Annotated in this window: 54 protein-coding genes, 2 tRNA genes, 3 pseudogenes and 1 other annotated feature (1 of these 60 running past the window's edge); of the genes and pseudogenes, 27 read left to right on the plus strand and 32 right to left on the minus strand. The window is 52.4% G+C overall.

The window, feature by feature from the left end; genetic code table 11:
• From CKK19_RS14170 to CKK19_RS14205, 8 genes and pseudogenes are all read right to left on the minus strand, one after another.
• Positions 1-200 (minus strand): annotated as a pseudogene (locus CKK19_RS14170) (hypothetical protein); the annotation flags it as partial.
• Positions 197-418, minus strand: coding sequence for a hypothetical protein (locus CKK19_RS14175; RefSeq protein ID WP_023304372.1), 222 nt, complete (start codon positions 416-418; stop codon positions 197-199). The pseudogene CKK19_RS14170 and the gene CKK19_RS14175, both read right to left, overlap by 4 nt.
• Positions 419-1,053: 635 nt before the next feature.
• Entirely contained in the window at positions 1,054-1,395 is a 342-nt protein-coding gene (locus CKK19_RS14180; protein ID WP_023306399.1) for a hypothetical protein, read from the minus strand.
• Positions 1,388-1,771, minus strand: a complete 384-nt coding sequence (locus tag CKK19_RS14185) for a hypothetical protein (protein WP_023306400.1) — start codon at positions 1,769-1,771, stop codon at positions 1,388-1,390. The genes CKK19_RS14180 and CKK19_RS14185 overlap by 8 nt, the downstream gene beginning before the upstream one ends.
• A 111-nt stretch (positions 1,772-1,882) precedes the next feature.
• Entirely contained in the window at positions 1,883-2,161 is a 279-nt protein-coding gene (locus CKK19_RS14190) for a hypothetical protein (RefSeq protein WP_063854412.1), read from the minus strand.
• Positions 2,162-2,183: 22 nt separating this feature from the next.
• Positions 2,184-3,017 (minus strand): hypothetical protein, encoded by an 834-nt coding sequence (locus CKK19_RS14195; protein ID WP_063854413.1) that lies wholly within the window; start codon positions 3,015-3,017, stop codon positions 2,184-2,186.
• 57 nt (positions 3,018-3,074) lie between these two features.
• Positions 3,075-3,248 carry a hypothetical protein gene (locus tag CKK19_RS14200; protein ID WP_169810607.1) on the minus strand — a complete coding sequence of 58 codons (174 nt, stop codon included), beginning with the start codon at positions 3,246-3,248 and terminating at the stop codon, positions 3,075-3,077.
• Positions 3,249-3,266: 18 nt separating this feature from the next.
• Positions 3,267-3,422, minus strand: a complete 156-nt coding sequence (locus CKK19_RS14205; RefSeq protein WP_154815138.1) for a hypothetical protein — start codon at positions 3,420-3,422, stop codon at positions 3,267-3,269.
• Positions 3,423-5,565: 2,143 nt separating this feature from the next.
• Here CKK19_RS14205 and CKK19_RS14210 point away from each other — a divergent pair.
• From CKK19_RS14210 to wcaA, 3 genes and pseudogenes are all read left to right on the plus strand, one after another.
• The gene (locus tag CKK19_RS14210) at positions 5,566-6,144 is read left to right on the plus strand and encodes a tyrosine-type recombinase/integrase (RefSeq protein ID WP_063853503.1); all 579 of its coding nucleotides are present in this window, start codon (positions 5,566-5,568) and stop codon (positions 6,142-6,144) included.
• Positions 6,145-6,344: 200 nt separating this feature from the next.
• A pseudogene (locus CKK19_RS14215) lies at positions 6,345-6,647 on the plus strand (pentapeptide repeat-containing protein); the annotation flags it as partial.
• Positions 6,648-6,680: 33 nt separating this feature from the next.
• Positions 6,681-7,550 (plus strand): colanic acid biosynthesis glycosyltransferase WcaA, encoded by an 870-nt coding sequence (gene wcaA / locus CKK19_RS14220; protein WP_072201505.1) that lies wholly within the window; start codon positions 6,681-6,683, stop codon positions 7,548-7,550.
• Between the two features lie 389 nt (positions 7,551-7,939).
• Here the strand turns inward: wcaA and CKK19_RS14225 are convergent, their stop codons facing one another.
• Together CKK19_RS14225 and rnm are read right to left on the minus strand one after the other, a co-directional pair.
• A complete protein-coding gene (locus CKK19_RS14225) occupies positions 7,940-8,560 on the minus strand; it encodes an L-threonylcarbamoyladenylate synthase (RefSeq protein WP_003856793.1) in 621 nt (206 codons plus the stop codon).
• A complete protein-coding gene (gene rnm / locus CKK19_RS14230) occupies positions 8,557-9,438 on the minus strand; it encodes an RNase RNM (RefSeq protein ID WP_032622438.1) in 882 nt (293 codons plus the stop codon). The genes CKK19_RS14225 and rnm overlap by 4 nt, the downstream gene beginning before the upstream one ends.
• 139 nt (positions 9,439-9,577) lie before the next feature.
• Between rnm and trpL the strand changes: the two genes are divergently transcribed.
• From trpL to yedF, 8 genes are all read left to right on the plus strand, one after another.
• The gene (gene trpL, locus CKK19_RS14235; protein ID WP_071524153.1) at positions 9,578-9,622 is read left to right on the plus strand and encodes a trp operon leader peptide; all 45 of its coding nucleotides are present in this window, start codon (positions 9,578-9,580) and stop codon (positions 9,620-9,622) included.
• Positions 9,599-9,693: a sequence feature (Trp leader region), on the plus strand. (Overlaps the previous gene by 24 nt.)
• A gap of 23 nt (positions 9,694-9,716) precedes the next feature.
• Positions 9,717-11,279, plus strand: coding sequence for an anthranilate synthase component 1 (locus CKK19_RS14240; protein ID WP_063853504.1), 1,563 nt, complete (start codon positions 9,717-9,719; stop codon positions 11,277-11,279).
• Positions 11,279-12,874 (plus strand): bifunctional anthranilate synthase glutamate amidotransferase component TrpG/anthranilate phosphoribosyltransferase TrpD, encoded by a 1,596-nt coding sequence (gene trpD / locus CKK19_RS14245; protein WP_022648332.1) that lies wholly within the window; start codon positions 11,279-11,281, stop codon positions 12,872-12,874. Before CKK19_RS14240 ends, trpD begins: the two co-directional genes overlap by 1 nt.
• Before the next feature lie 3 nt (positions 12,875-12,877).
• Entirely contained in the window at positions 12,878-14,236 is a 1,359-nt protein-coding gene (gene trpCF, locus CKK19_RS14250) for a bifunctional indole-3-glycerol-phosphate synthase TrpC/phosphoribosylanthranilate isomerase TrpF (RefSeq protein WP_225455164.1), read from the plus strand.
• A gap of 10 nt (positions 14,237-14,246) precedes the next feature.
• Positions 14,247-15,440 (plus strand): tryptophan synthase subunit beta, encoded by a 1,194-nt coding sequence (gene trpB / locus CKK19_RS14255; RefSeq protein ID WP_022648334.1) that lies wholly within the window; start codon positions 14,247-14,249, stop codon positions 15,438-15,440.
• A complete protein-coding gene (gene trpA / locus CKK19_RS14260) occupies positions 15,440-16,249 on the plus strand; it encodes a tryptophan synthase subunit alpha (protein ID WP_063853506.1) in 810 nt (269 codons plus the stop codon). The genes trpB and trpA overlap by 1 nt, the downstream gene beginning before the upstream one ends.
• Before the next feature lie 174 nt (positions 16,250-16,423).
• Entirely contained in the window at positions 16,424-17,635 is a 1,212-nt protein-coding gene (yedE, locus tag CKK19_RS14265) for a selenium metabolism membrane protein YedE/FdhT (protein ID WP_063853507.1), read from the plus strand.
• Positions 17,632-17,865, plus strand: coding sequence for a sulfurtransferase-like selenium metabolism protein YedF (gene yedF / locus CKK19_RS14270; RefSeq protein WP_003856774.1), 234 nt, complete (start codon positions 17,632-17,634; stop codon positions 17,863-17,865). Before yedE ends, yedF begins: the two co-directional genes overlap by 4 nt.
• Positions 17,866-18,151: 286 nt before the next feature.
• Here the strand turns inward: yedF and ompW are convergent, their stop codons facing one another.
• Complete coding sequence (gene ompW / locus CKK19_RS14275) at positions 18,152-18,784, minus strand: outer membrane protein OmpW (RefSeq protein ID WP_003856769.1); 633 nt, start codon at positions 18,782-18,784, stop codon at positions 18,152-18,154.
• Positions 18,785-19,066: 282 nt separating this feature from the next.
• Here ompW and CKK19_RS14280 point away from each other — a divergent pair, with 282 nt between their 5' ends.
• The 5 genes from CKK19_RS14280 to yciA all read left to right on the plus strand — a co-directional run bounded on the left by CKK19_RS14280 (position 19,067) and on the right by yciA (position 23,654).
• Positions 19,067-19,471: a YkgJ family cysteine cluster protein gene (locus CKK19_RS14280; protein ID WP_017384228.1), complete on the plus strand. Its 405-nt coding sequence runs from the start codon at positions 19,067-19,069 to the stop codon at positions 19,469-19,471.
• Between the two features lie 25 nt (positions 19,472-19,496).
• Positions 19,497-20,240 (plus strand): YciC family protein, encoded by a 744-nt coding sequence (locus CKK19_RS14285; protein WP_023300270.1) that lies wholly within the window; start codon positions 19,497-19,499, stop codon positions 20,238-20,240.
• A gap of 13 nt (positions 20,241-20,253) precedes the next feature.
• The gene (locus CKK19_RS14290) at positions 20,254-20,793 is read left to right on the plus strand and encodes a septation protein A (RefSeq protein ID WP_063853508.1); all 540 of its coding nucleotides are present in this window, start codon (positions 20,254-20,256) and stop codon (positions 20,791-20,793) included.
• A 180-nt stretch (positions 20,794-20,973) separates the two neighbouring features.
• Positions 20,974-23,160, plus strand: a complete 2,187-nt coding sequence (locus CKK19_RS14295; RefSeq protein WP_063853509.1) for a TonB-dependent siderophore receptor — start codon at positions 20,974-20,976, stop codon at positions 23,158-23,160.
• A 98-nt stretch (positions 23,161-23,258) separates the two neighbouring features.
• Positions 23,259-23,654, plus strand: a complete 396-nt coding sequence (yciA, locus tag CKK19_RS14300; RefSeq protein WP_022648341.1) for an acyl-CoA thioester hydrolase YciA — start codon at positions 23,259-23,261, stop codon at positions 23,652-23,654.
• Positions 23,655-23,692: 38 nt separating this feature from the next.
• On the opposite strand, the gene tonB is transcribed toward yciA, so the two are convergent.
• Positions 23,693-24,415, minus strand: a complete 723-nt coding sequence (tonB, locus tag CKK19_RS14305) for a TonB system transport protein TonB (protein ID WP_032622462.1) — start codon at positions 24,413-24,415, stop codon at positions 23,693-23,695.
• Between the two features lie 221 nt (positions 24,416-24,636).
• On the opposite strand from tonB, the gene CKK19_RS14310 reads away from it, so the two are divergent.
• Positions 24,637-24,933 carry a YciI family protein gene (locus tag CKK19_RS14310; protein WP_003856755.1) on the plus strand — a complete coding sequence of 99 codons (297 nt, stop codon included), beginning with the start codon at positions 24,637-24,639 and terminating at the stop codon, positions 24,931-24,933.
• Positions 24,934-24,966: 33 nt separating this feature from the next.
• Here CKK19_RS14310 and leuE read toward each other — a convergent pair whose 3' ends face one another.
• The 4 genes from leuE to CKK19_RS14330 form a co-directional block, all read right to left on the minus strand.
• Complete coding sequence (leuE, locus tag CKK19_RS14315) at positions 24,967-25,602, minus strand: leucine efflux protein LeuE (protein ID WP_063853510.1); 636 nt, start codon at positions 25,600-25,602, stop codon at positions 24,967-24,969.
• A 67-nt stretch (positions 25,603-25,669) separates the two neighbouring features.
• Positions 25,670-26,080 (minus strand): Exc2 family lipoprotein, encoded by a 411-nt coding sequence (locus tag CKK19_RS14320; RefSeq protein WP_022648348.1) that lies wholly within the window; start codon positions 26,078-26,080, stop codon positions 25,670-25,672.
• A gap of 11 nt (positions 26,081-26,091) precedes the next feature.
• Positions 26,092-26,220, minus strand: coding sequence for a KPN_01571 family protein (locus CKK19_RS25425; protein WP_209662595.1), 129 nt, complete (start codon positions 26,218-26,220; stop codon positions 26,092-26,094).
• Positions 26,221-26,338: 118 nt separating this feature from the next.
• The gene (locus tag CKK19_RS14330) at positions 26,339-26,512 is read right to left on the minus strand and encodes a YciY family protein (RefSeq protein ID WP_017384232.1); all 174 of its coding nucleotides are present in this window, start codon (positions 26,510-26,512) and stop codon (positions 26,339-26,341) included.
• A gap of 143 nt (positions 26,513-26,655) precedes the next feature.
• On the opposite strand from CKK19_RS14330, the gene cls reads away from it, so the two are divergent.
• Positions 26,656-28,116, plus strand: a complete 1,461-nt coding sequence (gene cls, locus CKK19_RS14335; RefSeq protein WP_225455165.1) for a cardiolipin synthase — start codon at positions 26,656-26,658, stop codon at positions 28,114-28,116.
• 33 nt (positions 28,117-28,149) lie between these two features.
• Entirely contained in the window at positions 28,150-28,479 is a 330-nt protein-coding gene (locus CKK19_RS14340; protein ID WP_006810881.1) for an HI1450 family dsDNA-mimic protein, read from the plus strand.
• A 31-nt stretch (positions 28,480-28,510) separates the two neighbouring features.
• On the opposite strand, the pseudogene CKK19_RS14345 reads toward CKK19_RS14340, so the two are convergent.
• The 7 genes and pseudogenes from CKK19_RS14345 to CKK19_RS14375 form a co-directional block, all read right to left on the minus strand.
• A pseudogene (locus CKK19_RS14345) lies at positions 28,511-29,379 on the minus strand (ion transporter).
• Between the two features lie 14 nt (positions 29,380-29,393).
• Entirely contained in the window at positions 29,394-30,398 is a 1,005-nt protein-coding gene (gene oppF / locus CKK19_RS14350) for a murein tripeptide/oligopeptide ABC transporter ATP-binding protein OppF (protein WP_022648351.1), read from the minus strand.
• On the minus strand, positions 30,395-31,408 hold the full coding sequence (locus CKK19_RS14355) for an ABC transporter ATP-binding protein (protein WP_063853511.1): 1,014 nt from the start codon (positions 31,406-31,408) through the stop codon (positions 30,395-30,397). Before CKK19_RS14355 ends, oppF begins: the two co-directional genes overlap by 4 nt.
• 11 nt (positions 31,409-31,419) lie before the next feature.
• The gene (oppC, locus tag CKK19_RS14360; protein ID WP_015570372.1) at positions 31,420-32,328 is read right to left on the minus strand and encodes an oligopeptide ABC transporter permease OppC; all 909 of its coding nucleotides are present in this window, start codon (positions 32,326-32,328) and stop codon (positions 31,420-31,422) included.
• 12 nt (positions 32,329-32,340) lie between these two features.
• Entirely contained in the window at positions 32,341-33,261 is a 921-nt protein-coding gene (gene oppB / locus CKK19_RS14365) for an oligopeptide ABC transporter permease OppB (RefSeq protein WP_003856738.1), read from the minus strand.
• An 82-nt stretch (positions 33,262-33,343) separates the two neighbouring features.
• Positions 33,344-34,975 (minus strand): oligopeptide ABC transporter substrate-binding protein OppA, encoded by a 1,632-nt coding sequence (oppA, locus tag CKK19_RS14370; RefSeq protein WP_023300277.1) that lies wholly within the window; start codon positions 34,973-34,975, stop codon positions 33,344-33,346.
• Between the two features lie 769 nt (positions 34,976-35,744).
• The gene (locus tag CKK19_RS14375; RefSeq protein ID WP_017384236.1) at positions 35,745-36,392 is read right to left on the minus strand and encodes a YchE family NAAT transporter; all 648 of its coding nucleotides are present in this window, start codon (positions 36,390-36,392) and stop codon (positions 35,745-35,747) included.
• 480 nt (positions 36,393-36,872) lie between these two features.
• Here CKK19_RS14375 and adhE point away from each other — a divergent pair, with 480 nt between their 5' ends.
• On the plus strand, positions 36,873-39,554 hold the full coding sequence (gene adhE, locus CKK19_RS14380) for a bifunctional acetaldehyde-CoA/alcohol dehydrogenase (protein WP_063853512.1): 2,682 nt from the start codon (positions 36,873-36,875) through the stop codon (positions 39,552-39,554).
• Between the two features lie 68 nt (positions 39,555-39,622).
• Here adhE and tdk read toward each other — a convergent pair whose 3' ends face one another.
• Positions 39,623-40,237 carry a thymidine kinase gene (tdk, locus tag CKK19_RS14385; RefSeq protein ID WP_032622434.1) on the minus strand — a complete coding sequence of 205 codons (615 nt, stop codon included), beginning with the start codon at positions 40,235-40,237 and terminating at the stop codon, positions 39,623-39,625.
• A gap of 550 nt (positions 40,238-40,787) precedes the next feature.
• On the opposite strand from tdk, the gene hns reads away from it, so the two are divergent.
• Positions 40,788-41,201 (plus strand): histone-like nucleoid-structuring protein H-NS, encoded by a 414-nt coding sequence (gene hns / locus CKK19_RS14390; RefSeq protein ID WP_003856724.1) that lies wholly within the window; start codon positions 40,788-40,790, stop codon positions 41,199-41,201.
• 201 nt (positions 41,202-41,402) lie between these two features.
• Here the strand turns inward: hns and galU are convergent, their stop codons facing one another.
• From galU to rssA, 3 genes are all read right to left on the minus strand, one after another.
• Entirely contained in the window at positions 41,403-42,308 is a 906-nt protein-coding gene (galU, locus tag CKK19_RS14395; protein ID WP_022648355.1) for a UTP--glucose-1-phosphate uridylyltransferase GalU, read from the minus strand.
• Between the two features lie 199 nt (positions 42,309-42,507).
• The gene (rssB, locus tag CKK19_RS14400) at positions 42,508-43,521 is read right to left on the minus strand and encodes a two-component system response regulator RssB (protein WP_225455166.1); all 1,014 of its coding nucleotides are present in this window, start codon (positions 43,519-43,521) and stop codon (positions 42,508-42,510) included.
• 89 nt (positions 43,522-43,610) lie between these two features.
• Positions 43,611-44,513, minus strand: a complete 903-nt coding sequence (rssA, locus tag CKK19_RS14405; protein ID WP_022648357.1) for a patatin-like phospholipase RssA — start codon at positions 44,511-44,513, stop codon at positions 43,611-43,613.
• Positions 44,514-44,626: 113 nt separating this feature from the next.
• On the opposite strand from rssA, the gene CKK19_RS14410 reads away from it, so the two are divergent.
• From CKK19_RS14410 to CKK19_RS14425, 4 genes are all read left to right on the plus strand, one after another.
• Entirely contained in the window at positions 44,627-45,091 is a 465-nt protein-coding gene (locus tag CKK19_RS14410; RefSeq protein ID WP_022648358.1) for a YchJ family protein, read from the plus strand.
• A gap of 41 nt (positions 45,092-45,132) precedes the next feature.
• On the plus strand, positions 45,133-45,975 hold the full coding sequence (gene purU, locus CKK19_RS14415) for a formyltetrahydrofolate deformylase (RefSeq protein ID WP_003856715.1): 843 nt from the start codon (positions 45,133-45,135) through the stop codon (positions 45,973-45,975).
• A gap of 157 nt (positions 45,976-46,132) precedes the next feature.
• Positions 46,133-46,217: transfer RNA gene (locus CKK19_RS14420), tRNA-Tyr, on the plus strand.
• 34 nt (positions 46,218-46,251) lie between these two features.
• A tRNA-Tyr gene (locus tag CKK19_RS14425) sits at positions 46,252-46,336 on the plus strand.
• Positions 46,337-46,547: 211 nt separating this feature from the next.
• Here the strand turns inward: CKK19_RS14425 and narI are convergent.
• The 5 genes from narI to CKK19_RS14450 all read right to left on the minus strand — a co-directional run bounded on the left by narI (position 46,548) and on the right by CKK19_RS14450 (position 54,986).
• Positions 46,548-47,225: a respiratory nitrate reductase subunit gamma gene (gene narI / locus CKK19_RS14430; RefSeq protein WP_022648359.1), complete on the minus strand. Its 678-nt coding sequence runs from the start codon at positions 47,223-47,225 to the stop codon at positions 46,548-46,550.
• Positions 47,225-47,935, minus strand: a complete 711-nt coding sequence (gene narJ / locus CKK19_RS14435) for a nitrate reductase molybdenum cofactor assembly chaperone (protein WP_045308273.1) — start codon at positions 47,933-47,935, stop codon at positions 47,225-47,227. The genes narI and narJ overlap by 1 nt, the downstream gene beginning before the upstream one ends.
• Positions 47,932-49,467, minus strand: coding sequence for a nitrate reductase subunit beta (narH, locus tag CKK19_RS14440; RefSeq protein ID WP_063853513.1), 1,536 nt, complete (start codon positions 49,465-49,467; stop codon positions 47,932-47,934). Before narH ends, narJ begins: the two co-directional genes overlap by 4 nt.
• Positions 49,464-53,207, minus strand: coding sequence for a nitrate reductase subunit alpha (locus tag CKK19_RS14445; RefSeq protein WP_023300281.1), 3,744 nt, complete (start codon positions 53,205-53,207; stop codon positions 49,464-49,466). Before CKK19_RS14445 ends, narH begins: the two co-directional genes overlap by 4 nt.
• A 381-nt stretch (positions 53,208-53,588) precedes the next feature.
• The gene (locus tag CKK19_RS14450) at positions 53,589-54,986 is read right to left on the minus strand and encodes a NarK family nitrate/nitrite MFS transporter (protein WP_022648363.1); all 1,398 of its coding nucleotides are present in this window, start codon (positions 54,984-54,986) and stop codon (positions 53,589-53,591) included.
• 309 nt (positions 54,987-55,295) lie between these two features.
• Here CKK19_RS14450 and narX point away from each other — a divergent pair, with 309 nt between their 5' ends.
• Together narX and narL are read left to right on the plus strand one after the other, a co-directional pair.
• Entirely contained in the window at positions 55,296-57,092 is a 1,797-nt protein-coding gene (gene narX / locus CKK19_RS14455; protein WP_063853514.1) for a nitrate/nitrite two-component system sensor histidine kinase NarX, read from the plus strand.
• Positions 57,085-57,671 carry the 5' portion of a two-component system response regulator NarL gene (gene narL / locus CKK19_RS14460; RefSeq protein WP_003856701.1) on the plus strand. The gene runs 64 nt beyond the window's last position, so 587 of the gene's 651 nt are visible here — the first part of the coding sequence; its start codon is at positions 57,085-57,087; the stop codon falls past the right edge of the window. Before narX ends, narL begins: the two co-directional genes overlap by 8 nt.

The following is a 57,671-nucleotide window of genomic DNA, read 5'->3' on the forward strand; positions in this document are numbered from 1 at the left end:
GTTTTTGTTGACCACTTCAAAGCCACATTCCCAGAGGTATAGAGAGCGCCAGTGATATCGAGCACATCGCCGCACTGCACATCAGCAGGAAGAGAAGCAAACACTTTACTGTCTACTGCTGCAAAATTGTCGGTCGCAGCACTCACAATATCTGTGTAGCTTTTACGTACCGGAAAGACTTCTGATAGGTCAATAATCATTGTTTGGTTGATTCCTTATTTACTTTACGTGCAATCAAATCCTGAATAGTTGTTTCTTGTTTTGGTGATTCGTCAGGAAAATACGTATCCATCGCTTTGATCACTTCATCAACCGAACAACCAGCATACTGAGCCACCATCTCAATCATCTGAGGATTGACGGTGAGAACATCATTTTTATATTTGAGTACACGCGATTTGTTATTTAATAGAAACATGTTGTTCCTTCGCGTTTTATTAACTTTTCTGTTACGCATTGAGCGTAAGAAAGGCGACCGAAGTCGCCAGGAGATATGCCCTTGTTAGAAAGCATTCTGTTAAAATCATTTTCGTTTCGGAGGATCATGATGTTAAAGAATGACATCTAAAATAATGAAGGGCGCAACTGTTACGAATAACAGAAGAAGGATCGCCCGTCATTGCTCCCACTTCAAAACAGAAGCCCTTCTGTCATGGCGAGAAGTGGGAATGGAATCTCAATATCACCACTGGAATAGTAATAAGAGATTGCCAGCCTGAACGTAACTACCACTGACGGCATTTATTCAGTCTGACTACATTCACCCTAACGGAATGAATGAGTAAAGAGCGAATGCCCTTTCTGAAAAAGTCGGAGATGCGCGGTGATTGCGATGCAATACCAACACAACGAGACATTACATCCCGCGCATTCCTTCGGAACTAAACAAGACAAAGAAGAAAGAACCAACACTTTCAGAGAGAACATTCGAATGGAAAGAGTGCCGCTATGGGAAACGGCATTCAGGAGGGAGAAGTGATTCGAATTCTTACCCTATAACTCTAATTATGACATAAATAGCACAATAAGTCAAGGCATTTCGTAACTTTTATGTTATGCGCATTCTTCCGCGATCTGGATGGCAAGCTCTCCGAGTTCAACGGTGGTGTGTTCCATAGCGAGGGCAAGCTCCTCCATATCATTGGCAATGCGCCACGCCTGATCCACGGTGACGGTATCCCCGTTCATCTGCACCAGGTGCTCTACAGCAGCATACCAGTGTTCAAGGGCAGTGATTGCCTGTTCAGTGTATTGCACCGCCTCCAGGAGCACGGAGGGCGTTCTCTCACGCCACGCCTTATTAACAAGCTGTAGGGTTGGTAAATGCCAAATATCGTGGAAAGAGTTAATTAGGGTGTTCACGTTGTTCACGATGTCCAAAGTTTTATTATTCATTGTTGTTTTCCTTGTCGTCAAAGAGAATGTCAAAATCTTGTATGTGGTGAGATAAGCCGTTAGTTTGGGAATATCCCACCCAGTCAATATAGTTTTCTGCGTATAGCTGCCACTTCTTAAGATTCGATGAATCAACACGGTATTCACGGCGGCGGCGTGGTTTATAGAAGACGTTATCCGTTGACGATAAAACATCCTGCAATAGTTCAAACTCTGCCCCTACGGGCACCGTTGCAGGGTATTCTATTATTTCGGTGATCCATTCTCCTGGAATAGACTCTCTTGCGAGGTCTTGTAGAGAAGAGGTGTATTTACGTTTGCTGGCGCGAGTGGCTTTTTCGATTCTAACAATGTTACTTCGTTCTTTTCGTCCCATTCATTCCTCGTAGAGGGAAACTTCCGTGTTTTCTCGTTAATGTCCATACTGCGTAAAATGCAAATAACCAATACATAGCGATGATCATAAAAGTTTCCCGATTGTTGTTATTTAGTCGTTCGAATAAATGATCTCATAATCCGAGATCATAGATTTTATTGTTATGTCGAGATGTCCAGCTTCTTTAAAATCGATCACACCGAAAGATTTAAGAGAATGTAGCCAGAACATCACACCACCTTGCGAACATCCAGAACGTTCGATAATGTCACCGTAGCTGATCTTTGTCGGTTTGGATTTATAGAAGTAATGCAGGGTTTCTAACACACGCTTTCCAGCGTCATTAATCTGAATACGGTCAACGCCGTATTTCACTAAGTATTGTATCAATTAGTCCTCCTGGTTAAAATGGCTACAAGCGCCCTGTTATTTCGAAGAGATTCCTCTTCATTTTCAAATGTTCTATTGCGGCTGGGTTGGTTAGTTTCCCCTGACTTTCGAATAACACGAGGTATGGCAGATCGTAATCCTGGAAAACTAAGAAGCGATCAGATGCGTCGTTTAACCTTTCAAAGGCTAACCCATCAAAACGTTCGTCTCGTGGCGTTTTAAACTCGAATGGGGAAATGGCTTGCTGATTGGCTGGTGCTTTCTTTGGCGTTGGTTTCTTCGTGGGCTTTGGCTTCGGTGTTGGCTCCACTTTTTCCGGCGCTGGCGCTTCTTCTTCCGGCATATCGTCAAACTCGCACATCGGATCGGCTTCTGGAACAGGTTGCTTTTCTTCCTGCACCTCTGGCGCTACGTCTTCTTTGGCATTGCCAAAAACTGGATGTTTCAGACAATCCACCCAATCAGGATCGGCTTTATCTTCCAGCGCGTTACGATCACGTTCTAAGAGGAAGTTTTCCGGCGTGAGCGGTGTAACAGTCCATTGATTGGATCGCTTTGGATTATCACTGGAAATAAGACCGATCTTTCTCAGCTTTGCAACAATACGTGTTGCCGTTGCTGGGCTGACACCAATACTTTGACCAAGCTGATCGACGTTATCGTAATAAGTACCGCCCAACTCTTTCACGAAGTAATAGTAGCGATGCCGCATCCTGACGTAAAAATCTTTGTCATTGTTTGTGAGTGACTCTGTAATGCCTGATTTCAGATTGGTGATCCTGGTGCATTCGAGAAATGCTGTTTCAGATGGAACATAATCGAAATCGTTAGTATCGATGTATTTTATTTTGGTCATTGGTTATTATTCCTTGTTTGTCGTCACCGCTTGCGCGGTTAATAGGTGAGTTTGGGATCACTTGCCCTCTGTTAATTTCTCCGCGTGCTGGTCAAGAATAGAAAGAATGTATTCTCTTACGGTAATTCTCTGCGCTCTCGCTGCCTTAAAAAGGGCTTGAAACGTTGAATCATCAATTTTCAGAGTAGTGAATGCCTTCCCCTTTGGGGTTGAGTTTATAATGTCGCTCATATGGTTTCTCCTTCTGGTTTATTCGTTGGCGGTGGTTTCAGCCTGTTCAGCTTTCCATTGATCGTAAAGTTCGATTCCTTTACGCAATCTTTCAGCGTGTTCCAAATATCCTTGACGCTGTGCTGCTGCTCGCTGGCTGTTAAGTGCCTTGCGGGTCTTGTCTCCAGTTTTCAAAGCCTCGAAGACAAGTTCTGGATTAAAATACTTAATGTTGATTCTCCTTGCGTGAGATAAACGAAAACACCGTCCAGGGGAGAACGTTATTAACGTTGCCTGATAGTGCGGTGTGATTTGGATTGTTTGGGTCAGGCTGGATGCCTAATAAGATGACGGGATGAATGCTTTCCTCACCCGACAAAACTTACTATAACATGAAATGATTTCAAAGTCAATAGCTAATTTCAAAATTAAGTGAATTAAAATTTTAACACACTCAGGCTATTTGTTCAACCCCTTCTCACACTAACAAAACCTCCTGTATCGCGTTCTGAGAGCTTTTGTGATATCAGTAGTATCTGCATTCCCTACCATCTCAAAACCGCTTACAGCGCGTCTGAGGCGTTCTATTCGCATCACTTCCGCCCTCTGGCACTTACCGAAACCAATAGCACAACTACTGAGGGATAACGTTAGTTATCAGGATAGTAGGTGATGGTATTGGATTGAGGCTGGATGAACTGGAGCTATCAGCGACCAGTGAAGCCTTAGCCGTGGGCTAACTTTGCATGGATGAAATGCGGAGCATGGAAGACAGGCAGAAGTTATGCCGAAAGACATTGCGCACACGGCGCATAGCTTCTGTGCCTCGTTTCACGAGGGCGAAGCCCTGGCACAATCACAGACAGATGCGCTGATCGCTGCGTCGTGAGCGGCTGACCGAGTAGCCACCCAAAGGCGAATCAGGTCACTTGCCAGGCGACACACGCCAGCAAAGCGAATCTTTCACAAGATCTTCTAAAAGCTCTCTTTTAGAGATCGCTTTTAGATCTCTCTTTGTATAGCACCTCAATTTGAGGGTTATCCTGCCAATCTATCCCTCATTTTGAGGGTTATATCTTGAGTTTATCCCTCAATTTGATGGCTATCCGATTATCACAGGTGCAAATACACCTCAATTTGATGGCTATCCGATTATCACAGGTGCAAATACACCTCAATTTGAGGGTTATCCAAAGTACCGATCAGACCTTCAGCCAACGTAGCCCGAAAGGAAGCGAAGTAAGGCTGCTTGCCAGGAGTGACGGCGATTGACGCCAGGCAAATGATCTTTGCGACCAGCGCAAAAGGTCAAATCCACAAACATAGTCTTATAGATCTTAGTATTATAATTAAGTAGTCTTATAGTGTGACATAACGTCACAGAAGTAGTTTGTAAGTGTGACATAACGTCACAGATAGGACGATTAGTATGTGTGACGCTCCGTCACATAGTCGGGTTTTTCCTGTATGTCATCATGCAGACATACGGGTTTTTCCTGTATATCCAGTTAACCAACATCTGAACATACGGGTTTTTCCCGTATATTACGAGAGTGACAAAACGTCACTTTCAGCCCTTCACCCAACGAATCGCACATGCAACAATCCTAAGAACAGCCAGAGGAAAATATTAGGTTATCCCTATCGAAACCCCACATTAATAACGTCAAAACCTATCTTAAATGACAGGTAAAGATCCTGGGTAAATGTAAGCTAAAGTAGATTGTTCACTTTCATTGTCAGAATGATCAGTTTAGCCAAACCGTTGTGTAGTGCTGAATACAGCGCCATTTGTCATGAAAACTACTTTGCACCCGTGCCAGATTCGTTGAACGAGTTTTCTAAATTGAAACGATGTTTCTTTTTCCATGCCAAAACCCGCCAATTAATTAGCATTCTAATCATTTCTTGATGCAATCAACTCAGGTGAGAATTATTATCATCTATCGTGCAATATCGCCCCGCTTCGATACACATTAGAAAAGTGTATTCTGTAACTTGTTGATTTAACTTATTCAGTACACTTTTCCATCACTTCACCGTGCGAACAGGGGTAACACCCCACCATAGAAAATAAATTTCTTGACATAACCACAGTTTTATGAATCATTGATGAAATTTAATTTATTTTTATTTTTCAATTAGTTACAGATATTCGGTACTGACAGGCGGCAGAATTGGGGCGGCCTCGATCACGCCGTTAAGCAACTCAAGCAACCGCGCACACATTTTGATCATTTTGTGCTCTTCTTAAACATACGTATCGTACAACCTGTTGAAAATGATCAATTTCTGATCAATGATGTTTTCACCGAAACGAACATAAGGAGGGGTAAAGATGAAAGGTATTAGTCAGGCGCTAAAGAGTGCAGACGAAGTTAAGGCAGTAGCAGCAGAGCTACAGCGCAACGCCAGAAGCAACCTGTTTTATTGCTTGTGGGTGTTTATGTATGAAAGCGGTCTACGTATCTCTGATGTGCTCAAACTCCGGTACGAAGATGTAGAAGGGCAATCTCACCTTAAGGTGAAGCAGGAGAAAACCGGAAACGTAGTGAGGCCAAAGGTGACAGCCGCGATGCTGTCAGCCGTAGCGCAACGTAAGGCAGAGCAAGCCGATATGCCAGTGAAGACGGATTTCATCTTTAGCAAGGGCGATCTTCGTAGCAGAGGCAAAGCCGTAACCCGTAACACGGTATTCACTGAATTTGGGAAGATGGGACGTAGAGCCGGATTCTCTAACGTGGGCTGCCATACGCCGCGAAAAAGTCGGGGGCGAATCCTATTCGAAAATGGTGTAGCTATTGAAACTATCGCCCATTTCCTGGGGCAGACAGATCCACGTTCAACCATGTATTACATCGGGTACGGTCAGGACGTGCAGGACGATTTAACAGAGGAGTTTTCTTTAGAATGGTGATCACCATGAAAAGTTTGAATGTGCTGACGTTGGCAGTTTTGCCATCCTTGGCGAACGCCAGACGACTATAAACAAATGTTACATAACGTCAGTTTGTCTTTGGGAATATTTCTGAAAATGAATGGGTACAATTGCAGAATGATATGGGGAGTGATTAACTGCAAGCCTAATTTATTATCGATACTCACAGTAAGCTGAACATGAACAGCAAAAATAGAATTCAAAAAAAACTGCTGAAATATCATCACATTGACCTTAAGAACCCTCGTCACCAGTCGGATCTGGCAGGTTCGGACCTGCGGTTTATGGATCTTAGGAGGTTTAACTTGCGTAATATTAATTTATCGGGTTGCGATCTTTCGTTCAGCGATCTTCGGGGAGCCGATTTCTCATATGCCTCTCTGAAAGGGGCAAATCTCAGCCACTGTAAAACGGAAGGGGCGATTTTCAGTCACGCGAACTGTACCGGAGTGGACTTTTCAGGGAGTGACATACAAAAAGCTACTTTTACTGGGGCACTGACAGAGCGTGTGGATATTAGCAGCGACACGCTTTCATCCCGACCGCTCATCTCCGTCTATATGCCTACCTGGAACCGTGAAACACTGACGATCAGGGCTATACAATCAGTATTGAAACAGGATTATACACACTGGGAACTCATTATTATCGATGATTTCTCATCGTCATTTGATAAACTTCAGACTTATATCGCCGATCTGAATGACCCGCGCATTACCTACATCCGCAATGAATTTAATTCCGGAGCCTGTGCCGTCCGGAATCAGGCGATACGAATGGCCAAGGGATATCTGATAACGGGTCTGGATGATGATGATGAATGGCTGCCGACACGCCTGTCCTCCTTTCTTGCCTGCCAACATAAACTTCAACAGCACAGCTTCTTATACGCTGATGATTACCTTTGCGACAGCACCGGATACAAGCACCTTAATGAATTACAGGTTTACCCTAAACCTCCCTATAAAAAGAACCTGTTTGATAAGCGGAATATTATCGGCAACCAGATGCTTACTTTAACCAGCCGGATGCAGCAGGTTCTGTTTGATGAACACCTGACCGCCGCTCAGGATTATGATGCATTCTACCGGTTGGCTGAAACCTATGGCGATCCTTTCAAACTGGACGTGATAACTCAGGTGCTATATGTCAATCACGGTGAGGTCCGCATCACCTGCTCAGGACGTAAGTTTTCAGGTTATCTGGATTTTTACCGGAAGCACAAAGCAAAATTAGACGTATCGAGTAAAAAATATCAGCTTTTCACCCTGTACTACATTCGCAACAAAAGGATGCGACCACAAACGCTAATGAATCTGATGACATTACGCAATCTGAAACGCTATCTGATGATGTATTCCAGCTTCCGGAACAGGAAGTTCTAACACGTGCATATGATGAGAGGATAATTACAGTTAGGTATTGTTCCAGATGGGATAGTCTTCGCGTTTACTATCAAGCATAATTTCGACAAATGAGCGTTGTCTTTGAGCGAGAGAATCGATGAGGCTTTCCAATTTGTCGTATTAATACCAAGTAAGGAACAGTACCAACGAAGACAGGAATGGTAGGGAAACGTGTACATACATGATGAGAGTCGAGATGTAGCCAATGGCTGTCACACAAGCTGGTAATAACCATTAACCGAGACACATTAACTAATTGATTGCAAAAGATTTAATATTTATCTTGTGCGCCTTCACAGGCGTCGAATCAGGTCAAAAACAGGGCAACGCCCTGCTTTGATGGCCGCGTAGTATATCTTCTTACACCCTTACAAGAAAGGCTTAACATCGCCCACGCCTTCACGAATCACTTCTGGCGCGTCTTCGGTGAGATCCACCACGGTGGTCGGCTGCTGGCCAAGATAGCCGCCATGAATAATCAGCTCCACCACCTTCTCCAGACGATCTTTGATCTCTTCCGGGTCGGACTCGGTAAACTCACTGCCCGGCAGCATCAGCGATGTGGAGAGCATCGGCTCGCCGAGGGTTTCCAGTAGCGCCTGGGCAATCGGGTTCGACGGCACGCGCATGCCGATGGTTTTACGTTTTTCCTGCAACAGACGACGCGGCACCTCTTTTGTCCCCTTCAGAATGAAGGTGTAGTTACCCGGCGTGTTGTTTTTGATCAGGCGAAAGGCCACGTTATCAACATAAGCATAGGTCGACAGCTCAGAGAGATCGCGACACATCAGGGTGAAGTTGTGGCCATCCGGCAGCTGGCGGATGCGACAGATGCGCTCCATCGCCCCTTTATCCTCAATTTTACAGCCCAGCGCGTAGCCAGAATCGGTTGGGTAGACAATAACGCCGCCTTTGCGGACGATCTCCACGGCCTGATTAATCAGACGTGGCTGGGGGTTATCCGGATGGATATAGAAAAACTGACTCATACTTCCCTCTCTTCAATTTGCTGTGGCTGTTCCCAGAGCTGCCAGACAGGCTCAACGCCCGCGGGTAACCAGAGCTTGCGCCCCAGTTCAATCCACGCGCAGGGCTGATGGAAATCTGAACCCTGTGACCCAAGCAGACCAAACTGACGGGCGTAGGTCGCGAGCTGCGAACGCTCATTGGGTGCCTGCTGACACTGGGCAACTTCCATCGCCTCACCGCCGGATTCGGCAAAGTGGGCCAGCAACCTTTTCAGCCATTTAGCAGAAAGATTATACCGCCCCGGATGGGCCAATACGGCCTTACCACCAGAATGATGAATCACATCAATAGCTTGTTTTATTGTACACCACTGGGGAGGAACGTATCCGGTTTTCCCGCGCGCCAGATACTTTTTAAACACATTCGCCATGGTCGTCGCTTTACCGGCGTCAACCAGAAAACGGGCGAAATGGCCGCGCGTGACCGCCCCACCGTTCGCCAGCTTGCGCGCACCTTCCAGCGCACCGGGGATATGCGCCTTCTCAAGACGTTCGCCTATCAACTCCGCGCGTTGATTGCGTCGTGCTTTTTGTTCTTGCAAAAATGCGCACATTGCCGGATGTTCTGTATCAATATTCAGGCCAACGATATGAATTTCGTGGTTTTCCCAGAGCGTGGAGATCTCGACCCCGGGCACCAGATTTAGCGCCAGCCCGCTTCGGGCAATCTCGGCGCGCGCGGCGGGGATGGCGTCTGTTGTGTCGTGATCGGTTATTGCCAGCGTGCCGACACGCATTTCAACGGCGCGATGGACCAGGGCTTCGGGCGTCAGCAGGCCATCTGAAGCCTGCGTATGGCTGTGTAAATCATAAATTACGGCGTAGGTGGTATCGCTCAAAGCACTTCCCATAACAGTCTGGAGACATCCGAAGCACCTATGATACCGACTTACCGCGAAATACTGAAATCAGGGGTTGACAACACGCCATCGAACTAGTTAACTAGTACGCAAGTTCACACGAGAAAGGTATCTGAAAATGACAGCACATTTCGCTCTGCACGGTTGGTGGCGTACTTCCTGATCTTCGGGCAGTGTCACGCGTCTGCGAAAAGCAAACAGATACCCGGCCCGCTCCCAAGCGGGCTTTTTTTTGAACAGAATATGAGAATAACAACATGCAAACAGCCAAACCCCACCTCGAACTGCTGACCTGCGAGGCGGCCTATCGCCATAACCCTACCGCGCTCTTTCATCAGGTGTGCGGTGCACGTCCTGCGACGCTGCTGCTGGAATCTGCTGATATCGACAGCAAGGACGATCTCAAAAGCCTGCTGCTGGTTGACAGCGCGCTGCGCATTACCGCAGCGGGTGACACTGTCACTATTAAGGCGTTATCCGAGAATGGTGCGTCGCTGCTGCCGCTGCTGGATGCGGCTCTGCCTTCAGGCATTGAAAATGAGCGTCATCCGGACCTGCGAATTCTGCATTTCCCGCCGGTAAGCCAGTTGCTGGATGAAGATGCCCGCCTCTGCTCACTCTCCGTTTTCGACGCCTTCCGCCTGCTGCAAAATCTGGTCAAAGTGCCGGAAGATGAGCGCGAAGCAATGTTCTTTGGCGGGCTGTTTGCTTACGACCTGGTTGCTGGCTTTGAAGATTTACCGGAAACCGAGCAGGGTAACCGCTGCCCGGACTACTGTTTCTACCTGGCCGAAACCCTGCTGGTGATCGACCATCAGAAAAAATACACCCGCATTCAGGCCAGCCTGTTCACGCCATCTGTGTCTGAGAAAAATCGCCTCGCGCAGCGCATCGGCCAACTGCAACAGCAGATGTCAGAAGCACCGCCCGCGCTCCCGGTGCAGCGTGTTGAAAAGATGACCTGCGAGGTGAGTCAGACCGACGATCAGTACGGCGCGGTGGTCCGTCAGATGCAAAAAGCGATTCGTGCCGGGGAGATTTTCCAGGTGGTGCCGTCCCGTCGCTTTTCACTGCCCTGCCCGTCGCCGCTGGCGGCTTACGATGTGCTGAAAAAGAGCAACCCAAGCCCGTACATGTTCTTTATGCAGGACAATGATTTCACTCTGTTCGGCGCGTCACCGGAAAGCTCCCTAAAGTACGACGCCACCAGCCGCCAGATTGAGATCTACCCGATAGCGGGAACCCGTCCACGCGGCCGTCGTGCCGATGGCTCCCTGGACCGCGATCTCGACAGCCGCATCGAACTGGAAATGCGTACCGACCACAAAGAGCTCTCCGAACACCTGATGCTGGTTGACCTGGCACGTAACGACCTGGCGCGTATTTGTACGCCGGGCAGCCGCTATGTGGCAGACCTGACCAAAGTCGACCGCTACTCCTTCGTCATGCATCTGGTATCCCGCGTGGTGGGTGAGCTGCGCCACGACCTCGACGTCCTGCACGCCTACCGCGCCTGCATGAACATGGGCACGTTGAGCGGCGCGCCGAAAGTCCGCGCCATGCAGCTGATTGCCGAAGCTGAAGGCCGCCGTCGCGGCAGCTACGGTGGCGCGGTGGGCTATTTCACCGCTCACGGTGACCTCGATACCTGCATCGTGATTCGCTCCGCCTACGTTGAGGACGGCATTGCTACCGTCCAGGCCGGGGCCGGGATTGTGCTGGATTCTGTTCCGCAGTCGGAAGCCGACGAAACCCGCAGTAAAGCGCGCGCGGTACTGCGCGCCATTGCTACCGCACACCATGCACAGGAGATTTTCTGATGGCTGACATTCTGCTGCTCGATAATATCGACTCCTTTACCTACAACCTGGCAGATCAGCTGCGTGCGAATGGGCACAACGTCGTTATCTATCGCAACCACGTTCCGGCCCAGACGCTGATTGACCGTCTGGCGACCATGCAAAACCCGGTGCTGATGCTCTCCCCGGGGCCAGGCGCACCGAGCGAAGCGGGCTGTATGCCTGAGCTGTTGACCCGTATGCGCGGCAAGCTGCCGATTATCGGCATCTGCCTCGGCCACCAGGCGATTGTCGAAGCCTACGGTGGTTACGTGGGTCAGGCGGGGGAGATCCTGCATGGTAAAGCGTCAAGCATTGAACATGACGGTCAGGCGATGTTTGCCGGTCTGCCGAACCCGCTTCCGGTGGCGCGTTACCACTCACTGGTCGGCAGCAATATTCCGGCCGGGCTGACGATTAACGCCTCGTTTGAAGGGATGGTGATGGCGGTACGTCACGATGCGGATCGCGTCTGCGGGATGCAGTTCCACCCGGAATCTATCCTGACGTCTAACGGCGCGCGCCTGCTGGAGCAAACGCTCAACTGGGCGCTGCAAAAGCTGGAGCAGACCAACACCCTGCAACCGATTCTGGAAAAACTGTATCAGGCCCAGACCCTGAGCCAGCAGGAGAGCCACCAGCTTTTCTCCGCCGTCGTGCGCGGCGAGCTGAAGCCTGAGCAGCTGGCCGCTGCGCTGGTGAGCATGAAAGTGCGCGGCGAAAGCCCGCAGGAGATCGCCGGTGCGGCAACCGCGCTGCTGGAAAATGCTGCCCCGTTCCCGCGCCCGGACTATCCGTTTGCCGATATCGTTGGGACCGGTGGCGACGGCAGCAACAGCATCAATATTTCGACCGCCAGCGCCTTTGTGGCGGCGGCATGCGGACTGAAAGTGGCGAAGCACGGCAACCGCAGCGTGTCCAGCCGTTCCGGATCGTCCGACCTGCTGGCGGCTTTCGGTATCAACCTGGACATGAACGCCGAGCGTTCCCGTGAAGCGCTGGATGACCTGGGTGTCTGTTTCCTGTTTGCGCCGAAGTATCACACCGGTTTCCGCCACGCGATGCCCGTTCGCCAGCAGCTTAAAACCCGGACACTGTTTAATGTGCTCGGTCCACTCATTAACCCGGCGCACCCGCCGCTGGCGCTGATTGGCGTTTACAGTCCGGAGCTGGTCCTGCCGATTGCGGAGACGCTGCGCGTCCTCGGTTACCAACGCGCCGCCGTGGTACACAGCGGCGGGATGGATGAAGTTTCCCTGCATGCGCCCACGCTGGTGGCCGAACTGAATAACGGCGAAGTGCTGAACTATCAGCTTGAGGCCGCTGATTTCGGGTTGACCCCGTACCATCAGGACGCCCTGGCGGGCGGCACGCCGGAAGAAAACCGTGACATTCTCACGCGCTTATTACAAGGTAAAGGTGAGGCCGCCCATGAGGCCGCCGTGGCGGCCAACGTAGCCATGCTGATGCGTTTACATGGCGAGGAAGATCTGAAAGCCAACGCCCAAAAAGTTCTGGACGTACTGCGCTCCGGTGCAGCTTACGATCGCGTTACCGCACTTGCGGCAAGAGGGTAAATAATGCAGACCGTTTTAGCGAAAATCGTCGCCGATAAGGCCATCTGGGTGGAAGCCCGTAAGCAACAGCAGCCGCTCGCCAGTTTTCAGAATGACGTCGTTCCGAGCAGCCGTCGTTTCTATGATGCCCTCCAGGGCGCGCGTACCGCGTTTATTCTGGAGTGTAAAAAAGCGTCTCCGTCCAAAGGCGTGATCCGTGACGATTTCGACCCGGCGCGTATTGCCGGTATCTACAAGCATCATGCGTCTGCCATTTCTGTGCTGACGGATGAGAAATATTTCCAGGGCAGCTTCGATTTTCTGCCCGTAGTCAGCGGCATCGCGCCGCAGCCTATTCTGTGCAAAGACTTTATTATCGACCCGTATCAGATCTGGCTGGCGCGCTTTTACCAGGCCGATGCCTGCCTGCTGATGCTCTCCGTGCTGGATGACGAACAGTATCGCCAGCTCTCCGCCGTCGCGCACAGCCTGAATATGGGCGTGCTTACCGAAGTGAGCAACGAAGAGGAGCTGGAGCGCGCCATCGCGCTGGAAGCCAAAGTGGTCGGCATTAACAACCGCGACCTGCGCGACCTGTCGATTGACCTCAACCGTACGCGCCAGCTTGCGCCGCGTCTGGGTGCGGGCGTCACGGTGATCAGCGAATCCGGAATCAACAGCTACGCTCAGGTGCGCGAACTCAGCCACTTTGCCAACGGTTTCCTGATCGGTTCCGCGATGATGGAACACGACGATCTTAATGCGGCCGTGCGCCGCGTGCTGCTGGGTGAGAACAAAGTTTGCGGCCTGACCCGTGAGCAGGATGCGCAGGCCGCGTATGAGGCGGGCGCGATCTATGGTGGTCTGATCTTTGTTGAGTCCTCTCCTCGCGCCGTTAATGAAGAACAGGCGCGCAAGGTGATTGCGGCTGCGCCACTGAGCTACGTGGGCGTGTTCCGCAATGCGGATATTAACGACGTTGCGGCGAAAGCGGACGCGTTATCCCTGAGCGCGGTTCAGCTACATGGCGATGAAGATCAGACATACATCGATGCTCTGCGACATGTTCTGGCACCTCAGGTTCAGATCTGGAAAGCGCAAAGCGTTGGCGCCATCCTGCCCGCGCGTAACCTTAGGCATGTTGATAAATACGTGCTCGACAACGGCCAGGGCGGCACGGGGCAGCGTTTCGACTGGTCACTGCTGCGTGGCGAAGTGCTGGACAATGTCCTGCTGGCGGGGGGATTAAGCCCCGATAACTGTGTGAAAGCAGCCAAAACCGGCTGCGCCGGCCTCGATTTCAATTCAGGCGTAGAGTCCCAACCGGGCATTAAAGACGCCAGCAAGCTGGCATCGGTATTTAAAACTCTGCGTGCATATTAAGGAAGAGAAGATGACGACATTACTTAACCCGTATTTTGGTGAGTTTGGTGGGATGTACGTCCCACAAATCCTGATGCCCGCTCTGCGCCAGCTGGAAGAAGCGTTCGTGAGCGCGCAGAAAGATCCGGCGTTTCAGGCGGAGTTTACTGACCTGCTGAAAAACTACGCCGGTCGTCCGACGGCACTGACCAAATGCCGCAACCTGACCGAAGGCACCAGAACCACGCTCTACCTTAAACGTGAAGATCTGCTGCACGGCGGCGCGCATAAAACTAATCAGGTGCTTGGCCAGGCTCTGCTCGCCAAACGTATGGGTAAAACCGAAATTATCGCCGAAACCGGCGCAGGCCAGCACGGCGTGGCCTCTGCCCTCGCCAGCGCCCTGCTCGGCCTGAAGTGCCGCATCTATATGGGGGCGAAAGACGTGGAACGCCAGTCGCCGAACGTGTTCCGTATGCGTCTGATGGGGGCGGAAGTGATCCCTGTGCACAGCGGTTCTGCCACGCTGAAAGATGCCTGTAATGAAGCGCTGCGCGACTGGTCTGGCAGCTACGAAACCGCCCACTACATGCTCGGTACCGCGGCAGGCCCGCACCCGTTCCCGACCATCGTGCGTGAATTCCAGCGCATGATCGGTGAAGAGACTAAAGCGCAGATCCTCGAAAAAGAGGGTCGCCTGCCGGATGCGGTGATCGCCTGCGTTGGCGGCGGATCTAACGCCATCGGCATGTTTGCCGATTTTATCGACGAAACCAGCGTTGGGCTGATTGGCGTTGAGCCTGCCGGCCACGGCATTGAAACGGGCGAGCACGGTGCGCCGCTGAAGCATGGTCGCGTGGGGATCTATTTCGGCATGAAGGCCCCGATGATGCAGACCGATGAAGGGCAGATTGAGGAGTCTTACTCAATTTCAGCCGGGCTGGATTTCCCGTCCGTAGGGCCGCAGCACGCGTTCCTCAACAGCACCGGCCGCGCGGATTATGTCTCCATCACTGATGACGAAGCGCTGGAGGCCTTCAAAACGCTGTGCCGCAATGAAGGGATCATCCCGGCGCTGGAGTCTTCCCACGCGCTGGCACACGCGCTGAAAATGATGAAGGAAAACCCGGAAAAAGAGCAGCTGCTGGTGGTAAACCTTTCCGGTCGCGGTGACAAAGATATTTTCACCGTTCACGATATTCTGAAAGCACGAGGGGAAATCTGATGGAACGCTACGACAACGCATTTTCACAACTGAAAGTCCGCCAGGAAGGCGCTTTCGTTCCCTTCGTGACGCTGGGCGACCCCGGTCCGGAGCTGTCGCTGAAAATTATCGATACCCTGATTGACGCTGGTGCCGACGCGCTGGAGTTGGGGATTCCGTTCTCCGATCCGCTGGCGGATGGCCCGACCATCCAGAACGCGACGCTTCGCGCGTTTGCTGCGGGCGTGACGCCGGGCCAGTGCTTCGAAATGCTGGCGGCGATTCGCCAGAAGCACCCGACCATTCCGATCGGCCTGCTGATGTACGCCAACCTGGTGTTCAGCCGCGGTATTGATGCGTTTTACGCAGAGTGCGCCCGCGTGGGCGTTGACTCCGTGCTGGTGGCTGACGTGCCCGTTGAAGAGTCTGCGCCGTTCCGTCAGGCGGCGATGCGCCACAACGTCGCGCCGATTTTCATCTGTCCACCGAATGCCGATGACGATCTGTTGCGCCAGATTGCCTCTTACGGACGGGGTTACACCTACCTGCTCTCCCGTGCGGGCGTCACCGGTGCGGAAAACAAAGCCGCGCTTCCGCTGCATCATCTGGTGGAGAAGCTGGCAGAATACCATGCTGCACCGCCGCTTCAGGGCTTTGGGATTTCCTCTCCGGATCAGGTTACTGCGGCGATTGACGCGAAAGCCGCCGGGGCCATTTCCGGTTCGGCTATCGTGAAAATCATCGAGAAGAATGTGGATAAGCCAGAGCAGATGCTGGCTGAGTTACACGCATTCGTCACATCCATGAAAGCGGCCACACACAAGGCGTAACCGTTAACACCGTCTGGCCCCGGCGTCAGGCGGTTTTCCCTTCTCTCTTCCTGAAAGAAGCAGGTCAAAATTGATCCTGTCGATATTTTCGGTGTGAATGACTTTTCAAACTTTCGCGTAAGCGTATGATCTGGGCTCTTTTTAGCGTTACCCTTCTGAGTTCAGAGGTTATTCATGTCCTGGCATTCCTTCAAACAGACTTACCTGGTTAAGTTCTGGTCACCTGTTCCGGCCGTTATCGCGGCAGGCATTCTCTCTACCTATTATTTCGGTATTACCGGCACCTTCTGGGCTGTTACGGGCGAGTTTACCCGCTGGGGTGGGCAGCTATTACAGCTGGCAGGCGTTCATGCCGAAGAGTGGGGTTACTTCAAACTGATCCATCTTGAGGGCTCACCGCTGACCCGCATCGACGGAATGATGATCATTGGCATGTTTGGCGGATGTTTTGCGGCCGCGCTGTGGGCCAACAACGTTAAGTTGCGCATGCCGAAAAGCCGCATCCGCATTATGCAGGCCGTGGTCGGCGGTATCATTGCCGGGTTTGGCGCCCGCCTGGCGATGGGCTGTAATCTGGCCGCGTTCTTTACCGGTATTCCGCAGTTCTCGCTGCATGCCTGGTTCTTTGCCGTCGCCACCGCCATAGGCTCATATTTCGGTGCAAAGTTCACCCTGCTGCCACTGTTCCGCATTCCGGTGAAAATGACGAAAGTTAGCGCTGCATCTCCGTTAACGCAAAAAACCGATCAGGCGCGTCGTCGCTTCCGCCTCGGTATGCTGGTCTTTTTTGCTATGGTTGCCTGGGCGATTTGCACGGCGATGAATCAGCCCAAACTCGGTCTGGCCATGCTGTTCGGCGTCGGCTTTGGTCTGCTGATTGAACGCGCGCAGATCTGCTTCACCTCCGCGTTTCGCGATATGTGGATCACCGGACGAACCATGATGGCGAAGGCGATCATTGCCGGTATGGCCGTGAGCGCGATCGGCATCTTCAGCTACGTTCAGCTCGGCGTGGAACCGAAAATCATGTGGGCGGGCCCAAATGCCGTCATTGGCGGGCTGCTGTTTGGTTTTGGCATCGTGCTGGCGGGCGGGTGTGAAACCGGCTGGATGTATCGCGCTGTGGAAGGCCAGGTGCATTACTGGTGGGTGGGTCTGGGTAACGTGATTGGCTCTACCCTTCTGGCCTGCTACTGGGATGACGTCTCTCCGGTGCTGGCAACAAACTGGGACAAGGTCAACCTGCTGAAAACCTTTGGTCCACTCGGGGGACTCCTGATGACCTACGCCCTGCTGCTTATCGCCTTCTTACTGGTTGTTGCACATGAGAAGCGCTTCTTCCGACGCGCCACCGCCAAAACTGAAACTCAGGAGAATGCCGCATGAAAGAGATCGTGCCTGATTATCGTCTCGATATGGTGGGTGAACCTTGCCCTTACCCGGCCGTCGCCACGCTTGAAGCGCTACCGCAGCTAAAGAAAGGTGAAATTCTGGAAGTGGTGAGCGATTGCCCCCAGTCGATCAATAACATTCCGCTTGATGCCAAAAATCACGGCTATACCGTGCTGGATATCCAGCAGGACGGACCAACCATTCGTTATTTAATTCAGAAGTGATTTCACGATCGAAAAAGGCCTCTCAGAGGCCTTTTCTAGTTTACTGGCTTTGGCCACCGTCGTCGTCTGAGCTTCGGCAGGCATGAATGAATGGTGAGACGTGTTCCGCAAACGGAACAGATAGCACCGTGAGGTAGGCTATGTGCTGGGCTGAACGTCGTGAACTGAAACTGTTTACCTGCACAAACCGGACACTCAAATTTGATGTTGGGGATATCCCCTCCAGCCAGGTGTGTGGAACAACCACCATACAGCAATCCCCGGCTGACCGGGGATATATCTTCTGTCAGAAACGATAACCCGCTGAGAACATAAATACCCACGGATCCAGACGGGTATTGATACTTTGCTGCTGGCCGCCAGCTTTAAAGCGCACGTCCGTATCAATGTCCATATACCAGACAGAGGCGTTGATCAGCCAGTCACGGTTAATCAGATAATCCAGACCAACCTGTCCCGCCATGCCCCACGAGTCTTTCAGGCTGAGATCGGAGAGCCCGGCCTCTTTACCGGTATCGTTAAATTTCTCATCAAAGAAGGTGGTGTAGTTAACGCCTGCACCAATATAAGGGCGCACCTTGCTGCTGGAATCGCCGAAGTACCACTGCGCCATCAGGGTTGGTGGTAAATGGTGCACCGTAGCAATGTCCCCGGTCGGCCCTAAACCGACGCGGTGACGGAATGGCGTGGCGGCCAGAAGCTCAACGCCAATGTTATCCGTAGCCATATACGTGAATGTCAGACCTAACTGGGTGTTATTGCTAACGTTAAACCCGCCCATACCCAGTACATTGTCGGAACCTTCCGTTGGACGCACCGTTGCCGAACCGGCACGAATAAAGAATTCACCTGCTTCATGCGCGTACGCGCCGCCAGAGAGACTGCTTAAGATAAGGGCTGCCACCGCTAATTTTTTCATATCCGCTCCATCGTTGTGGTTTTAATTGCGGAGGAGAATATACTCACAAATGAGTAATAAGTGATCTAACACAGATCACATTAAAACCAGTAAGTTAACATTCATTGATCTAGGTTAATTTTTGGTGACGCCTCATAAAGCAATAAGTTGTTACCGCGTCAATTTTTGGCATTTCATAGTTAAAAAATTTTCTGTTTTTCCTCTCTTGCGCTTCCTGTAGCGGCTGGATAATTTATCGCTCTCACAATCTGATTTGATGCGTTCTACTTTTGCAGGTGTGCCATGAGTGATCATAACCCGTGCATGACGTGCGGAGCCTGTTGTGCGTATTTTCGAGTCTCTTTCTACTGGGCTGAAGCCAGCGATGGCGGCGGCACCGTTCCGGTTGATCTCACTGAACCCTTGACCCCTTTCCTGCGTTGCATGCGCGGCACCAACCAAAAACAGAGCCGCTGTGTGGCACTGCAAGGTGAACCAGGGGTATCCACCCGCTGTTCCATTTACGCGGATCGCCCCAGCCCGTGCCGCACTTTCGCGATGTCGGGAGAGGATGGACAGGTCAATGAGGCATGCAATCGCGCCCGCGCCCGCTATGGATTACCGCCGCTTTACAAAGATATGCTTTTCCATACAAGCCTTGATGCTGCCACCAGCGTGTTATCCGGTGTACAATTGCCGGCTAATTAACACCTGCAATACTCAAGGAGAGTGCATGTCTATCACGGCGAAGTCTGTCTACCGTGACACGGGAAATTTTTTCCGCAATCAGTTCGTTACTTTTTTACTGATCGCGTTGTTGTGCGCCTTCATTACGGTGGTGCTGGGTCATGCGTTCTCACCCAGTGATGAACAGATTGCCTCGCTGAGCCAGGGGGATCATCTTGCAGGCAGCGCAGGGTTATTTGACCTTGTGCAGAATATGACGCCAGAGCAACAGCAAATCTTGCTGCGTGCATCTGCGGCATCTACCTTCTCGGGGCTAATCGGCAACGCCATTCTGGCGGGTGGCGTGTTGCTGATGATCCAGCTGGTGTCTGCCGGCCAACGCGTCAGCGCGTTACGTGCCATCGGGGCCAGTGCTCCGGTGCTGCCGAAACTGTTTATCCTCATCTTCCTGACTACGCTGCTGGTCCAGATGGGGATAATGTTGGTTGTCGTTCCGGGCGTGCTGCTGGCTATCGTGCTTTCATTTGCGCCAGTAATGGTTGTGCAGGACAAAATGGGTATTTTCACCGCCATGCGCAGCAGTATAAGGCTCGCGTGGGCGAATATGCGTCTGGTCGCCCCGGCCGTTATCAGCTGGTTGCTGGCCAAGACTCTACTGTTGCTGTTTGCGCCGAATTTTGCGGTATTAACGCCAAACGTCGGCGCGGTTGTCGCCAATACGCTGAGCAATCTGATTTCAGCTGTACTGCTGGTCTATTTGTTCCGCCTGTACATGTTAATTCGTCAGTAACCGGGATCGCAGAATGAAGCAGTTTCTTGATTTTTTACCGCTGATCGTATTTTTCGCTTTTTATAAGTTGTACGACATCTATGCCGGCACGCTGGCGCTGATTGTGGCAACGGCTGTGGTGCTGATTTACAGCTGGGTTCGCTATCGCAAAGTTGAAAAGATGGCGCTCATCACTTTCCTGATGGTGGCGGTGTTTGGTGGTCTGACGTTGTTCTTCCACAATGATGAATTTATCAAATGGAAGGTCACAGTGATTTACGGCCTGTTTGCGGGCGCGCTGCTCATCAGCCAGTGGGTGATGAAGAAGCCGCTGATCCAGCTCATGCTGGGGAAAGAACTGACGCTGCCGCAGGCTGTGTGGGGGCGTCTGAATATCGCCTGGGCGCTATTTTTTATTCTGTGTGGTCTGGCGAATATCTATATCGCATTCTGGCTGCCGCAGAATATCTGGGTCAACTTCAAGGTGTTTGGCCTGACGGCGCTGACCCTTATCTTCACCCTGCTCAGCGGCGTTTATATTTATCGCCACATGCCGCAGGATGACAAGCACTGATCCTTCTGGCCAGATCGTCACGCGGTCTGGCCTCTTTTCCCGCCTTCCCTTTTCTCCACAACCTTCCTGCGAAAATGTCTGAATCATGAAGATTTTATGGAGATTGCTGTCGCTTTATTGTAATGAGAATCACTATCATTAATATTCTTCATCGCATTTTTAACAAATGGAAATGAGTTGATGAATAACATAATAAGATTTGCCCCGGCTACACTTACACTCGCCATTCTTTCAACGCTATACCAGAGCGCGCACGCAGCGGAAGATCCTCTCGCCAATGGTGAAACAATGGTCGTTCAGGCAACCGCTGAAGAGGCCCTAAAGCAACAGCCGGGGGTTTCCATCATCACGGCAAAGGACATAGAAAAGGATCCACCGGTTAACGATCTTTCGGAAATTATTCGCAAAATGCCCGGGGTTAACCTCACCGGAAACAGCGCGACAGGCAGTCGTGGTAACAACCGTCAGATCGACATCCGCGGTATGGGGCCAGAGAACACGCTGATTCTGATTGACGGTGTGCCGGTGACGTCACGTAACTCGGTGCGCTACAGCTGGCGCGGGGAGCGCGACACCCGCGGGGACACCAACTGGGTTCCGCCAGAGATGGTTGAGCGTATTGAAGTGCTCCGGGGACCAGCTGCCGCCCGCTATGGTTCGGGGGCTGCCGGCGGCGTCGTCAACATCATTACCAAACGCCCGTCCAACGACTGGCACGGCTCCCTCTCCCTGTACACTAACCAGCCTGAAAATGATAAAGAGGGGGCGACGAAACGCGCTAATTTTGATCTGAGCGGCCCCCTCGCGGGCGATGCGTTAACGATGCGCCTGTACGGGAACATTAACAAAACCGACGCAGATGCTCAGGACATCAACACCGCGCAAAACGGCTCTTACGCCGCCGGGCGAGAGGGCGTACGTAACAAGGACATTAATGCCCTGCTCTCCTGGAAACTCACGCCACAGCAGATTATCGATTTCGACTACAGCTACAGCCGCCAGGGCAATATCTACGCGGGTGATACTCAATACAGCAACAGCAACGTCAGCCCTGACGGTCTGGTGTCGTCCCTGTATGGACACGAAACCAACCGAATGTACCGCCAGTCTTATGGCATTACGCACAACGGCATCTGGGACTGGGGTCAGTCAAAGTTCGGGGTTTATTATGAAAAGACCAACAACACCCGACTGGAAGAAGGCTCTACGGGCAAAGTTGAAGGGATGATCAATAGCGATAAATACGATACCAGCCGGCTGGAGTCATACCGTTCAACGGGTGAACTGAACATTCCTTTCTTCTGGCTGGTCGAACAGACGCTAACCGTGGGTGCAGAATGGAACCGTGATGAACTGAACGATCCGGCCTCAATGCAGTCGACAAATGTGTCGGGAGAAGTGATTAACGGCGTTCCCGGCACGGCTTCTGAGCGCAACAGCAAAAACAGCGCTGACCTCACCGGCATCTATCTTGAGGACAATATTGAAGCGCGTCAGGGCACCAACCTGATCCCAGGGCTCCGCTTTGATTATCACAATCAATTTGGCAGCAACTGGAGTCCGAGCCTGAACCTCTCTCAGGATTTGGGTGATATGTTCAAGGTTAAAGCGGGTATCGCTCGGGTATTTAAAGCGCCAAACTTGTATCAATCCAGCGAAGGCTATCTGCTTTCCACCCGCGGTAATGGCTGCCCGAATAACGTTTCCGAAGGAAGCTGTTACCTGTTAGGTAACCCGGATCTGGATCCGGAAATAAGCGTGAACAAAGAGATCGGCCTGGCCTTTGCCCTGGAAGGCTACGAGGCTGGAATTACCTGGTTCCGCAATGATTACAAAAACAAGATCGTTTCAGGAACGGACGTGCTGGGGCAGACAAGCAGCGGCGCAAATATCCTGCAATGGGAGAACGGCGGTAAGGCCGTTGTTGAAGGTCTGGAAGGCAACCTCACCGTCCCTGTTATTCGCGACACGCTAACCTGGCGTACTAATGCGACGTATATGATTCAGTCTGAAAGTAAAGACACCGGTAATCCGTTGTCGATTATCCCCAAATATACCGTCAACACCATGCTGGACTGGGAGGTTAACAGCAAGCTTTCAGCCAACGTAAGCTGGACGATGTACGGCCGCCAGAAGCCCAGAGAAAACGCTGAAATCCGCAAAGAGGAAAATGCGATGTCCAACAGAGAGATCGGCGCGTATTCCATCGTGGGTATCGGCAGTAACTATCAGCTGACCAAAAACCTGCGCCTGAATGCCGGCATCAGCAACCTCTTTGACAAGCAGATTTACCGTGAAAATGACGGTGCATCTACCTATAACGAACCGGGCCGCGCCTATTACGCTGGCGTAACCATGTCCTTCTGACCTTCAGGCGCCCGCGCTGCGGGCGCTAACCCTATTCTCTCCAGCCAGAAATCATAGTAGCATCCCGCCTGAAGTCTTCAGTTACGAGTTTAAAAACAATGACAACAAATGACGCCCCACAGGGCGAACTGGTTTTACGCACACTGGCAATGCCTGCGGATACGAATGCCAATGGCGATATTTTTGGCGGCTGGTTAATGTCGCAGATGGATATGGGCGGTGCAATCCTGGCAAAAGAGATTGCACACGGGCGCGTGGTAACCGTCCGGGTCGATGGCATGACCTTCCTGCGCCCTGTCGCGGTGGGGGACGTGGTGTGCTGTTACGCACGCTGCGTAAAACGCGGCAATACGTCTATCTCCATTAACATTGAAGTATGGGTGAAAAAAGTCTCTTCTGAACCGATTGGTCAGCGCTATAAGGCGACGGAGGCCCTGTTCATCTACGTGGCAGTGGATAGCGACGGTAAGCCCCGCCAGCTCCCACGGAGCTGATCCTCAGGTAAAAAAAAGCCTCCTTGCGGAGGCTTCTTTTATTCCATCTGTGCCCCGCCGTTCAGGCGGAAGACAATATTTACAATCAACCCATTGCCGGGTTTACCGGCTTCATAACGCCACCTGCGCATGGCCGATTTAACTTCGCGTTCAAACATATTCGCCGGCTGTGCGGACAGGATTTCCACGTTATCCACACGTCCATCAGCCGTAACGTCGAATTTCACCCGTACACGCCCTTCAATACGTAACGCCTGAGCACGTGCCGGATACTGCGGCTGGTTACGGCTCAGCGCGCGCGGGCCCGCTGGCGCCGTTACCGTCGGTTTTGTCGCGGTCGTGGTGTTACTCATCAGCGGACGTGACGGGGCGGCATTTTCAACCGGCTGCGTGGTGCGTGGCTCAACCGGACGCACTTCGCGTTTCGGACGCTCTTCCACCTTTTTGACCGGCTTGGGTTTTGGCTTCGGTTTAGGTTTCGGCTCTGGCTTATGGATCACCACCGGCGCTTCTTTTGGCGGTTCAGGAATCGGCTCGGGTTCCGGCTCGGGTTCAACAACGGGCTGTGGCGGCGGCGGCGCAACCTGCGGCGGTTCAAGATCCGCGGGCGATACCATGGTCACAGAAATTGGCTGCGCTGGCGCTGGCATTTCAATAACCTGATGAACCGAGGTATAGAGCAGACCCGCCACGACAGCACCGTGAATAACGACGGAAAGCAGCGTCGGCCATGGAAAGCGGCGAGGTAAATCAAGGGTCATCGAAGTCATAATCATCAACGTTAAAAAACCGAACCTCGATTTTAAATGCAAATAGCAATCATATTCAATAAGACACTTTGTCCTGGCGCAATTTAAGCGTATAAGAGGGCAAAAAAGGGGCATCCAGATCAGGGTTTTAACATTGTTATTATCTTTACATTGCAGTCATTTGTGCTTTCACATAACGTAAATGTCACTTTTACCGGTTAAGGAGCTTTGCCGTGCTTTATGTGATTTACGCTGAAGATGTACCTGATTCTCTGGAAAAACGTCTTTCCGTTCGCCCTGCCCATCTGGCGCGTTTACAGCTGCTACAGGATGAAGGTCGGTTGCTGACCGCAGGCCCGATGCCTGCCGTTGACAGCAACGATCCGGGAGCAGCGGGTTTTACCGGCTCCACGGTGATTGCCGAGTTTGAATCTCTGGAAGCCGCGCAGGCCTGGGCAGAAGCAGACCCGTACGTCGCAGCCGGCGTGTACGAGAAAGTCACGGTTCGCCCGTATAAAAAAGTGTTCTGAAATGAAAGGCTCCCTCGGGAGCCTTTTCTTCATTCAGTGCAGCGACGCCAGCCTCGCCGCAAATCCAACAAACAGCAGGCCTATCAACCCGTTCCCCAGCTTCGCCAGTTTCTTTTTGGTTTTCAGATAACGCGTGACAAACGCGCCTGAGAAAATCAGGAAGCTCATGTACATGAAGCTGATCAGCTCAAGTGTGGTGGCGAGGATCAGGAACGACGTGCCGGTATTCTTCGCATTGACATCAATGAACTGCACGAAGAACGATACGTAAAAGAGAATCGCTTTCGGGTTCGTCAGGCTCAGCACCAGCGAACGCTTAAGGATCGCGCTTGCCGGTTCGGCGCTACTTTCGTGCGCATTTTTTTGACGTGTCAGAACGGACCAGAGCATTTTTCCGCCAAGCCACAGCAGATAAAACGCCCCAAGATAGCGGACAATATTAAATAATACCGGAGTGGTCTGGATCAACGCGGCGACGCCCGCCCAGGCCAGAAACATCAGCACGGCATCACCAATAAACACACCGGTGGCTGCCAGATAGCCTTTCTTAACGCCGTGGCCAATCCCTGTTTTCAGCACAAACAAGGTGTTCGGTCCTGGAACCAGCACGATAAAAAATGCGCCGACAACATAGGTCCAGAAATTCAGTACACCAAACTCCGCAAACACGTCTCACTCCTTTTGCTCAAAAACAGCGGGGATACCGGTAATTACGGTATCCCCTGAATCAGTTGCGCTATTGTACGCCGTTATAACCATCAAGATAAGTCGCGGCCAGTTCGTTACCAAATAATATGGCGTCTTTACTGTCCATGTCCGAAGACCATTTATCCTTCGCGTTGCCTGCGTACAATTCCTGCGACTTCGCATTTTCTTTCAGCTGATCGCGAATGCTTTGCGCGTATTCACTGGCTTCAGCCTGAGTCCGCCCTTCCGCACGGTCAGCTTTGCCCCGGGCATAAAGCTCGCGGAACTGCGCTACGTTCAGGTGATAATTTTTCTGCACGCTGGAGGTGTAATTGCCGCCAGTAAAGCTGGACTGATGCGACACGAAATAAAACGCGTGCCGTTCGGGTGAGGTTTTGCTACTGGCACAACCGCTTAATACTGCAATCCCGAAGAGTGCTGCCATCACTTTTACGTTCATCCTTTTTTCCTTTAATAAAGCCAATGTATTCCCCACGCAAAAACATAATCTGCCAATGAGGAAAATGACGAAAGTCCTAAACCTTCCCTGAGCGCATCCAGCGCCAAAAGTGCAATAAAAATCCAGAGATAAGGATTCATCTTTTAATATCATGACGTTATGGGGACGTAGTATATCGTGGAAAGCAGACGGGAGGAGACTGCAAAAATTGATAGTCTGGATGTTTAATGGGCACCTTTACGGTGCCCCTCATGCTTTTCAGATATCCTGGACCGCGAACAGCAGCGCGTTACGGTGTCTGTTCAGGCCACATTTTCTGATGGCGTGGATACGCATATTGCGGCGGGATTGTGCTTCCAGCCAACGAGCCTTACGACGACTCACCTGTCGCAACATGCGCCAGCGCCCTACTTCAGTTCTACTGCGCTTCATGTCTACAACTCTTTCTCTAACAGAGATGCCATTATATGCCTAAGCAGGCGGCAAACCAGCGCTTTTATCTGCCGTTTTTATTTGCCAGATGAATCCTGATGCGTAAACTCATAACAATACGCTTTCAAAAGGATTTTTTATTTATGACAACCTTCTACACCGTGGTGAGTTGGCTGGTCATTTTAGGATACTGGCTGTTAATTGCCGGGGTGACGTTGCGCATTCTGATGAAACGCAGAGCGGTGCCTTCCGCCATGGCCTGGCTTCTGATTATCTACATTCTGCCGCTGGTGGGCATCATCGCCTATCTCTCTTTCGGTGAACTTCATCTGGGTAAACGCCGGGCCGAACGCGCCCGTGCCATGTGGCCCTCCACGGCAAAATGGCTTGCCGACCTTAAAGCCTGCAAGCATATCTTCGCCGAAGAGAACAGCAGCGTGGCCGCATCTTTGTTCAAGCTGTGCGAACGCCGCCAGGGCATTGCTGGGGTAAAAGGCAATCAGCTGCAACTGATGACCTCTTCCGATGACGTGATGCAGGCGCTGATCCGTGATATCCAGCTCGCCCGGCATAATATCGAGATGGTGTTTTATATCTGGCAGCCGGGCGGCATGGCGGACCAGGTCGCCGAATCGCTGATGGCCGCTGCACGTCGCGGTATCCACTGCCGCCTGATGCTGGACTCTGCCGGCAGCGTGGCCTTTTTCCGTAGCCCGTGGGCAGGCATGATGCGCAACGCCGGTATCGAGGTGGTCGAGGCGCTGAAAGTGAATCTTATGCGCGTCTTTCTGCGCCGCATGGATCTTCGTCAGCACCGGAAAATGGTTCTGATCGATAACTATATCGCTTACACCGGCAGCATGAACATGGTCGACCCCCGCTTCTTTAAACAGGATTCCGGCGTGGGGCAATGGATCGATTTGATGGCTCGCATGGAAGGCCCGGTGGCAACCTCTATGGGCATAGTCTATTCGTGCGACTGGGAAATTGAAACCGGTAAACGCATTCTTCCCCCGCCGCCGGATGGCAATATCATGCCGTTTGAGGAAGCCAGCGGGCACACTATCCACACTATCGCCTCCGGTCCTGGCTTCCCGGAAGATCTGATCCATCAGGCACTGCTTACCGCCGCGTACTCCGCGCGGGAATATCTGATCATGACCACGCCCTATTTCGTCCCCAGCGACGACCTTCTGCACGCCATCTGTACAGCAGCACAGCGCGGAGTGGATGTGAGCATTATTATGCCGCGCAAGAACGATTCGCTGCTGGTCGGGTGGGCAAGTCGCGCGTTCTTTAGTGAGCTGCTGGCCGCGGGCGTTAAAATCTATCAGTTCGAAGGCGGTCTGTTACACACCAAGAGCGTGCTGGTAGACGGAGAGCTGAGCCTGGTGGGTACCGTCAACCTCGATATGCGCAGTCTGTGGCTGAATTTAGAAATAACGCTGGTCATTGATGACGCCGGTTTCGGCGGCGATCTGGCGGCGGTTCAGGATGATTATATCTCCCGCTCACGCCTGCTGGACGCCAGACTGTGGGCGAAACGTCCGCTGTGGCAGCGAATTGCCGAACGACTGTTTTACTTCTTTAGTCCGTTGCTGTAAAACGTGCCCAACGATGTTTAACAGGTAGTCATCATGGAAATGGATCTGAACAATCGCCTGACCGAAGACGAAACGCTCGAACAGGCCTACGATATTTTTCTCGAGCTGGCGGTCGATAATCTCGACCCTGCTGACGTCATTCTTTTCAACCTGCAATTTGAAGAGCGTGGCGGTGCTGAGCTGTTCGATCCGTCTGAAGACTGGGCCGAACACGTCGATTTTGATCTCAACCCGGACTTCTTCGCTGAGGTGGTAATTGGCCTGGCAGATGAAGACGGCGGAGAAATTAACGACATCTTTGCCCGCGTCCTGCTGTGCCGCGAGAAAGACCATAAGCTGTGCCATATTCTCTGGCGCGAATAATAAAAAAGGCTGCCCGCGCAGCCTTTTTTATTTAATCCGGCAAGGCATTTCCACAGCGGTGACAAAACCGCGCCCCGGGTTCATGATTTCCCTGCTGACAATTCGGACATTTGCGTTGCTGCTTGCTGTTCTGGAAGGCGCTGCTCATATGGGTGGTAATTAGCCCCGTCGGTATCGCTATTACCGAATAACCGATCAGAATAAGAATCGATGCCACAATACGTCCGAGCGGCGTATGCGGTGTAATATCGCCATAGCCCACGGTGGTCACCGTGACGATAGCCCAGTAAACCGACGCATTAAGCGTGGTAAACCCGTATTTTGGCCCTTCGATTAAATACATCAGGGAGCCAAAAACGATCATCACGATAGCAATAAACGAATAGAAGAGAATAAGCTGGTGGCGGGCGCTGACAATGGCGACCCAAAAAACCCTCAGCGACGGCATAAAGCGCAGCAGCTTCAGAATTCGTAACACACGAATCGCCCGCATTGCGCGCCAGGCAAACACATAATTCAGGCTGATCTCAGGCCACAGCCACATGACATACAGCGGCAGGATAGTGGCTAAATCAATAAATCCCCAGAAGCTGAAAACGTATTTCGCCGGATTTGGCCAGCTAATGACCCTCAGCACATACTCTGCGGTAAACACCAGCGTGACGATCAATTCCAGCCAGACAAAAACGTGCCACTCCTCATACGTCATGTGGTACTGCGTTCCGGCACCGGATTCGATAAAGATAATAATGACGCTAATCAGCGCAAATAAGCCACACAGACCCTCGAAACGGCGACCGGAAACCGTTTCTGGATCAAATAAAAGGTGATAAAGCCGCTGACGGGCCGACGTGAATAATCGCGACACATTAACCTCTAAAAAATAAGGGCTGACATCATGTCAGCCCTTGCGATTATAACGGGTCTACTTTCAGGCAGGAAACCGCATGTCGGAAACTGCCCTCCAGAACCGGCCGTGTTTTTGCACATTCCGGCCCGGCTATTGGGCATCGCGTACGGAATACGCAGCCTGAAGGCGGGTTGATTGGCGAAGGCAGTTCACCTTCCAGAAGCTGAATGGTTTTATTTTTTTCCAGATCGGGATCCGGAACGGGAACCGCAGACATCAGCGCTTTGGTATAAGGGTGCAGCGGATTATGGTACACCTCATCATACGTGCCCAGTTCCACGGCGTGGCCCAGATACATGACCAGCACACGGTCTGAAATGTGTTTTACCACCGCCAGATCGTGGGCGATGAAGATCAGCGACAGCCCCATTTCCCGTTGCAATTTCTGTAGCAGGTTAACCACCTGGGCCTGGATGGAAACGTCCAGCGCCGAAACCGGCTCATCACAGATAATCAGTTTCGGTTCAAGGATCAACGCGCGTGCGATACCGATACGCTGGCACTGACCGCCGGAAAACTCGTGAGGGTAGCGGTTGATGAGGTTAGGCAACAGACCCACCTTCAGCATCATCGCTTTCACCCGATCGCGAACTTCCTGGCGCGGCATCTTCGGATGATAGGTGCGCAGCGGCTCGGCAATGATTTCGCCAATGGTCATACGCGGATTCAGGGACGCCAGAGGATCCTGGAAAATCATCTGGATATCACTGCGCACATTGCGCCATTCATCCGGCTTCATCCCCAGCAGATCTTTGCCAAGCCAGGCCACTTTCCCGTCGGTGGCTTTCACCAGGCCGATGATCGCACGCGCAAATGTCGACTTGCCGCAGCCGGATTCGCCCACCACGCCCAGGGTCTCCCCTTCGTACAGGCGTAGCGTAACGCCATCCACCGCTTTCAGGGTTTTGGCAGGCTGCCAGAACCACTGTTTACCGTCTTTGATATCGAAATGGACCTTCAGGTCAGCGATTTCGAGCAGCACATTTCTTTTTTCGTCGATTGCGTTCATACCAGCTCCTCCAGCGGCTTAAAGCAGGCGCGTAGACGGCCTGGGGCAAACGCTTCCAGCGGCGGTGCGCTGTTACAGATTTCCATCGCATGCGGACAGCGTGGCTGGAACGGGCAGCCTTTTGGCAAACGCAGCAGGTTTGGCGGGTTGCCCGGGATAGTCAGCAGCGACTCCCCTTCCGCATCGAGGCGCGGTACGGCATTCAGCAGCCCGATAGAGTACGGGTGGGCTGGCTGGTAGAACACATCGCGGGCATTACCGTATTCCATCGTGCGGCCTGCATACATGACTAACACTTTGTCGCAGATCCCGGCAACGACGCCTAAATCGTGGGTGATCATGATGATGGCGGTGTTGAACTCACGCTTCAGCTCGTTCAGCAACGTCATGATCTGCGCCTGGACGGTCACGTCGAGAGCGGTGGTTGGTTCATCAGCGATCAGCAGTTTTGGCCGGCAAAGCAATGCCATCGCGATCATGACGCGCTGACGCATACCGCCGGAGAACTCGTGCGGATACATGCGCATGCGCTTGCGTGATTCAGGCATTTTCACCGCATCCAGCATTTTGACGGACTCTTCAAACGCTTCGGCTTTGCCCAGCCCCTTGTGGAGCATCAGCACTTCCATCAGCTGTTCACCCACCCGCATATAGGGGTTCAGGGAGGTCATCGGATCCTGGAAAATCATTGAAATCTGCTCGGCGCGCAGCTTGTTCAGCTCATGTTCCGGCAAATTCAGGATCTCTTTCCCGTTAAACGTCGCCGAACCCCCTATCACGCCGTTTGATGCCAGCAGGCCCATCAGCGCGAATGCGGTCTGGGATTTACCGGAACCGGATTCGCCCACAATGCCCAGCGTTTCACCGGCACGCAGGTCGAAGTTGAGATCGTTAACGGCAGTCACATCACCGTCGGGGGTTTTAAACGTCACGCGGAGGTCTTTAACGTCCAGCAGTGCGCTGGTCCGCTGTTGCGCCTGTGGCGCGGTTGCCGTTTCAATAATGGTCATGACGGCGCTCCTTAACGGTCTTTCGGGTCGAGGGCATCACGCAGGCCATCGCCGATAAAGTTGAAACAGAACAGGGTGACGACCAGGAAGCCCGCCGGATACAGCAGTAACCACGGTGACACTTCCATGGAGTTTGCGCCGTCACTTAACAGAGCGCCCCAGCTACTCAACGGCTCTTGCGTACCTAATCCCAGGAAGCTCAGGAAAGATTCAAACAAGATCATACTTGGCACCAGCAGGGAGGCGTATACCACCACCACGCCCAGCACGTTAGGAACGATATGACGCACCACAATATTGGCGGTAGAAACGCCACCAACCTGTGCGGCTTCGATAAACTCCTTACGTTTAAGGCTCAGCGTCTGGCCGCGCACAATACGCGCCATATCCAGCCAGGACACCATCCCGATCGCCACGAAGATCAGCAGGATATTTTGACCAAAGAAGGTCACCAGCAGAATGACGAAGAACATGAACGGGAAGGAGTTCAGGATTTCAAGCATACGCATCATCACGGAGTCCACTTTCCCGCCGAGGTAACCGGAAAGCGAACCGTAAAGCGTGCCGACAATTACCGCCACCAGCGCCGCTGCGATGCCAACCATCAGGGAGATACGGCCGCCAATCGCCACACGCACCAGCAAATCACGCCCGGAGGAGTCGGTACCGAAATAGTGCCCGGATTCCATATCCGGCGCGCTGGACATCATGCCCCAGTCCGTATCGAAATAGGTGAACTGAGAGAGCATTGGCGCAAGGGTTACGAAAAGCGCGATAAGCACCAGCACGACCAGGCTGGCAACGGCGGCACGGTTATGCATAAAACGACGGCGGGCGTCCTGCCAAAGGCTACGACCTTCGACCTCCAGCTTTTCACTGAAGTTTTCCAGCGCCTCGCTGTTTTTCTTACTCAACATCATGGCGTGCTCCAGTTAGTAACGGATTTTCGGATCGATAACGGCATACAGCACATCGACAACGGCATTAAACAGAATGGTCAGCGCGCCCACGAGGATCGTCAGGCTCAGCACCAGCGAATAGTCTCGGTTAAGCGCCCCGTTAACAAACAACTGCCCGATGCCCGGCAGGCCATAAATGGTTTCAATCACCATTGAACCCGTAATAATGCCGACGAATGCAGGACCCATATAGGAGAGCACCGGTAACAGTGCAGGCTTGAGAGCGTGACGGAAAATAATCCGGCGCATCGGCAACCCTTTCGCTCGGGCGGTACGGATAAAGTTCGAATGCAGGACTTCAATCATTGAACCACGCGTAATACGGGCGATACTGGCAATGTAGGCCAGAGATAATGCCACCATCGGCAATATCATGAACTTCAGCGCCCCGCCATTCCAGCCGCCCCCGGGCAGCCATTTAAGGGTTATCGCGAATATCATGACCAGCAACGGCGCGACAACGAAGCTGGGGATAACCACCCCGGTCATTGCGACCCCCATTACGGCGTAATCCCATCGGGTATTTTGTTTTAGTGCGGCGATAACGCCCGCAGTGACACCGAGAACAACGGCCAGGATAAATGCAGCAGCCCCTAATTTAGCCGATACCGGGAAGCTGGACGCCACCAGGTCGTTAACGGAATAGTCTTTATATTTGAATGACGGACCAAAATCACCGTGTGCAAGTTGCTTCAGATAGTTGAAGTACTGCGTAGTGATAGGATCGTTTAAATGATATTTCGCTTCGATGTTGGCCATAACTTCTGGCGGAAGCGTGCGTTCACCGGTAAAAGGACTGCCCGGCGCAAGACGCATCATAAAGAAGGAAATTGTAATTAGAATAAATAACGTTGGAATCGCTTCAAGACAGCGACGCAGGATAAATTTCAACATTGCCCGTACCTTCTGGCGTGTGCCTGATGAATGTTACAAAATAGACACAGTGGGGCAAGCTCGCTCGCCCCACGTATTGCCATTAATGCTTGATAATATAAAGATTCTTAACGGAAATATTATCCAACGGGTCTTTACCGGTATAACCCCCTACCCATGGTTTCACGAGGCGGGCGTTAACGTAGTAGTAAACCGGAACGATCGCAGAGTCTTTATCGAGCTGTTGTTCTGATTTCGCATACAGATCGGCGCGCTGGGCGTCATCTGCCACTTTCAGGGTATCGCCAATCAGCTTATCAAACGCCGGGCTCTTATAGTGTGCGGTATTGTTCGAACTGTCGCTGAGCATGGTGTTCAGGAATGAGGTCGGTTCGTTATAATCCGCACACCACCCTGCACGTGCCACGTCAAAGGTTCCCTGATGGCGCGTATCGAGGAAGGTTTTCCATTCCTGATTTTCCAGCTTCACGTTCACGCCGAGATTTTTCTTCCAGATTGACGCGACGGCAATAGCCAGTTTTTTATGCAGATCGGAGGTGTTGTACAGCAGACTAAACGTCAGCGGCTTGTCGGCGGTATAGCCCGCTTCAGCCAGCAGCTTTTTCGCTTCTTCATTACGTTTTTCCTGGGACCATTTGAACCATTCAGGTTCAACCAGCTTCATACCGTCGGTGTAAGGCGGGGTGTAGCTGTAAGCCGGCAGGTCGCCCTGATTCTTCACTTTATTCACGATAATGTCGCGATCCAGAGCCAGCTTCAGTGCAGTACGAACACGTACGTCGGTGAACGGTGCTTTCTGGTTGTTAATTTCATAATAGTAGGTGCACAGATACGGATCGACGTGCACTTCTTTCGGGATCTCTTTTTTCAGCTTCTGGAACAGTTCAATCGGCATGTTGTTATAGGTCATGTCGATTTCGCCGCTGCGGTAGCGGTTTACGTCCGTTACCTCAGAAGAGATTGGCAGGTAGGTGACCTGATTGATAACCGTCTTGGCATTATCCCAATACTGCGGGTTGCGCTCCAGCACCATACGCTCGTTAACGACCCAGTCCTTCAGCTTATATGCACCGTTGGTCACGATATTCGCAGGCTGCGTCCATTTTTCACCAAATTTTTCTACCGCGGATTTTGGTACCGGAGAAACGGACGGGTGAACCAGCAACTTATAGAAGTACGGAACAGGTTCGCTCAACGTCACTTCAAAAGTGTTGGCATCGATGGCTTTTACGCCCAGGTCGGTTACTGGCTTTTTACCCGTGATGATGTCATCAATATTGGCGATATGGCCATACTGGAGGTAACTCGCGTACGGGGAGGCGGTATTCGGATCCGCCAGACGCTGCCAGCTATAGACGAAATCTTCGGCGGTAACCGGCGTACCGTCAGACCATTTGGCATCTTTACGCAGATGGAAGGTCCAGACTTTAAAATCTTTGTTGTCCCATTTTTCCGCCACGCCCGGAGCCGGGTGGCCGTCTACGTCAGTCACCAGCAGACCTTCAAACAGATCGCGGTTAACGTTAGACTCTGGAACACCTTCAATTTTGTGCGGATCAAGAGACTGCACTTCCGCACCGTTATTACGTACCAGCGTTTGCTTCTCAGCCAGCTGAACACCAGCAGGAACGTCCGCAGCCATTGCAGCGTTGCCCGCGATTAGCGCAGTTAAAATCCCCGCCGCTACCAGACTTTTTTTTGTGATGATGGACATTGTGTTGATACTCCACTCATTATTATGACTGGCCTTCGCCAGTTGTGTAATCCCCTGTTGGGGCCTGTACAGCGCAGGAGTTTTTTTTGCTGCTGTCAGGTTCTTTTTTTACTTCTTGCTATCATCGACTTCATTATTACTGACCGCTCGTACGGCGATCTTGCGTCGATTCTTTACACCTCTCCCCTGTCAGTGAGGTGTGCTGGAAAGCTTAAGTGAGGTCTATATGAAAATAGTTCTCATCAACTTGTTTAATGCCGCAAAATATAAGGCCGGAAAGTACCAAATGGTGCCAACTCTCGCCAATACATTTTGCAAATTTGTTAAGCATTTCTCTTTTACGGAGTCAGGCGTAGCTATGCCGCCGACCACCTTTCACGCCAAAAACAAGTAAAACCCTTACAATACATTCAGTTGTAGAGTTCTCTCGTGACTGGTGCAATGACATGACAAATTCGAACGATTTTTCACGAAAATTTAACATCTGGTTATTATTTAGCACATTCGTCTGGGTCAGCGTCGAAATTACTAATATCATTTCGGTTATCTGTCAGCAAGCCCCAGAGTATCATGTGAGTAAAATAACAGAGCGTTTGAAGGATTTATGGGCAGAGAAGCAAACTGAAAATAAACAACCTCTTGAAAATCAACAAAAGAGGGTTATTAGTAGAACTTATTATGGCTGGTGCGTATTTCAACTTTATTTATATGATTTGCTGATATTCACGTAAAAAAACGGAGCCGCTGGCTCCGCTCTTTCAAACGAAAGTCAGTGTACTAATCCGGGGAATATACTTTTTATACCGGTAACGATAAATTCGATGCCTAACGCCATTAACAACAGACCCATGATACGGGTAATCACGTTGATGCCCGTTTGTCCCAGCAAGCGAACCAGCCATGGCGCCATACGAAATACGCCCCAGCAGCAAAGTGCGAACAGGGCAATGGCGACAGAGAAGCCAATCAGGTGCATCAGGCTGTGATAGCGTGTTCCCCATACAATGGTAGAGCTGATTGCCCCCGGGCCCGCCATCAGCGGCAGTGCCAGTGGCACCACGCCGATGCTCTCGCGGATAGCTGTCTCTGATTTTTCCTGCTTATTCTGTTTATCCTCCCCCAGCTTGCCGCTGATCATCGACATGGCAATCGTCACCACCAGGATCCCGCCTGCTATTCGGAACGAATCAATCGAGATGCCGAAGACCTGAAGAATGGCGTCCCCCAGATAAAGAGACGTAAGCAAGATAATCGCCACCGACAGGTTTGCCGTCAGGTTGGTTTTATTTCGCGCGGCGGCTGTCTGATAGCTGGTCATACTGATGAAGACAGGGATAATCCCTACCGGGTTGACCAGGGCAAACAAGCCAATAAAAAACTTGAAATATGTAGGGAAATCAAAGAGCGTTTGAATCACATTAAGCTCCGCAATTGAGCATGGTCAGGGAGAGACAGCGTGTAATGATAAATCCGCGCTGAAGATACGCTTTTTAGCCGCACACTTCACCAGAAATCTGTTCTAAAACGTTATCAATTCATGATGTTAAACATTTGTATAATCAATGATAGCGCCACTTCCAATAGTTACTTAATTATTTAACACTGGAATAATTAGCACAAAATAACCCTGCTGAAAGGTATCAGCTTAGGACAAAATTGATCTTGATCATAATTTTCGTACTCAGAAGTGAGTAATCTTGGTTACGCCGCCAGGGAGATCACCTATCAAAAAGGTATGATGCTAAGGTAAGGCTCTTTTAGTAAATTAGTGAGCGGAAGCAGTGAGTAATCCTTTGTTTTACTGTGTGTTACGCAAGTGGGATCGGCTCTGACTATACTGTCAGACGTATCGAGCGCTGGTTTACTAAAAGAGTTTAAACATTATCAGGAGAGCATTATGGCTGTTACCAATATCGCTGAACTGAACGCCCTCGTCGAGCGCGTGAAAAAAGCCCAGCGTGAATATGCCAATTTCACCCAAGAACAGGTTGATAAAATCTTCCGCGCGGCCGCTCTGGCTGCTGCAGATGCTCGAATCCCTCTCGCTAAAATGGCCGTTGCCGAATCCGGTATGGGTATCGTTGAAGATAAAGTGATCAAAAACCACTTTGCTTCAGAGTATATCTACAACGCCTATAAAGATGAGAAAACCTGCGGTGTGCTGTCAGAAGACGACACTTTTGGCACCATCACTATCGCTGAACCCATCGGCATTATTTGCGGTATCGTTCCAACCACTAACCCAACCTCTACCGCCATCTTCAAATCTCTTATCAGTCTGAAAACACGTAACGCAATCATTTTCTCCCCGCATCCACGTGCGAAAGACGCCACCAACAAAGCAGCGGATATCGTGCTTCAGGCTGCCATTGCTGCGGGTGCGCCAAAAGATCTGATCGGTTGGATCGACCAACCTTCTGTTGAACTGTCCAATGCCCTGATGCATCACCCGGACATTAACCTAATCCTGGCGACCGGCGGTCCTGGTATGGTTAAAGCAGCATACAGCTCCGGTAAACCAGCCATCGGCGTAGGCGCAGGTAATACTCCTGTTGTGATCGACGAAACGGCAGATATCAAGCGTGCAGTTGCCTCTGTGCTGATGTCGAAAACCTTCGATAACGGCGTTATCTGTGCATCTGAACAGTCTGTTGTCGTGGTTGATTCGGTATACGACGCCGTTCGTGAACGTTTCGCCAGCCACGGCGGCTACCTGTTGCAAGGTAAAGAACTGAAAGCCGTTCAGGACGTGATTCTGAAAAATGGTGCACTGAACGCAGCTATCGTAGGTCAGCCAGCGTATAAAATCGCTGAACTCGCCGGCTTTAGCGTCCCTGCTTCCACCAAGATTCTGATTGGTGAAGTGAAAGTCGTTGATGAAAGTGAGCCGTTTGCTCACGAAAAACTGTCCCCGACACTGGCAATGTACCGTGCGAAAGATTTCGATGACGCGGTAGAAAAAGCAGAGAAGCTGGTGGCGATGGGCGGTATCGGCCACACCTCTTGCCTGTACACCGACCAGGATAACCAGCCAGAGCGTGTTGCTTACTTCGGTCAGAAGATGAAGACGGCACGTATCCTGATCAACACCCCTGCTTCTCAGGGTGGTATCGGTGACCTGTATAACTTCAAACTCGCACCTTCCCTGACTCTGGGTTGTGGTTCCTGGGGTGGTAACTCCATCTCTGAAAACGTTGGTCCAAAACACCTGATCAACAAGAAAACCGTTGCTAAGCGAGCTGAAAACATGTTGTGGCACAAACTTCCGAAATCTATCTACTTCCGCCGCGGCTCTCTGCCAATCGCGCTGGACGAAGTGATTACTGATGGCCACAAACGTGCGCTCATCGTGACTGACCGTTTCCTGTTCAACAATGGCTATGCAGACCAGATCACCTCTGTTCTGAAAGCGTCTGGCGTCGAAACTGAAGTCTTTTTTGAAGTTGAAGCTGACCCAACCCTGAGCGTTGTACGTAAAGGCGCTGAACTGGCTAACTCCTTCAAACCTGATGTGATCATCGCACTGGGTGGCGGTTCCCCAATGGACGCCGCGAAAATTATGTGGGTCATGTACGAGCATCCGGAAACCCACTTCGAAGAACTGGCGCTGCGCTTTATGGATATCCGTAAACGTATCTACAAGTTCCCGAAAATGGGCGTGAAAGCGAAAATGATCGCCGTCACCACCACTTCCGGTACCGGTTCAGAAGTGACGCCATTTGCTGTTGTGACTGATGACGCAACGGGTCAGAAATATCCGCTGGCTGACTACGCACTGACGCCAGATATGGCTATCGTTGACGCCAACCTGGTCATGGAAATGCCGAAATCACTGTGTGCGTTCGGTGGTCTGGATGCGGTAACTCACGCCCTGGAAGCTTACGTTTCCGTACTGGCTTCTGAGTTCTCTGACGGTCAGGCTTTACAGGCACTGAAACTGCTGAAAGAAAACCTGCCAGCTTCTTACAACGAAGGTGCGAAAAACCCTGTAGCTCGTGAACGTGTACACAGTGCGGCAACCATCGCGGGCATTGCATTTGCTAACGCCTTCCTGGGTGTCTGTCACTCCATGGCGCACAAGCTGGGTTCACAGTTCCACATTCCTCACGGTCTGGCGAACGCCCTGTTGATCAGCAACGTTATCCGCTATAACGCCAACGACAACCCAACCAAGCAGACTGCATTCAGCCAGTACGACCGTCCGCAAGCTCGTCGTCGCTACGCTGAAATCGCAGACCACCTGGGTCTGAGCGCACCGGGCGACCGTACTGCAGCGAAGATCGAGAAACTGCTGGCATGGCTGGAAAGCCTGAAGGCTGAACTGGGTATTCCTAAATCTATCCGCGAAGCAGGCGTTCAGGAAGCTGACTTCCTCGCTCACGTAGATAAGCTGTCTGAAGATGCATTCGATGACCAGTGTACTGGTGCTAACCCGCGCTACCCACTGATTTCCGAACTGAAACAGATCCTGCTGGATACCTATTACGGTCGTAACTTCACTGAAAGCGATGTCGCTGCCGTAAAAGTTGACATCCCCGCAGTTGTAAAGGCTGACAAGAAAGCGAAGAAAAATGCTTGATTGACAGTGTGAAAAAAACCCGCCGCTGGCGGGTTTTTTTATATCTGAGGATCCGTAAGACATTTTTTTTATTTGCGATTGTCGCCCTGTAACGCCGTCAGCGAGCCTACAGCCAACGCCTCTTTATAATGCTTGCGGCAGACCGAGACATAACGTTCATTGCCACCTATCACCACCTGCTCGCCATCAGCATAAGGCTTACCCGACTGGTCCAGGCGAAGAACCATACTTGCCTTGCGGCCACAAAAGCAGATAGTTTTCAGCTCAACCAGCTTATCCGACCAGGCGAGCAGATACTGGCTACCGGCAAATAACTCACCGCGAAAGTCAGTGCGTAATCCATAGCAAAGAACGGGAATATCCAGCTCATCAACGACCTCTGAAAGTGCATGGACCTGCTCACGGGTCAGGAACTGGCTTTCATCTACCAGCACGCAATGGACAGGCTTAGAGGCATGCTGGGCACGAATGTCCTCAAGCAGGTCCGTTTCAGGGTTAAACAGCCTTGCAGGCGACGAGAGCCCTATTCTTGAGCTTACCTTCCCTGCCCCAAAGCGATCGTCGATTTCGGCGGTATAAACAACGGTACGCATCCCCCGCTCCTGATAATTGTATGAGGATTGCAGTAACGCCGTCGATTTCCCTGCATTCATTGCCGAATAGTAGAAATAAAGTTGTGCCATTGGCCGAAGAACCCTAATCAATGTGTAATATTCCCGATGGATCATTGTACCATATTTTGTATTGTCATCAGCGGCGGGCTGCGTGCTCCAGGCTGTTCTGCACCAATAAACTCTTCGTTGATAGCGCAAAATAATGCGTTAAAACAGACAGTAAAGGCTTTTAGCACGGACAATAAGGCGAGCTCGACACCGGAGATAACACTTCTTTTTATAGTGGCTTCTGCAATCTTTAAAATTCACTATTTATTAACTATTCTTCTGTTCGCTGCGCTTAGCCGGAGTAATACGAAAGGCTGATATTTATCAACCGCAACTATAATTCCTGAGGTAAAAGTCACAAAACAAACATGCAAATGACGCGCTTTTGCCGTTTGAAACGATATCTCATCGCCCCAGCAAACAATGAAATTTAAGTTAGCGTAATTAATAATAGCGTCATTAATTTTGTATTTTTTGAATTCCTTACATTCCAACCTATTGCACAAGTGAAATTAACGCTCTATTATTAGGACAACAAACCCACCCCCATTATAAGTTTGAGATTACTACAATGAGCGAAGCACTTAAAATTCTGAACAACATCCGTACTCTTCGTGCGCAGGCAAGAGAATGTACCCTTGAAACGCTTGAAGAGATGCTCGAAAAATTAGAAGTTGTCGTTAACGAACGTCGTGAAGAAGAAAGCGCAGCAGCGGCTGAAATCGAAGAACGTACACGTAAACTGCAACAGTATCGCGAAATGCTGATTGCCGATGGTATCGATCCAAACGAATTGCTGAACAGCATGGCTGCGGCCAAAACCGGTACCAAAGCAAAACGCGCAGCACGTCCTGCTAAATATAGCTACATCGACGAGAACGGCGAAGAGAAAACCTGGACCGGCCAGGGTCGTACTCCTGCTGTAATCAAGAAAGCTATGGACGAACAAGGTAAACAACTGGATGACTTCCTGATCAAGGATTAATCTGGAAAGATTCTGAAAAATCCCGCTTAATGCGGGATTTTTTATGCCCATAATATACCCCGAACATCTCCTTACATTCTGTCATATTGCCAGGCTCACTATTTAACGTCCTTGACAATCTCCAGCCAATTACGGATCGACAGGCATAAAAAAACCGGTGGGCATCGCCACACCGGTCTTGTTCACTGGTCCGTGAGTTTATTACTTAATACCCACGCTACCTTTGAGCCAGGCTTTAAATTCTTCACCCAGGCTGTTATGGCGAATGCCATATTCGACGAATGCCTGCATATAACCGAGCTTATTACCGCAGTCATGGCTCTTACCTTTCATGTGGTAGGCTTCCACGGTCTCTTTCTCGATCAGCATATCGATAGCATCCGTCAGCTGGATTTCATCGCCCGCACCCGGAGGCGTTTTGGCCAGCAGCGCCCAGATTTCAGCACTCAGTACGTAACGGCCAACGACAGCAAGGTTAGACGGCGCGACGTCCGCTTTAGGTTTTTCAACAACGCCAACCATTGGTACGCTTTCACCAGGTTGCAGGGCAACACCTTTGCAGTCAACCACACCGTAAGCAGTCACATCGTCGACTGGCTCAACCATAATCTGGCTGCTGCCGGTTTCGTCGAAGCGTTTAATCATTTCCGCCAGGTTTTCCTGGGAAAGATCGGACTCATACTCATCAAGGATCACGTCGGGCAGAATAACCGCGACCGGCTCATCACCCACTACCGGATGTGCACACAATACTGCGTGCCCCAGGCCCTTCGCCAGGCCCTGACGAACCTGCATAATGGTAACGTGTGGAGGGCAAATAGACTGCACTTCCTCCAGCAGCTGGCGCTTTACGCGTTTTTCCAGCATTGCTTCGAGTTCGAAACTGGTATCGAAATGGTTTTCGATAGAGTTTTTAGATGAATGCGTCACCAGTACAATTTCGGTGATACCTGCCGCAATACACTCATTCACGACATACTGGATTAATGGCTTATCAACCAGAGGCAGCATCTCTTTTGGGATTGCCTTCGTCGCTGGCAACATCCTGGTACCCAATCCCGCCACCGGGATAACGGCCTTTCTGACTTTCGAATTTAGGGCAGCCATTGAAATTCTCCTGAACTGTTCAAGTTTTGAACTTTTATGCATTGAATAACGCGTTGAGTATACAGTCTCAGCCACTAATACGGGTCTGAAAAGAACGCGTTGCCGATCAATTAAGACAAATACGCATGAAACTTGCAGCGATAGTAGCACTGCCAGCAAAAACACAGGTAAAGCAATCTGAAAAATAAAATCTGACTGCTTACTCCGTGGACAACATTAAGCGTAACCGCCCACCGGCACCCCAAATTTGGCACTGCCAGGTGGTGCAGCGATGGCTAATTTGATTAAGGTAAGTATTACCCAACGTTCCCAACGGCACACCGTTACTCACCTGTATATGGTGTTCGCCGGTATTCAGCGTGGCATTTAATCCAGCAGAGACCAGAATAAGGTTATTCAACCCGCTGTGATAATAGCCAACCAGAAGCGGGAACTGCCCCGGCAAATTGGCCTGGCGAAAAAGTTGGTTGACCTGTTTTAGTAAACTGCCTAACTCAGGAAGTCGTTGCCCCTGATGGGATAATTGTTCCTGTAGCAATCCATTAAACAGCGCACGGAGTAATAAGGCCGCCAGAACGCCGTTATCTCCCGCTCGGGTAACATCCAGGCAATAAAAAGCGAGGTCGGAATCTGATAGCGGCGCAATATCCAGCACCAGTCCAGGCTGGTCAGCCGCTACCAGCTGGCGATAATTTACTCTGCAATGAGAGATATTTTGCTGCACCGGCGGCTGAAGTTCCTGAAGCAGCTTCGCGGCCGCGAGCGGATTACTGACTAAAGCATCCCAGTCCTGGAAAAGACGTTCTTCTTCTTCCACCCGGGAATTAAACATATTGGGATACAGGCAGGCCAACACCGTTTCACGCAGTCGGTTTAAATCTTTAACCGGTTTGAGCAGGATATCCTGCACACCCAAACGCAACGCCTTAGCAATATCCGCCATATTTTCGGTCGCCGAGATCACCAGTATCGGTGTCTGATAACCTTCGTTACGCAGGTTCTCCACCAGCATTAATCCGTCCATGCGCGGCATCTCGAGATCGCAGATCATCAGATCTGGCGCCATGCTGGCCATTTTTTCCAGTGCCTCGACGCCATCTTCGGCAAGGGACGTGGTTGCACCCAGTGAGGATAACCACGAATCCAGTAGCGATCGGAAAACGGGCTCGTCTTCTACTATCAAAATATGTTTTCCGGCCAATGGCTGTGTCATGGTTCCTCCCCTGGCTGACAGTTACTCAATAGTGGCATGCTATTGGTACTATCGCCTGTCAGATTTTGCTGAAGTAATCAAAAAAGTGCTTAACGTGCTGTACGCACAAAAGGCAACAGTTCATCTATTTTCTTTTCGACGGCTAACGAGCCCGCTGCTATGGCGGCCTCAGCCCGGTGGAAATCAAGGGTAGAGATTTGTGGACAATAGGGCTGAATAAGAATATCCGGAGGATCGCCAGCCATACGGTTTCGCTTCAGGCGATTCTCAAGAATTTGAATGGAGGTCGTCATGATTTCAATGGCGTTCGGCGCGGTCACCGTGCGACGGGCAGTCAGGCGCCCTATTCTGCCGCGTAAACGCGCATGCCAGGCAAGTTTCTCTTCTTCCGCATCATCGCTCTGAAGATTAACCGGCATCAAATCCTGCTGCATAAGGTGAGCGTCGTGCTGTAAATCAACTGCAATGACGATATCTGCCCCCATGGCGCGCGTCAGAGAGATGGGCACAGGATTCACCACGCCGCCATCAACGAGCCAGTAGCCATTATGAGGCACAGGCGCCATTAACCCAGGCATGCTACAGGATGCGCGAACGGCGAGATGAATATCCCCTTCGGTGAGCCATAACTCCCTGCCAGTACTGAGGTTGGTTGCAACGGCGCCGAAAGGCATTTGGCAGTGGCTGAAGTCAGCGAGGGGCATTATCTTACGAAACTGATTGAATACGCGTTCGCCGCGCAGCAGGCCGCCACGCTGCCAGGAGAGATCCATCAGGCGCAGTACATCCCAGTAACTAAAGGAGCGCACCCAGCTTTCAAGCTGCGGGAGCTTACCGCAGGCGTACGCGGATCCGACCAGCGACCCGATAGAACATCCTGCGACAATATCAACGTCAATCCCCATCTGGTTTAAGGTATTGATAACGCCAATATGTGACCAACCCCGGGCTGCACCTGAGCCCAACGCCAGTCCAATTTTTACCTTTCTCATTAGCCCTGTTTTACTTCCCCTGGATTCCCGCCATAGCGTCAACGCACCTGCTCAGTTAACATATTGCTACCTTAAGCGTTTAACGCCTTATTTTTTGTTCCAGGAAGAGAATCGTGTCTCAACTCTGCCCCTGTGGTAGCGCTCTGGAGTATAGCCTATGTTGCCAGCGATATCTTTCTGGCGAGCAGGTTGCACCAGACCCGTCACACCTTATGCGCTCGCGGTATACTGCTTTTGTGATCAAAAACGCAGACTACCTGATTAAAACCTGGCATCCGTCCTGTGATGCTGCCGATTTTCGGCAAGAGATTGAAGCCGGATTTGCCAACACCGTCTGGCTGGGCCTTACCGTCTTTGATGCCGCTCCCGGCCGCGATGCCAACGAGGGCTATGTCAGTTTTGTCGCCCGCTTTAGCGAACAAAACAAACCCGGCGCCATCATTGAACGCTCACGGTTCTTAAAGGACAGCGGGCAATGGTATTATATTGACGGCACACGTCCGCAATTCGGTCGTAACGATCCCTGCCCCTGTGGTTCAGGAAAAAAATTTAAAAAGTGTTGCGGCAGTAATGCCTGACAACTCAGACTTCGCAAATACATAAACAGGATTTCCCGGCGATGCAATCATTACAACGTAAAGTTCTGCGCACTATCTGTCCCGATCAAAAAGGACTGATCGCACGAATTACCAACATTTGCTACAAGCATGAACTGAATATCGTGCAGAACAACGAGTTCGTTGACCACCGTACCGGTCGCTTCTTTATGCGTACCGAGCTGGAAGGTATTTTCAACGACACAACCCTGCTTGCCGATCTGGACAGCGCCCTGCCGGAAGGCTCGGTGCGCGAGCTAAACCCGGCGGGTCGTCGCCGCATTGTCATTCTGGTCACCAAAGAGGCGCACTGCCTGGGCGATCTGCTGATGAAAGCCAACTACGGTGGCCTGGACGTCGAAATTGCCGCCGTCATTGGCAACCACGAGACGCTGCGTACGCTGGTTGAACGTTTCGACATTCCGTTTGAACTGGTCAGCCATGAAGGTCATACCCGCGAAGAGCACGACAACCTGATGGCTGCTGCGATTGAAGCGCATAACCCGGACTACGTGGTGCTGGCAAAATACATGCGCGTGCTGACGCCATCCTTCGTGGCGCGCTTCCCGAACAAAATTATCAACATCCACCACTCCTTCCTGCCAGCCTTTATTGGCGCGCGTCCGTATCACCAGGCATACGAGCGTGGGGTGAAGATCATTGGCGCAACCGCGCACTACGTGAATGATAATCTGGACGAAGGCCCAATCATCATGCAGGACGTGATCCACGTGGATCACACCTACACGGCAGAAGATATGATGCGAGCTGGCCGTGACGTTGAGAAGAACGTACTGAGCCGTGCGCTTTATCAGGTACTTGCTCAGCGCGTCTTTGTGTACGGCAACAGAACGATTATTCTTTAATCCTTCGGAAAATGAATTGATTAGCTTTACGCCTTTACGGATAAAAAGCAGGCAAACAGCTTCATTTTCCTAAAGGAATGCTTTACAGGGGCGTCTCATTTGATATGATGCGCCCCGCTTCCAACAGGAAGCAGGCCAGTTAAAAGCATTACCCCGTGGTGGGGTTCCCGAGCGGCCAAAGGGAGCAGACTGTAAATCTGCCGTCATCGACTTCGAAGGTTCGAATCCTTCCCCCACCACCATCTCCAGCTTTACCTCAAAATATGAATTACCCCTGGTGGGGTTCCCGAGCGGCCAAAGGGAGCAGACTGTAAATCTGCCGTCATCGACTTCGAAGGTTCGAATCCTTCCCCCACCACCATCACTTCCAGATTCTTTAGCACTCTCCAAAAGCACAATGCCCCATGGTTCTCCCATGCGGGGAAAGATGAGAAGCTTCGACCAGGGTTCGATCCGAGCATAGTGAATTCCGTAGGCCGGGTAAGGCGCAGCCGCCACCCGGCATCCGCACCAAACCCTGGTTCCAGGACAAAAAAAACCCCGCAAATGCGGGGTTGTATCAATACAGCGAATCAGCGACGAGCACGCACGATCTGATATTTGCGCGTCAGGTACTCCACCGGCGCACTCCAGATGTGCACCAGGCGAGAGAACGGGAACAGCACAAACAGGGTCATACCCAGCACCAGGTGAACGCGGAAGATGAACGCCACGCCGTCCAGATGCTCAGAGGCACCACCGCGGAAGGTCACGACAGACTGCGCCCATCCCACCAGCTTCATCATCTCGCTGCCGTCCATATGCTGCGCAGAGAATGGAATGGTCAGCAGACCCAGCGCACACTGCACCATCAGCAGGGAGAGGATCAGGATGTCCGCTCCGGTCGTGGTAGCCCGCACGCGTGGGCTGAACAGACGGCGTTTCAGCAGCAGCAGCCCACCCACCAGGGTCATCACGCCGCAGGCGCCACCGGCGAGCATCGCCATCTTCTGCTTCACTTCAATCGGCAGCCACGCTTCGTACATCCAGTGCGGCGTCAGCATCCCCAGGAAATGACCGGCAAAAATACCCAAAATCCCGATGTGGAACAGGTTTGACGCCAGGTTCATCCCTTTACGATCCAGCATCTGGCTGGAGGCAGCACGCCAGGTGTACTGGCCATAGTCATAACGCAGCCAGCTTCCCACCAGGAACACGGTGCCCGCGATATACGGGTAAATGTCAAAGAAGAACATATTCAGGAAGTGCATTAGTGCTGTCCTCCGTTAGAGATATTCAAATATTGCGGAGCCACCGCTCCGGCAAAACGACGCTGATGCGCGGAGATTTCAGATTCGCCACAGCTCTGGTCAGCAAAGAATTTCACCTGTTCTTCTTCCCAGACGGCATCCAGTGCTTGTGGGGTGTCGTCACGGGCTTCATCCGCAATTTTTTCCGCCACTTTTTGACTGTCAACCGAGGCGTTAGCCAGTTTCACCAGTAGATCGAACAGGACTGCATAATTGCTCTCACGTTGCTGGAGACGTGCGCCGAGCAACGCCAGAATGGGAGCGATGTCCTGCAACCCGCCCAGCGCTTCCTCTTTCGGCAGCTGCGCCAGATATTCCAGGTACAGAGGCAGGTGATCCGGCAGCTCGCGGCTGTCGAGTTGCAAACCGTGCTGCTCGTACTGGGCCATCAGATCCACCATCGCCTGACCACGGTCGCGGGATTCACCGTGAACGTGTTCGAACAGCAATAGAGACGTGGCACGACCACGGTCAAACAGCTGGCTGTAGTCCGCCTGCGCATCAAGAAGATCGCGCGCCAGCAGGTCGCGGAGGAAAACGCCCAGCGTCTGGGCATCCTCTTTATCCAGGTTTTCAGATGACGCGAGTGCATCAAAGAGTTCCTGTTGATGCTGCACAAGCGCAGCATCAGGGTACTCGAGCAGACGCGAAACAATGACGAGTTCAATCATTGGTGCGGCTCCGTTTTGCTGGTCACATCCATCGCGTCGATGCGGTGGCTGTTGAACAGGTTGAATTTGCTGTCTGACCCGTGGCAACCGTCGCCAAAGGTAAAGCCACACCCACTTTTCTCCGGGAAGGCCTCGCGAGCCAGCTCGCGGTGACTGCTCGGCACCACGAAACGATCTTCGTAGTTAGCGATTGCCAGATAGCGGTACATCTCCTGCGCCTGCGCTTCGGTCAGGCCGACCTCTTCCAGCGCGCGGGTATCGTTAACGCCGTCAACGGTTTCCGCACGTTTGAAGTGACGCATCGCCAGCATACGTTTCAGCGCCAGCAGCACCGGCTGGGTATCCCCTGCGGTGAGCAGGTTGGCCAGATACTGAACCGGAATACGCAGGCTTTCCACGTCCGGCAGAATGCCGTTGCTGCCCAGTTCACCTGCGTCAGCCGCAGACTGAATCGGAGACAGCGGCGGCACGTACCAGACCATCGGCAACGTGCGGTATTCCGGGTGCAGCGGCAGCGCCAGCTTCCAGTCCATCGCCATTTTGTACACCGGGGACTGCTGTGCGGCGTCAATCACGCTCTGCGGAATACCGTCTTTCAGCGCCTGCTCGATCACCTTCGGATCGTTCGGATCGAGGAAGACGTCCAGCTGACGCTGATACAGATCTTTCTCGTTCTCGGTGCTTGCGGCATTTTCAATCGCATCCGCGTCGTACAGCAGCACGCCGAGGTAGCGGATACGCCCTACGCAGCTCTCTGAGCAGACGGTCGGCATACCGGCTTCGATACGCGGGTAGCAGAAGATACACTTCTCAGACTTACCGCTCTTCCAGTTAAAGTAGATTTTTTTGTACGGGCAGCCGGTGATGCACATACGCCAGCCGCGGCACTTGTCCTGGTCGATCAGCACAATGCCATCTTCTTCACGCTTGTAGATGGCGCCGCTTGGGCAGGTCGCCACGCACGCCGGGTTAAGGCAGTGTTCGCACAGGCGCGGCAGATACATCATGAAAGTGTTTTCGAACTGGCCGTACATCGCCTTCTGCATGTTCTCGAAGTTCTGGTCTTTGGCGCGTTTTTCGAACTCGCCGCCCAGAATTTCCTCCCAGTTTGGACCGCTGGTAATTTTGTCCATGCGCTTACCGGTGATCAGCGAGCGAGGACGGGCGATCGGCTGGTGTTTGCTTTCCGGCGCGTTGTGCAGGTTCTGATAGTCGTAATCAAACGGCTCGTAGTAATCGTCGATGCCCGGCAGATGCGGGTTAGCAAAGATTTTACCGAGCAGCATCGCACGGTTACCCATGCGCGGTTGCAGTTTGCCGTTGATTTTACGGATCCAGCCACCCTTCCACTTCTCCTGGTTTTCCCAGTCGGTCGGGAAGCCGGTGCCCGGCTTACTTTCCACGTTGTTGAACCAGGCGTACTCCATACCTTCACGGCTGGTCCAGACGTTTTTACAGGTGACTGAGCAGGTATGACAGCCGATGCATTTATCCAGATTCAGCACCATGCCGACTTGTGAACGAATTTTCATTTTACGCTCTCCTGTACCTGGTCATTTCCTTCGCCATCTAACCAGTTAATATTCTTCATCTTACGTACCACCACGAACTCATCGCGGTTTGATCCTACAGTGCCGTAGTAGTTAAAGCCGTAGGCCAGCTGGGCATAGCCGCCGATCATATGCGTCGGTTTCGGCGTAATACGGGTCACAGAGTTGTGAATACCGCCGCGCTGCTCGGTGATCTCTGAACCCGGCAGGTTAACGATACGTTCCTGCGCGTGGTACATCATGGTCATCCCGGCTGGTACACGCTGGCTCACCACCGCACGTGCCGTCAGGGCACCGTTGCTGTTGAACACTTCGATCCAGTCGTTATCTTCGATACCCAGATCTTTGGCGTCCGCTTCGCTCATCCAGACAATCGGCCCCCCGCGTGACAGCGTCAGCATCAGCAGGTTGTCGCTGTAGGTGGAGTGGATACCCCACTTCTGGTGCGGCGTCAGGAAGTTCAGCGCCTTCTCAGGGTTACCGTTTGATTTCGCCCCCATCACCGCTTTCACGGAGCGGGTATCGATTGGCGGCCGGTAAACCAGCAGGCTTTCACCGAAGTCACGCATCCACTGGTGATCCTGATACAGAGACTGACGGCCAGAGAGCGTGCGCCATGGGATCAGCTCGTGAACGTTGGTGTATCCGGCGTTATAGGACACATGTTCATCTTCGAGGCCAGACCAGGTCGGGCTGGAGATAATCTTGCGCGGCTGAGCCTGAATATCGCGGAAGCGGATTTTCTCTTCTTCTTTATTCTTCGCCAGATGCGTATGGTCACGGCCGGTAAATTCACTCAGAGCCGCCCACGCTTTCACCGCCACGTGGCCATTGGTTTCCGGTGCCAGGGTCAGGATCATTTCCGCTGCATCAATTGCCGTGTTCAGCATTGGCTGGCCTTTGGCCGGGCCGTCTGCTTTGGTGTAATTGAGCTTGCGCAGCAGGTCCATTTCGCTCTGGGTGTTCCAGGCGATGCCTTTACCGCCGTTACCGATCTTCTCCATCAGCGGACCGATAGAGGTAAAGCGCTCGTACGTTGCCGGGTAATCACGTTCAACCGGAATAATGTGCGGCGCGGTCACGCCCGGGATCAGGTCGCATTCGCCTTTTTTCCAGTCCTTCACGTCAAGCGGCTGCGCCAGTTCGGCAGCGGAGTCGTGCTGGATTGGCAGCGTCACCACGTCGGTCTCTTTGCCCAGGTGCCCTACACAGACTTCGGAGAATTTCTTCGCGATGTCTTTATAGATTTCCCAGTCGCTTTTTGATTCCCACGCCGGGTCAACGGCCGCAGACAGCGGATGAATAAACGGATGCATATCCGACGTATTCATGTCGTCTTTTTCGTACCAGGTGGCGGTAGGCAGCACGATATCGGAGTACAGGCAGGTACTGGACAGACGGAAGTCCAGCGTTACCACCAGATCCAGCTTGCCGTCCAGACCGTTGTCTTTCCATTCAACTTCTTCTGGCTTCACGCCGCCCTGCTTGCCGAGATCCTTACCCTGAATACCGTTTTCGGTACCGAGCAGGTATTTCAGCATGTACTCATGGCCTTTACCGGACGAACCCAGCAGGTTGGAGCGCCAGATGAACAGGTTACGCGGATGGTTTTTGCCGTTCTCAGGCTGTTCTGCCGCAAAACGGATTGAGCCATCCTTCAGCGATTTCACGGTGTAGTCCACCGGTGACATGCCCGCTTTCTTCGCCGCTTCCGCAATGCGCAGCGGGTTAGTGCCCAACTGTGGTGCAGACGGCAGCCAGCCCATGCGTTCAGCGCGCACGTTGAAGTCAATCAGATGGCCGCTGTAGCGGGATTTATCCGCCATCGGCGACAGCAGCTCCTGCGCGGTCACCGTCTCGTAGCGCCACTGGCTGGAGTGGTTATAGAAGTAGGAGGTGCTGTTCATGTGACGAGCCGGACGCTGCCAGTCAAGGGCAAACGCCAGCGGCTGCCAGCCGGTCTGCGGACGCAGTTTTTCCTGGCCCACGTAGTGCGCCCAGCCGCCGCCGCTCTGCCCGACGCAGCCGCAGAAGATCAGCATGTTGATCAGGCCGCGATAGTTCATATCGAGGTGATACCAGTGGTTCAGACCGGCACCGACGATGATCATGGAGCGACCGTGAGTTTTGTCTGCGTTTTCCGCAAATTCGCGGGCGATACGGGTGATTTGGGCGCGTGGCACACCGGTGATCTGCTCCGCCCAGGCTGGTGTATAAGCCTTCACGTCGTCATAGCTGGTCGCGCAGTTTTCGTCGTTCAGACCGCGCTCCAGGCCATAGTTCGCCATGGTCAGATCGTAGACCGTAGTGACCAGAGCGGTAGAACCGTCCGCCAGTTGCAGGCGTTTAACCGGCAGTTTGTGCATCAGAACGTTTTGCAGCTCAACCTTGTTGAAGTGCTCGGAACCTTCACCACCAAAGTACGGGAAGCCGACATCGGCGATTTCGTCCTGGCTGCCCAGCATGCTGAGGCGAAGTTCTGTCTCTTCACCCGTGGTGCCGTTACGCTGTTCCAGGTTCCATTTGCCTTTTTCGCCCCAGCGGAAGCCGATAGAACCGTTTGGCGCCACCAGCTCGCCGTTGCTGTTGCAGGCGACCGTTTTCCACTCCGGGTTGTTTTCCTGACCCAGCGCGTCCACCAGATCCGCGGCACGCAGCATACGGCCTGCGGCGTAATAGCCGTCACGCTCTTCGAGCATCACCAGCATTGGCATGTCGGTGTAGCGACGCACGTAATCGGTGAAATACTGGCTTGGCTTGTCGAGGTGGAATTCACGCAGCATGACGTGGCCCATCGCCAGCGCCATTGCGGCATCGGTACCCTGTTTCGGCGCCAGCCACAGGTCGCACAGTTTGGCGATTTCGGCGTAGTCCGGGGTCACGGCGACGGTTTTGGTCCCTTTGTAACGTACTTCGGTAAAGAAGTGCGCATCCGGGGTACGGGTCTGCGGAACGTTAGAGCCCCAGGCGATGATGTAGCTGGAGTTATACCAGTCGGCGGACTCCGGCACGTCGGTCTGCTCACCCCAGGTCTGAGGCGACGCTGGCGGCAGGTCGCAGTACCAGTCGTAGAAGCTCAGGCAGGTACCACCGATGAGTGACAGGTAGCGCGCGCCGGAGGCGTAAGAGACCATCGACATTGCCGGGATTGGCGAGAAGCCTGCCACGCGGTCAGGACCGTAAGTTTTCACGGTATAGACGTTGGAGGCCGCAATCAGCTCGTTCACTTCTTTCCAGGAAGAACGAACGAAACCACCGCGACCACGCGCCTGTTTGAAGCTTTTCGCTTTGTCGGCGTCCTCGATGATGGATGCCCAGGCATCAACCGGATCGCTGTGCTGCACTTTCGCTTCACGCCACATTTTCATCAGGCGTTTACGCATCAGCGGGTATTTCAGACGGTTGGCGCTGTAGAGATACCAGGAGTAGCTGGCCCCACGCGGGCAGCCGCGCGGTTCATGGTTCGGCATATCCGGACGGGTACGCGGATAGTCGGTCTGCTGCATTTCCCAGGTCACCAGACCGTTTTTAACGAAAATCTTCCAGCTACATGAGCCAGTGCAGTTTACACCGTGGGTAGAACGGACAACTTTGTCATGCTGCCAGCGTTGACGGTAACCGTCTTCCCAGTCCCGGTTGGTATCCAGAACCTGGCCGTGCCCATCGGCAAAAGTTTCACCCTTCTGTTTGAAGTAGCGAAACCGGTCCAAAAATTTGCTCATCGGGTATCTCCTGTGTGGAGCCTGTGGCTCTCTAAATCGACATTGCTGATTTGCAGCGAAGGTAACGCTATGAAAGATGGTGAGAATTGATAACGATCAAGACGGAGGGGGTCTCTGAGGGGGGGTATTAGATCAAATACCACCAAAGCGGTAGCTGTTAATATTTATTAACTTAATGATTTATATGGATATATTTTATTTATCGTACAATAAGCGGAGCAAAATTTAACATCTTAGGTATTAAGGGGTAGAGACTCCTGTAAAGCGATGGCGATCACAGCGTTACCTGTGTGCGACTACGGGAAACGCTATTAGTATGTTGTAACTATTTAGCGATTAAAAAAAGCGCGGCACTCAGGCCGCGCAAACGGATAATCAAGCTTACTTGTTTTTCTTGGTATTACGGCCATATACCAGCCAGGTGATGACCACACAGGCGATATAGAAGACGAGGAATACCTTCATCGCACCCGCCGGAGAGCCGGTCAGATCCAGTGAGATACCGAACGCTTTTGGAATAAAGAAGCCGCCAATCGCGCCAATCGCAGAGATAAACCCAAGCGCCGCAGCGGTATCGGTGGCGGCTTCACGCATCGCCTGCTCGTCGCTCCCGCCCTGCGCTTTCACGCGGTCCATGGTCAGCTTGCGGAAGATGACAGAGATCATCTGGAAAGTAGACGCACTGCCCAGCCCGGCGGTCAGGAACAGCACCATGAAGACGCCGAAGAAGGCAAAGAAGTTACCTCCCTCACCACCCGCAGGCAGCGTCAGGAACAGCAGTGCACAGAAGATGGCCATCAATACAAAGTTCACCAGCGTAACGCGCGTTCCGCCCAGACGGTCGGAGATCATCCCGCCCAGCGAACGTGCCAGCGCGCCAATAAACGGACCGAAGAAGGCAAACTGAAGGATCTGTACGTCCGGGAACTGGGTTTTCGACAGCATGGCAAAGCCTGCGGAGAAACCGATGAACGAGCCGAAGGTCGCCAGATACAGCAGTGCCATTACCCACAGGTGGCCACGTTTCAGAACCGGCAGCTGCTCGCTCAGGGACGCTTTGGACGCGGACAGGTCGTTCATGAAGAACCATGCCGCCAGGGTAAAGACCACCAGGAACGGTACCCAAATCCAGGAGGCATTTTGCAGGAACAGCACTGAACCGTCGGGCTGCGTCACACCGCCGCCGCCAAACGCCGCAAAGATGGAGACCGAGATCGCCAGCGGAGCAATCAGCTGCATCACGCTCACGCCCATGTTACCCAGACCGCCGTTAATGCCCAGCGCACCACCCTGCTTCGCTTTCGGGAAGAAGAAGCTGATGTTTGCCATACTGGACGCAAAGTTCGCCCCCGCAAAGCCGCACAGCAGAGAGATAATCACGAACACGCTAAACGGTGTAGAGGTATCCTGCACCGCAAAACCGAGCCACACGCACGGCACGATCATGATCCCGGTACTGAAAGCCGTCCAGCGACGACCACCAAAGACCGGCACCATAAACGCGTAAGGAACGCGCAGCAGTGCGCCTGAAAGCGACGGCAACGCAGTCAACATAAACAGCTGATCGGTGGTAAAGGTAAAGCCCACTTTTGGCAGGTTAACCGCAACCGCACTGAACAACATCCAGACGCAAAACGCCAGTAACAGACATGGCACGGAAATCCACAGATTACGACTTGCTATACGGTGGCCGCGCTGTTGCCAGAACGCCGGATCCTCTGGACGCCAGTCTGTAATAACGGCACCAGTTTCCCTTTCGGGAGCGGAAGAGTGACTCATAGACACCTCTGATTCTCGAATGATGCTGCAAACATTAGGGCTTTAGGGCGGCGGTAAGTTGATATAAATCAAAGGAAAAGTGGGAGGTTTTGCGGCGAAAAAAAAGCCATCACTCTTAATGAGTAGATGCAAAACGTAAAAAAGGTGTGGTTTTTCACGGTGCTGACGCATCCCTGCTTCGTCCACCCACTAACCGTTACCTCTCTGGCAATTTAGAGGTAATCCTTTATTGGTATGGGTATACTCCAGGGTATGCACCAGAATAGCGCCATTCCTGCAATCAGGTCACGTCAGGAGCCCGGCAACTCTATGTTAAAAAGATGTTTATCTCCGCTGACGCTGGTTAACCAGCTGGCGCTTATTGTTCTGCTGTCCACCGCTATCGGTGTGACCGGCATGGCTATTTCTGGCTGGCTGGTACAGGGTGTGCAGGGTAATGCGCATGCCATCAACGAGGCAGGCTCGCTACGTATGCAGAGTTACCGGCTGCTGGCGTCGGTGCCGCTGACACAGGCTGACCAACCGCTTATCGACGAAATGGAGCGTACCGCATTCAGCCCTGAACTGGAAAGAGCCGCCATCCGTGACGGCCAGCAATCTCAGCTTAAGGCGCTTCAGGGCTACTGGCATACCCAGCTGAAGCCCGGGTTAAAGCGGGCGGAAGACCGGGAAACGGTCGCCCAGGATGTCGCCGGGTTTGTTTCACGCATCGATCATCTCGTCTCCTCGTTCGATCGCACCACAGAGTTACGCATTGACCGCGTGGTGATGGTTCACCGCGCAATGGCGCTGTTTATGGGTTTGCTGCTGATTTTCACGGTTATCTGGCTGCGCGCGCGGTTGCTTAACCCCTGGAAGCAACTCCTGGCAATGGCCCGCGCCGTCACACAGCGCGATTTTACCCAACGCACGCACATCAGCGGGCGCAACGAAATGGCGATGCTCGGCGAGGCGCTCAACACCATGTCGGCGGAACTATCTGAAAGCTACGCGGTACTGGAAAAACGCGTCCAGGAGAAAACCGCCGGGCTTGAGCAGAAAAACGAGATCCTCTCTTTCCTCTGGCAGGCGAACCGTCGCCTGCATATGCAGGTACCGCTTTGCGAGCGTCTCTCGCCGGTACTGAACGGCCTGCAAAACCTGACTCTGCTCCACGATCTTGAGCTACGGGTTTATGACGTTGAAGATGAGGAAAACCATCAGGAATTTACCTGTCAGTCGGACGTCTCCTGCGACGATAAAGGGTGTCATCTGTGCCCGCGCGGCTTGCCGCCGCTTACCACCAGCGGCACGACCCTCAAGTGGCGGCTGATGGACAGCCATACCCAGTACGGTATTTTGCTGGCCACCCTGCCCGCCGGACGTCATCTGAGCCACGACCAGCAGCAGTTGGTCGATACTCTTGTAGAGCAGCTCACGGCCACGCTGGCGCTCGACCGTCACCAGGAGAAACAGCAGCAGCTGATCGTGATGGAGGAGCGCGCCACCATCGCCCGCGAGCTGCACGACTCCATCGCCCAGTCCCTCTCCTGCATGAAGATGCAGGTGAGTTGCCTGCAAATGCAGGACGAAGGCATGCCCGAGAGCAGCAAACAGCTGCTCAGCCAGATCCGCAACGAGCTTAACACCTCGTGGATTCAGCTTCGCGAGCTGCTGACCACCTTCCGTTTACAGCTCACCGAGCCGGGGCTACGCCCTGCGCTGGAGTCCAGCTGTCAGGAATTTAGTGCCAGGCTGGGCTTCCCGGTGAAGCTGGATTACCAGTTGCCACCGCGTTTTGTCCCCTCTCACCAGGCGATCCATTTGCTGCAAATTGCCCGTGAAGCCCTGAGCAACGTGCTCAAGCATGCCGAGGCGACGGCCGTCACGGTCACCGTCAGCTGCCAGGATAATCAGGTGAAGCTCAGGGTTCAGGATAACGGCCGCGGCGTGCCGGAAAATGCCGAACGAACGAACCATTATGGTTTAATCATCATGCGAGACCGCGCGCAAAGCCTGCGCGGTGATTGCCAGGTTCGCCGGGGAGAGTCAGGTGGCACCGAAGTCGTGGTCACCTTTATACCCGAAAAGCCCCTCATAACTGCTCAAGGAGAAAACCATGACTAATCAGGAACCGGCATCTATCCTGTTGATTGACGATCATCCGATGCTGCGCACTGGCGTTAAACAGCTTGTCAGCATGGCGCCCGATATCACCGTCGTCGGGGAAGCCAGCAACGGCGAACAGGGTATTGAACTTGCCGAATCGCTCGATCCTGATTTGATCTTGCTCGATCTCAACATGCCGGGCATGAATGGCCTGGAAACCCTCGACAAGCTGCGGGAGAAATCCCTCTCTGGCCGGGTGGTGGTCTTCAGCGTCTCAAACCATGAAGAAGACGTGGTCACCGCCCTCAAGCGGGGGGCAGACGGCTATCTGCTGAAAGATATGGAGCCGGAAGATCTGCTCAAGGCGCTGCAACAGGCTGCCGCAGGCGAGATGGTGCTGAGTGAAGCGTTAACGCCGGTACTGGCCGCCAGCCTGCGTGCGAACCGCGCCACGTCTGACCGTGACGTCAGCCAGTTGACCCCGCGCGAGCGCGACATTCTGAAGCTGATTGCTCAGGGTCTGCCGAACAAAATGATCGCCCGCCGTCTGGACATCACCGAGAGCACGGTCAAAGTGCATGTCAAACACATGCTGAA

The sequence above is a fragment of the Enterobacter sp. CCUG 70166 genome (assembly GCF_020224095.1).
GTDB classification, from domain to species: domain Bacteria; phylum Pseudomonadota; class Gammaproteobacteria; order Enterobacterales; family Enterobacteriaceae; genus Enterobacter; species Enterobacter intestinihominis.

Excerpts from the sequence above, each read along its gene's own strand:
- CKK19_RS14175 (WP_023304372.1), bottom strand. The coding sequence starts at position 418 with ATGTTTCTATTAAATAACAAATCGCGTGTACTCAAATATAAAAATGAT.
- CKK19_RS14180 (WP_023306399.1), bottom strand. The coding sequence starts at position 1,395 with ATGAATAATAAAACTTTGGACATCGTGAACAACGTGAACACCCTAATT.
- CKK19_RS14185 (WP_023306400.1), bottom strand. The coding sequence starts at position 1,771 with ATGGGACGAAAAGAACGAAGTAACATTGTTAGAATCGAAAAAGCCACT.
- CKK19_RS14195 (WP_063854413.1), bottom strand. The coding sequence starts at position 3,017 with ATGACCAAAATAAAATACATCGATACTAACGATTTCGATTATGTTCCA.
- CKK19_RS14200 (WP_169810607.1), bottom strand. The coding sequence starts at position 3,248 with ATGAGCGACATTATAAACTCAACCCCAAAGGGGAAGGCATTCACTACT.
- CKK19_RS14210 (WP_063853503.1), top strand. The coding sequence starts at position 5,566 with ATGAAAGGTATTAGTCAGGCGCTAAAGAGTGCAGACGAAGTTAAGGCA.
- CKK19_RS14225 (WP_003856793.1), bottom strand. The coding sequence starts at position 8,560 with ATGAGTCAGTTTTTCTATATCCATCCGGATAACCCCCAGCCACGTCTG.
- CKK19_RS14240 (WP_063853504.1), top strand. The coding sequence starts at position 9,717 with ATGCAAACAGCCAAACCCCACCTCGAACTGCTGACCTGCGAGGCGGCC.
- trpD (WP_022648332.1), top strand. The coding sequence starts at position 11,279 with ATGGCTGACATTCTGCTGCTCGATAATATCGACTCCTTTACCTACAAC.
- trpCF (WP_225455164.1), top strand. The coding sequence starts at position 12,878 with ATGCAGACCGTTTTAGCGAAAATCGTCGCCGATAAGGCCATCTGGGTG.
- trpB (WP_022648334.1), top strand. The coding sequence starts at position 14,247 with ATGACGACATTACTTAACCCGTATTTTGGTGAGTTTGGTGGGATGTAC.
- trpA (WP_063853506.1), top strand. The coding sequence starts at position 15,440 with ATGGAACGCTACGACAACGCATTTTCACAACTGAAAGTCCGCCAGGAA.
- yedE (WP_063853507.1), top strand. The coding sequence starts at position 16,424 with ATGTCCTGGCATTCCTTCAAACAGACTTACCTGGTTAAGTTCTGGTCA.
- yedF (WP_003856774.1), top strand. The coding sequence starts at position 17,632 with ATGAAAGAGATCGTGCCTGATTATCGTCTCGATATGGTGGGTGAACCT.
- ompW (WP_003856769.1), bottom strand. The coding sequence starts at position 18,784 with ATGAAAAAATTAGCGGTGGCAGCCCTTATCTTAAGCAGTCTCTCTGGC.
- CKK19_RS14280 (WP_017384228.1), top strand. The coding sequence starts at position 19,067 with ATGAGTGATCATAACCCGTGCATGACGTGCGGAGCCTGTTGTGCGTAT.
- CKK19_RS14285 (WP_023300270.1), top strand. The coding sequence starts at position 19,497 with ATGTCTATCACGGCGAAGTCTGTCTACCGTGACACGGGAAATTTTTTC.
- CKK19_RS14290 (WP_063853508.1), top strand. The coding sequence starts at position 20,254 with ATGAAGCAGTTTCTTGATTTTTTACCGCTGATCGTATTTTTCGCTTTT.
- CKK19_RS14295 (WP_063853509.1), top strand. The coding sequence starts at position 20,974 with ATGAATAACATAATAAGATTTGCCCCGGCTACACTTACACTCGCCATT.
- yciA (WP_022648341.1), top strand. The coding sequence starts at position 23,259 with ATGACAACAAATGACGCCCCACAGGGCGAACTGGTTTTACGCACACTG.
- tonB (WP_032622462.1), bottom strand. The coding sequence starts at position 24,415 with ATGACCCTTGATTTACCTCGCCGCTTTCCATGGCCGACGCTGCTTTCC.
- CKK19_RS14320 (WP_022648348.1), bottom strand. The coding sequence starts at position 26,080 with ATGAACGTAAAAGTGATGGCAGCACTCTTCGGGATTGCAGTATTAAGC.
- CKK19_RS25425 (WP_209662595.1), bottom strand. The coding sequence starts at position 26,220 with ATGAATCCTTATCTCTGGATTTTTATTGCACTTTTGGCGCTGGATGCG.
- CKK19_RS14330 (WP_017384232.1), bottom strand. The coding sequence starts at position 26,512 with ATGAAGCGCAGTAGAACTGAAGTAGGGCGCTGGCGCATGTTGCGACAG.
- cls (WP_225455165.1), top strand. The coding sequence starts at position 26,656 with ATGACAACCTTCTACACCGTGGTGAGTTGGCTGGTCATTTTAGGATAC.
- CKK19_RS14340 (WP_006810881.1), top strand. The coding sequence starts at position 28,150 with ATGGAAATGGATCTGAACAATCGCCTGACCGAAGACGAAACGCTCGAA.
- oppF (WP_022648351.1), bottom strand. The coding sequence starts at position 30,398 with ATGAACGCAATCGACGAAAAAAGAAATGTGCTGCTCGAAATCGCTGAC.
- CKK19_RS14355 (WP_063853511.1), bottom strand. The coding sequence starts at position 31,408 with ATGACCATTATTGAAACGGCAACCGCGCCACAGGCGCAACAGCGGACC.
- oppC (WP_015570372.1), bottom strand. The coding sequence starts at position 32,328 with ATGATGTTGAGTAAGAAAAACAGCGAGGCGCTGGAAAACTTCAGTGAA.
- oppB (WP_003856738.1), bottom strand. The coding sequence starts at position 33,261 with ATGTTGAAATTTATCCTGCGTCGCTGTCTTGAAGCGATTCCAACGTTA.
- oppA (WP_023300277.1), bottom strand. The coding sequence starts at position 34,975 with ATGTCCATCATCACAAAAAAAAGTCTGGTAGCGGCGGGGATTTTAACT.
- adhE (WP_063853512.1), top strand. The coding sequence starts at position 36,873 with ATGGCTGTTACCAATATCGCTGAACTGAACGCCCTCGTCGAGCGCGTG.
- tdk (WP_032622434.1), bottom strand. The coding sequence starts at position 40,237 with ATGGCACAACTTTATTTCTACTATTCGGCAATGAATGCAGGGAAATCG.
- hns (WP_003856724.1), top strand. The coding sequence starts at position 40,788 with ATGAGCGAAGCACTTAAAATTCTGAACAACATCCGTACTCTTCGTGCG.
- galU (WP_022648355.1), bottom strand. The coding sequence starts at position 42,308 with ATGGCTGCCCTAAATTCGAAAGTCAGAAAGGCCGTTATCCCGGTGGCG.
- rssB (WP_225455166.1), bottom strand. The coding sequence starts at position 43,521 with ATGACACAGCCATTGGCCGGAAAACATATTTTGATAGTAGAAGACGAG.
- rssA (WP_022648357.1), bottom strand. The coding sequence starts at position 44,513 with ATGAGAAAGGTAAAAATTGGACTGGCGTTGGGCTCAGGTGCAGCCCGG.
- purU (WP_003856715.1), top strand. The coding sequence starts at position 45,133 with ATGCAATCATTACAACGTAAAGTTCTGCGCACTATCTGTCCCGATCAA.
- narI (WP_022648359.1), bottom strand. The coding sequence starts at position 47,225 with ATGCACTTCCTGAATATGTTCTTCTTTGACATTTACCCGTATATCGCG.
- narJ (WP_045308273.1), bottom strand. The coding sequence starts at position 47,935 with ATGATTGAACTCGTCATTGTTTCGCGTCTGCTCGAGTACCCTGATGCT.
- narH (WP_063853513.1), bottom strand. The coding sequence starts at position 49,467 with ATGAAAATTCGTTCACAAGTCGGCATGGTGCTGAATCTGGATAAATGC.
- CKK19_RS14445 (WP_023300281.1), bottom strand. The coding sequence starts at position 53,207 with ATGAGCAAATTTTTGGACCGGTTTCGCTACTTCAAACAGAAGGGTGAA.
- CKK19_RS14450 (WP_022648363.1), bottom strand. The coding sequence starts at position 54,986 with ATGAGTCACTCTTCCGCTCCCGAAAGGGAAACTGGTGCCGTTATTACA.
- narX (WP_063853514.1), top strand. The coding sequence starts at position 55,296 with ATGTTAAAAAGATGTTTATCTCCGCTGACGCTGGTTAACCAGCTGGCG.